The organism is Klebsiella sp. S69 (assembly GCF_016516145.1).
In the GTDB taxonomy this organism is placed as follows: Bacteria; Pseudomonadota; Gammaproteobacteria; order Enterobacterales; family Enterobacteriaceae; genus Klebsiella; species Klebsiella oxytoca.
This window is the reverse complement of record NZ_JACVUU010000034.1, coordinates 1-57671: the sequence shown is the minus strand read 5'-3', so window position 1 is coordinate 57671 and position 57671 is coordinate 1. Positions and strand designations below refer to the sequence as shown.

Below are 57671 nucleotides of genomic sequence, written 5' to 3'. Positions count from 1 at the left end.
CGGCAGAAGCTGCGCTACCTGCATACCAAAGTCGAGCTGAATCAGGTCTATGCCGCGGGCTGGCTGAACGAAACCGAACTGAACCGCGGTTACTCCGGCTCGGACGAAAAGATGAACGCCATCACTCTCGATAACCAGCTCGACGGCAGCGTCGATACCTGGGCCGTGAACCATCGCCTGCTGATAGGCATTGACTATCAGGATCGCAGCAACAACACCACCGGCTACTATGGCGCATTCCCGGCCATCGACGCGTTTAATCCGGTCTACGGCGCGAAGCCGGATTACATCAACATGTACAGCCGTGAAAAACACAAGCTGCGCCAGACCGGCTACTATCTTCAGGACCAGATGTCCTGGGACCGCTGGCGCTTCACCCTGGGCGGGCGCTACGACCAGGTCAGCGTGTCGAATATCGATAAGCTGAATCAAACGCGCAGCGATCTGGATAAGAACAATTTCAGCACCCGCGCCGCCCTGCTGTATCTGTTCGACAACGGGTTTGCCCCGTACATCAGCTACTCTACCGCCTTTACGCCCACCAGCTTCGCCGACGAAAACGGCAACGTGCTCGATCCGATGAAAGGCAAGCAGTGGGAAGCCGGGCTGAAGTATGAGCCAGAAGGAATGAACAGCCAGTTCAGCGCCTCGGTATTCCGCATCAATCAGACCAATATCGCCACCAAAGAAGAGCCGACCGATCCGTACCGCTCGATTGGCGAAATTGAGTCGAAAGGGGTGGAGCTGGAGGCCATCAGTCAGCTAACCGACAGCCTCCGTCTGCAGGCGGCCTATACCTACACCGACATCCGCTATAAGAAAAGCAGCCCGGAAGAGCAAGGCAAGCGTGCCGTTTACGCCCCGCGCAACCAGGCCAGCGCCTGGCTGAGCTATGATGTGAAAAGCGGCCCGCTGGATGGTCTGACGCTGGGTTCCGGCGTGCGCTACGTCAACGGTATTACCAGCGACCGCTTGAATACGCATACCCTTCCATCCTATACGCTGGTGGATATGACGATTGGCTATGACCTGTCGCAGGTCGGGATTAAAGGCCTTAGCGCGCAGCTGAACGTCAATAATCTGACCGATAAGAGCTACGTTGCCGCCTGTAACTCGCTCTCTTACTGCTACTTTGGCGCAGAGCGCAGTATCGTCGGCAGCGTCTCCTGGAAGTTCTGATCGCGCTAAAAAGCCCGGAGTTTTTGCTCCGGGCTGCAGGTTAATCTTCCGCTTTATGAGCCCACGCGGGCATGGCCGTTAAATAGCGCATCGCTCGCTTGCGCGATTCCGCAGGCCCAACTTTCTGCCAGGAATCGAGGAACTCAGCCAGGCCGGAAACGGCATCCTCCCAGGACTTAAGCTTCCCCTCGCTATCGCAGCACCAGGCGCAGTAATCGTCGCTTGCGCTTTTCGCCTCCTCGGCGGACATCGGCATTCCGCAGGCCTGACAAAACCGTTCTTGCTGTGACATAGGGCGCTCCTTTCTCGCAAATTGAGCATAAAAAATACAGCATTGTTTGCACAATAACGTTCTGCCAGTTCAAATATCCGTAAATTATTGAGGGTTATTGTTGTATCACCCAGTACTGCTCCCGGTTCTCTGAACGCGTTCGTCTACACTAAACAGGGACAGGTGTTTGACGCAGCTGATTCAGGCGCATCCACGGTTTAAAACAGATTAAGACAGGACGCAATCATGCAACTTAACGACCCTACCCTTTTTCGCCAGCAGGCATTCATTGACGGACGCTGGCGCGACGCCAGCAGCGGAGAAACCCTCGGGGTTACTAACCCCGCCAACGGTCAGCAGCTGGGCCGCGTGCCCAAAATGGGCGCCGAGGAAACTCGCGAGGCGATCGATGCCGCCGCTCGCGCGCTGCCCGCGTGGCGCGCCCTTACCGCCAGGGAGCGCGCCACTATCCTGCGCCGCTGGTTTGATTTGATGATGGAGCATCAGGACGATTTAGCGCGCCTGATGACGCTGGAGCAGGGGAAACCGCTGGCGGAAGCAAAAGGCGAGATCGGCTACGCCGCCTCCTTTATCGAGTGGTTTGCCGAAGAGGGTAAACGCATTTACGGCGACACCATTCCCGGTCATCAGGCCGACAAACGGCTGCTGGTGATTAAACAACCGATTGGCGTAACCGCCGCTATCACTCCGTGGAATTTCCCCTCGGCAATGATCACCCGTAAGGCGGGCCCGGCGCTGGCCGCAGGCTGCACGATGGTGCTCAAGCCCGCCAGCCAGACGCCGTTCTCCGCGCTGGCGCTGGCGGAGCTCGCTAACCGCGCCGGGATCCCCGAAGGCGTATTTAACGTGGTGACCGGTTCGGCCAGCGAAGTGGGTAACGAGCTCACCGGTAACCCGCTGGTGCGCAAACTCTCCTTTACCGGCTCGACGGAAATAGGTCGCCAGCTGATGGAACAGTGCGCGAAAGATATCAAGAAGGTCTCGCTGGAGCTGGGCGGCAACGCGCCGTTTATCGTTTTTGATGACGCCGATCTGGATAAAGCTGTCGAAGGCGCGTTGGCCTCCAAGTTCCGCAACGCCGGACAGACCTGCGTCTGCGCCAACCGCCTGTACATTCAGGATGGCGTCTACGATCGCTTCGCCGAAAAGCTTCAGCAGGCGGTCAGTAAGCTGCAAATCGGCGATGGCCTGCAGCCGAACGTCACCATCGGGCCGCTGATTGACGAGAAAGCGATCGCCAAAGTGCAGGAACATATTGCCGATGCGCTGGACAAAGGCGCGCGGGTGGCTACCGGCGGGAAATCCCATGAGCTGGGCGGAAACTTCTTTCAGCCCACAATTCTGGTGGACGTCCCCAGCGATGCGAAAGTAGCGAAAGAAGAGACCTTTGGGCCCCTCGCCCCGCTCTTCCGCTTTAAAGATGAGGCAGATGCTATCGCTCAGGCCAACGATACCGAGTTCGGCCTGGCGGCTTATTTCTACGCCCGCGATCTGGGCCGCGTCTTTCGCGTTGGCGAAGCGCTGGAATACGGCATTATCGGTATTAATACCGGCCTTATCTCCACCGAGGTGGCTCCCTTCGGCGGCGTAAAATCCTCCGGCCTCGGTCGCGAAGGTTCGAAGTATGGCATAGAGGATTACTTAGAAATCAAATACATGTGTATTGGGATTTAATCTACCCTCGCGCCAGCTTCTGCTGGCGCAGCTTATTTAGCGGTCATTTCCCTCGGTAATAGCTGGAAATACGTTTCGCGGCTGGGTTCATGAGGACATCCCGATATCCTGCCCGTCTCAGCGCCATTCATTATGCTTAATAACAATGCGAAAAAGGGCGTTGGCTATAAGAAAAAGTTATCAATCATCCATTCCGGGCAGGTTCGACATAGGATTAATCGTAGGCTACAATAATCAACGCCGGTCTGAAGCTTAATTTCTTAATAGATTCATAGAGATAAATTTTGCTTTTCAGCGGGATATGACATCATTTTATTGACTATAAAACGAGCAAAAAGATGACGGATAGCACAATTAAAATTTATAACGCCCGCTACAGTAAGCTAATGAAGCTACTGGATTTTTTTGCCGTTAACCTGTTCATTTTTGCTTATTTAAAATACTTTCTCGTCGAACCATCTACGGCCTCTCTGTTTCTCGGAATAATATATTCCCTGATTTTTATCCGGGCCAACGAGCACTTTCAGTTATATTCAGGCCAGTTTAAAGGTCAGTATTTTAAAAAATTAACGAAGCTTTTTTTTAGCGTCTGTATTAGCGGACTGCTGACGTTTTTATTGTTTGTGATTGCTGAACTATTAATGAACAATCATGCCAGTACGAACGCGCTGCTGCTGGCTGAAGTGATTGCACTATGCTCGCTGGCCATATTCATTAGTATGTTTCTTATTCGTATTATCTCCAGCCGCTATTTTTTCAAATCCAGACTCAAGGTGGCTATTTTAGGTATTACGCCAGCCGGGTTGGCCATTGAGCAGGCGCTGTTTAAGGAGTATACCCATAACGGTATTGAAATTACCTTCTTTGAGGACCGCGCCGTACAGCGCGACAGCCGCCTGCTCAGCATTGAGAAAAAAGGCAACTCGCGCGACCTGCTGGCGCTGGCAAAAGCAGGCGAGATAGATGAAGTCTATATCGCCCTGCCGATGGTCGCCCAGCAGCGCATTCGCCAGTTCTTAAACGAATTTTCCGATACCACCGTAGATGTGTTTCTGGTACCGGACCTGTTTTCCTATAGCTCACATATTTCGCAGCTGCGGATGTTTGGCAATATCCAGACCATCAGCATTTTTACGTCGCCGTTTGAAGGCGAAGGCGCGGTGCTCAAGCGTATCGAAGATATTGTTCTCGGCACCTTGTTCACCCTCGTCAGCCTGCCGGTAATGCTCGCGGTGGCCATCGGCATCAAGCTGACGTCGCCAGGCCCGGTGCTGTTTAAACAAAGTCGTTATGGTCTGAACGGTAAGCAGATCGCGGTATGGAAGTTCAGAACCATGCGCGTGATGGAAAACAGCGCGGTCGTCACCCAGGCCACGCGTAACGATCCGCGTATTACCCGCTTCGGCGCCTTTCTACGCAAAACATCGCTTGATGAACTGCCGCAGTTTTTTAACGTGCTGCAGGGAACCATGTCGATAGTGGGTCCCCGCCCGCACGCGGTCGCGCACAATGAGCAATATCGCGTGCTGGTGGAAAACTACATGATTCGCCATAAAGTGAAGCCCGGCATTACCGGGCTGGCGCAAATTCACGGCTTTCGCGGCGAAACTGACACGATTGATAAAATGGAAAAACGCATTCAGTACGATCTGGAATATATTCAGTCGTGGTCGCTGCTGCTGGATATCAAAATCGTATTTTTAACGTTTTTCCGCGGATTTGTGGGCAAAAATGCGTTCTGAACTCACTTTCCTCGCGGGTCTGCTGGCGATACCTTGCGCATGGGCGGACCTGCAGGCAAAACCACATACCGGCGTGGCTGGCATCGATTTCGAGAGCCAGGTGGGTTATGACGTCGGTTACAATGACAACGTGACCTGGCAACGCTACGGCGGCAACGAAATTGCTTCCTCCTGGCAGGGTATTAAGCCGATTTTTAAAGCGATCGGCGAGCGCTATGAAGACCGCTATTTACTGATGTACTCGGGCGATTACCGCCGCTACGCCAGCGATAGCGCTGATAACCGTGATAATCATTTTTTTATGTTTAACGGCAAGTGGCGCTTCGGCAGTATGCATGGCCTGTCATTGGATCTTGATGAAACGTTCGGCCATGAAGAGCGCGGCCGCGATACCACCGAGGGGTTTCTGCCCGAGCAGTTCAAAGAGTTTGGCATTAACAAGCCCATCGCCACGCGCTTCTTTAACAGTGAACTACGCTATAGCTACGGGGCGCCGGAAGGGCGCGGCAAAGCAGAAGTTGCGCTGATGCATAAACAGCTGCGCTTTCGCAATCTTGACAGCATTGAGGACGCCAGCGCCGACTTCCATTACTACATGCACGATCAGGAGTGGCATGAAAACAGCCTGGTCGCCGAGCTTTTTGATCAAAAAGCCAAAACGCTGCGCTACCGCTACAGTTTTATTACCAACCAGCGTCGCTATGAGCTCAACCCGTTAAAGGACAGTAATGAATACTATCTGCTGGTGGGTATGAAAAACCGCCTTTCCGGCAAGACCGAGATCAACGGCAACGTCGCATGGCTGTATAAAGATTTTATCCATAACCCCGACTCACAGGGGTTCAACGGCCTGAACTGGGATATTAATGCCGACTGGAAACCGCTTGAACAGATAAAACTCAACTTACACAGCTCACAACGGATAAAAGATCCTACCGACTCCGGCGGCTATATTCTGGTATCCAATTTTGGCCTGGGCTACGAGCACCACTGGCTGGTCGACAGATTCTCCACCCTGGTTGATTACTCTTATATTACAGAGGATTACAAGCACCAGACCAACGGACGTAAAGATCGATCAAACCTCGTATCGCTGACCTTCAACTACGACTATCGACCATCCGTTAATTTTCAGCTGAAGCTGCAATGGAACACGATGCATTCGAATAAAGAAAAAGATGCCTTTTATATTGGGCCAGACTATGACCATGAGGTCGAGCGCACGCTGGGCTACAACGACTCGGCCATTATTTTTATGACGCAGGTACAAATATGATCCTTAGCTATGGAAAACGGGCGGTGGTTTCTCTTCTGGCGCTATGGCTGGCGGGCTGTTCGGCGCCGCCGCAGACGATCCGAACGCCGCCGGATGCCGTTTATCATCTGGACCAGGGGGATGAGATCAATATCGCGGTTTCCGGCGAGCAGGATCTCACTATGCGCGTAAAAATCGATAATAGCGGCAGCGTTGATTATCCTTATATAGGCTCCCTGATGCTGAAAGGAAAAACGCCCGAACAGGTCGGCAATGAAATTGCCGATAAGCTGCGCGGAAGCTATCTGCAGGCGCCAATGGTCACCGTGAGCATTGCCGAATACCGTAAAATTTATCTGTTAGGCGAAGTCAAAAAACCGGACGGCTACGCCTGGGAGCCCGGCTTAACGGCGGAAAAAGCCATTGCGCTGGCCGGAGGGTTCACCGACCGCGCCGATCGCCATGACATCCGCATTCGCCAGTTTCGCAGCGGTAAACTGCTGGAAAACGTCGCCGCCGACTCCGCCGTACAGGCCGGAGATACCATCATCATTGGCATGAGTTTCTTCTGATATGGCTATTTCATTAGTTGAAAATGGAAAGAAGAAAGAAGGCTTTATCGACTTCACGCCTTATTTCAACAAAATCAAGCACAAGCTGATTTGGTGCCTGGTGGTGGTCGTGGTGGCTACGGCGGCGTCGTGGATCCTGACGCGCTTTATGTCATCCAGCTATACGGCAACCGCAACGGTGCTGTTTAAAGCGCAGTCGCAGGATGTAACCCCCCTGCCGCGGCTGGAAAACTACGATTCCACCCGCAGCGATTACTATGAAACCAAATACGCGCTGATGGGCTCCCGCGTGGTACTGGAAGCCGCAGTGAAAGCGCTAAAGCTGGATCAGGACCCGGAATTTAACGGCGGGGATAAGCTTGATGAGGCCGCGCGCGTCAATAATGCCGTGCGCACCCTGCAAAAAAACCTGACCATCTCCGGCGTGCGTACCACGCAGCTGGTATCCGTTTCGATGGAGGCGAAATCGCCGCAAAAAGCCGCCGATATTGCCAACGGCGTGGCGCAGGCCTTTATCGATTACAGCCTGGCGCAGAAGCAGAAAATCTTACTTCAGGCCCAGGGCTGGAACGAAAAAATGATGGACGATCTGCGCAATAAGCTCGATCGCCAGAAAGCCGATATCGATGATTTTCTCAAACAGAACGGTCTGCTGACTTTTCGCAGCATGGATGGCTACGAAACCGAGCGCCTGGGGATCGTGATTAACCATCTGGCCGACGCGACCCAGCGCCGTTTGAAAGCGCAAACGGTATGGGACAAAGTGCGCCGCCAGCAGGGAAAAGCGCCGGAAGCGATCATCTCACTGCCGGAAATTTCCGGTCATCCGCAGATTCAGGATCTGCGGATCGCGCTGATCCAGACGCGACGTAACTTATCGGAAGCGGCAAAACACTATGGCCCTAAGCATCCGAAATACCTCCAGGCTCAGGCCCAGCTGCAGGTCGTTAACGGACAAATAGGCCAGGTGCTGGGTGAACTGCTCAATGGGTTACGTCAGCAGTATCAGATTGCGCTGGACGATGAGCAGCACTATCAGCAGATGCTCAACGATCAGAAAGCCGACTTCCAGGCACTGGGCGCTAAGCGCGATAAATACAACACCATGATGACCGCGCTGAACAAAACCGAAGAGCTGTATAAATCGCTGTATCAGCGGGCGAACGAGCAGAAGCTCTCCGAGAGCTTTTCGGTTCCTGATGAAGTGATCTACGATGCCGCCGTGCCGCCAAATCAACCGTCTAAACCGCAGCGCGGTCTGCTTATCGTGATGGCGACCCTGATGGCGCTGGCGCTGTACATTATGTACCTGATTGTCAGCACCGCGCTGGATAAAACGGTCAACAGCATCAGCGAACTTAAAGCTAAAACGGGCCTTGATGCCAGCGGTGAATTCCCGCAATTGCCTCAGGCGAACAGCGCGAAGCTGACGTTCCAGAACCTGCTGTATGCCGACATGATCCACAGCCTGCGCCTGGCGCTGCTCGGTCAGAATAATCATGGCGGGATGATACTGGTGACCTCGGCGCAGGCCGATGCCGGCAGCAGCCTGATTGCCGAAATGCTGGCGTGGTCCGCCGCTAAGTCAGGTAAAACACTGCTCATTGATGTGGACTACCTGGCAAGCGATGGGCTCTCCGCGCGCTATCCGCAGCATAAAACGGGCTTTAGCGAGCGTCTTGATGGCCGCAGCGCCGCGCCTCAGGCGGTGGTCCCCCTGGCCGACACGCTTGATTTTATGCCGCGAGGCGAGCTGAGCGACTCCGCGCTGCTGCTGTTCACCTCTGAGCGGCTCCCGGCGCTGCTGACGACGCTGCGGCAGACCTACGATTATCTGATTATTAATGCGCCTTCGCTCGGGCTGGCGCAGGACGCCCTGCTGCTGGCGCCGCACGTCGATATTACCCTGCTGGCGATCAACGCTGGCGAGCAGGCGTCGCGCATTCGCGACGCGCAGAATCGTCTGCAAACCGCCGCGCCTACGCCAGTCGCCACCATGCTTAACCGGGTTCAAGAAGAGAATCTGGAGACTCAGGAAGGCAAACGCCTGCCCGAGCGCGGCATGGGCGAACTGATTTCACCGAAGTAGCGATTATGAATTTAATTAAGAGTATTTCTTCAATCGCCAGCTCCTCGGTTCTTTCGCAGGCGATCGGCGCATTTTCCGTGTGGCTGATTTCCCATCGCTACGGCATGGCGGAAGTCGGACACTATGCGATGATCTACAGCAACGTGCTGATTGGCGCTCAGGTTTGCACCTTTGCGTCGCAGCTGCTGATCCCGCGCCAGGAGGAGCATGAGCTGGGGCAGAACGTAGTGTTTTGCCTGCTACAAAGCCTGATTCTGGCGCTGCCCTGGGCGGTCATCACCGGGCTGATTTTCCATCTCAATATTGCGTTTCTCTATCTGCTCACCTTCGGCTATGCGCTGGTTTTGATTGCCGAGAACCTCTCGCTGCGCGGCGGCAACTATCAGTTTCTGACCTTTCAGCGCATCGCCGTGTCGCTGGTCGTAGCGATAGCCCTGCTGGCGATGCCGAATACCACGCTGTTCTATATCGCCTGGATGGCCGGTATTTTGCTGCTGCTCAGCCTCTGTCTGCTGCGCTTGTTCCGCTTCAGGACCCTGACGCCAGCGCATTTTTCTCCGCGCGCGAACGCTCTTTTTGCGCGTCAGCACTGGCAGCATCTCAGTCGCGTCGGCAGCGCGGAAGTGCTGGCGATGGCCAGCAATAACCTGCCGACGATGTTGATAAATGTCTGGTTTTCACCGCTGGTCGCGGGCTATTTCTCGGTGGTAAGCCGCTTCTGTTTATCTCCGGTGATGATTGTTGGTAACGCGGTGCGCAACTCCATCTTTTCAAAATGGTCGATGGATTTTCGCAACCGCACCTTTAACTATCCGGAGTACAAAAAGATTCGCCTGCTGCTGATGGCCGCGGCGCTGATCTGTATCCTTGGGATCTGGATTTTCTATCCGCTGGTTATGCGCCTCGGCTTTAGCCAGGAGTGGCTCAATTCCATTCCGACCTCACGCTATATGTTGCCCTATCTGTTCGCCGCGCTGGCCGTCAGTCCGCTGACCGTTATTGAGCTTATCTTTGGTTCTAAACGCTATTTTTTACGTATTCAGATAGAGCAGTTGCTAATCATCGCCGTCGCTTTTGTCGTTCTGCCTAAGTTGGGCCAGAGCTATGAGATAGCCCTGCTGACGTTCTCTCTTCTGACCAGCATTCGCTATCTGTTCATCCTGCTGAAAATGAACAAACGGGCGCTACAGCTCTCCCGGCAGGAGCAGAAAATATGCAGCTAAATACCGGCCGCTATCTGGAAGCATTCGCGCTGACGACCATCGTCTTCTGCGGCACGATTCAGTATTTCACCGGCGTGGCAGCCGTACTGTGGCTTCCTTTTTTCATGGTGCTGGTGATGGTGATTCTGCTGATGATGCAAAGCCGGGCGCAGCCGCTGGCGCTTAGCGCGCGCGAGAAGGTGGTGCTGGCGCTGTACCTGACTTTTATCATCCTCAGCCTCTGCGCCACGGTTTTACAATCCGGCATCGTCACCGCTATCGTCGGCTTTAAAAACGAACTGGCTCTGTCGCTGGTAATGTTTTGCATGCTGCTCGGCATGTTTCGCGAGTCGCAGCTGCATCGCCTGACACAGCTTTTTTACTGGCTATTCTACGTCCAGTTCCCGCTGGCTATCTATCAGGTGCTGGTAGTGGTGCCAAAACGCGTGGCGCTACGCGGTGAGGATGAAAAGTGGGATTCAGTGGTCGGCACGTTTGGCGGCGACCCGATGGGCGGCGGCAATACCGCAGCAATGGGGATGTTCTGCCTGCTGATTATGCTGCTGAAGGTGTCCGAATTTAAGCACGGTATCTGCTCATTCAAGTCGATGGCGGCGCATATTGTGCTGGCCTTTTTCCTCTGCGTGGTCGGCGAGGTAAAATTCGTGATTCTGCTGTCGCCGTTCTTACTGGCGCTGCTGTGGATCATGCCCGCTTACGTTAGCGGTATCAGTAAAGTCACCCTGCGCTCATTGATGATTATCGCCGCCGGCATGGTGGTATTAATTTTTGCCGCTATCACTATTCTGGCGTCCAACTACTCGTCGGCCTTCGGCGGAGATCCGACAAAAAGCGCGCTCTCGGTATTTATCGATTCCCTCGGCTATATCTTTGATACCAACTACATTATGGAAAGCGGCGAGCTCGGCCGATTTACCACTATTTTCTTCTGGCTCCAGCATAACGAACTTTTTGGCCCCGGCGGAATGCTGTTTGGTTACGGTCTGAACGCCACCAACAGCGGCAGTACCGTCTCCCCCGGCTATATTGGCGCCTGGTATCACCTTATTCTCGATTCCACCGCGCTGAGCATGCTGTTGTGGGAAGTCGGTATTATCGGCGTGATCTTATTTATCGCCATGATTGCTTCTATTCTCGTCGGTATGCGGCCGAAAGAGACCTTTTCCCGCTACGATCTTAAACGTGAAGATTTACAGCTGCTCAGCTCCGCGCCTGCATTTTACGTCTTTGCCATTGGCTGTTTGCTCAGTCTTCCCTACAGCCAGATCCTGATGATCATTCCCATGCTACAGTTTTTATTATGGCTGGCCCTCGGGGCGCTTATTGTCATTCATCGTTCTGTCCGTCTGAATTCCGGTACCCAATATGAATAAAACGCCATCAATTACCGTCAGCATTAAAACCCTAAACGAAGCGCAGGGTATTGAAAAAACGATCGACAGCGTCCGCAAGCAATTGCAGCCTTATCCGCATCAAATTATCGTCGCCGATAGCCTGTCCACCGACAATACCCGGGAGCTGGCCGTCGCCAAAGACGCGATGGTGGTCTGCCTCGATAACGCGAAAGATCGCTGCTGCGGCGTGGGTCATCAGCTGGGCTGGTTGTTCAGCGAAGGGGATTACCTGCTGCTGCTGGATGGCGATATGGAGCTGGAGCCGGGTTTTCTCGACACCGCTGTGGCTTTTCTCGAAACGCATCCCGAATATGCGGGCGTGGCGGGCAGCGTCGAGATGGATGACGCCGCTAACTATGAGTTTAAATCGCGCAAGCAGCGTCTGCATCTTATCTATCCGCAGGGCGATACCGATCATCTTGGCGGCGGCGGGCTCTATCGCCGTTCAGCAATCGAGAAAATAGGCTATCTGACTAATCTGAACCTTCACGGTTATGAAGAAGCTGAACTGGGGATCCGTTTGCAGGCCGCGGGCTATAAGCTCCATCGTCTTGCCGCACCCTATTTTAGCCATGCATCCTATACCATGCCGACCTTCAAAATGCTGGCCTATCGCTGGAAGAACGGCTTTTTATGGGCGCCGGGTGAGCTATTACGCAACTGCTGGGGAAAAAAGCATTTCCCCGCCGCGCTTAAGATTGTTCGCAACGAACTGATATTCACGCTGTATATCCTGATATTGATTATTTGCCTGCTGACGTTCAATCCCGGGGTGATTATCATCGCCCTGCTTCCGCTGCTGGCGTTTATCGCGCTGAAGGCGATTAAAAATAAATCGCTGCGCGACGGCGTCCAGAGCGTAATCAACTTATCGTTATTTTCCGCAGGCATGGTGCGAGGCGTCATTAACCCCGTTCGCGATCCGCTGAAACAGCCCGCCGTGACCGTCTCTAACCCAAAACATATCCAGACAGAACATGAAAATATTATTCGTTAATAAATTCTTCTTTATTAAGGGCGGAGCGGAAACCGTTTTTTTTCAGGAACGAGACGCCATGCTGCAAGCCGGCTATCAGGTTGTCGACTTTAGCATGCAGCATGCGGAAAATAAGCCTTCGCCCTGGGAGAATTTCTTCGTACATAACGTGGATTATCATCAAAGCCATGGCCTGACGGGTAAGCTCAAAGCGGGTATCGATTTTATCTACAACGCCGAGGCCTGCAATAAACTCAATACGCTGCTGCTGGAACAGCGCCCGGATATTGTGCACTTTCACAATATCTATCATCAGCTGACGCCCGCATTGATTGGCGTCGCTAAACGCTTTGGCTGCAAAACGGTACTGACGGCGCACGATTATAAAATCGTTTGTCCATCTTACACCATGCTGCGCGATGGCCACGTCTGCGATGACTGTCTTACCGGTTCGGTGAGCAATGCCTTTCGCCATCGCTGCCAGCAGGGAGACACCTTTAAAAGCCTGCTGCTCTCGCTTGAGGCCTACTGGCAAAAGTTCGCGCAAAATTACGCCATGCTCGATTGCATTATCGCTCCCAGCGAATTTATGCGTCAGACGCTGCTGCGTAAATTACCCAGGTCGCGGATCGATGTGATCGTCAACGGTATTGATGCCAGCACCACGGTCCCGGGCGATACTGCGGGGGATTATTTCCTCTATATCGGCCGCTTGAGCCGTGAGAAAGGCGTGGCTACCCTGGCGCTGGCGCAGCAAAAAATGCAGCAGTCCATGCCGCTGAAAATCGTCGGCGATGGCCCTCTCGGCAGCGACCTGCGCGCCCGCTTTAGCGGTCCGGAATTTCTCGGCTATATGCGCCATGGAGAAGCGCTCAACGCGCTGATTCGCGGCGCGCGAGCGGTGATCGTCCCTTCCGAATATTATGAAAACTGCTCGATGTCGGTGCTGGAGGCGATGGCGTTCGGCCGCCCCGTCGTCGGCGGCAATATCGGCGGTATTCCGGAGCAAATTCGCGATGGCATTGATGGCTATCTGGTGGAACCCGGAGATGCCGACGCGCTGGCGCGCATCATGGATAACCTGGCCGCCAATCCTCAGCAGGCGCGTGAAATGGGCATTAACGCACGCCAGCGGTTAGAGGATAAATACGATCTTGCCCGGCATATGCAGGTTCTGCAGGAACTCTATCAGCAGCTTGTGGGGGAAGCGAAATGAAGCTTAAAGTGACGGTGCTTGGCACCCGCGGTATTCCGAACGTCCAGGGCGGCGTGGAGACCCATTGCCAGAATTTGTATCCCGAAATCTATCAACAGAATCATGCTGATATCTGCGTCATTGCCCGCTCGCCGTACGTCGACTACCGCCGTAGCGAATATAAAGGCGTACAGCTGAAAAGCCTGTGGGCGCCCAAAAGCCGCAAGTTCGAAGCCATTATTCACTCTACACTGGCCGCCTTCAGTACCCTGTTCGACGGTTCAAATGTCGTGCACGTTCACGCGGTCGGGCCTGGCCTGGTGGTCCCGCTGCTGCGCCTGCTCGGCAAACGCGTCGTTTTTACCCACCACGGCCCGGACTATGACCGGCAGAAGTGGGGGAAAATGGCGAAGGAGATGCTGCGCCTCGGTGAAAAATGGGCGGTGAAATATGCCAACGAGGTCATTGTTATCTCGGAAGTGATTAATACGTTGATTCAGACCAAACATGGTCGTTATAACGCGAACGTGATCTATAACGGCGTGCGCCAGTCGCAGCTTCCTGCCGAAGAGGCCCGGCAGGCCACGTTGGATCAGTACTCTCTCAAAGCCGGGCAATACGTTGTCGCCGTCGCCCGCTTTGTTGAAGAAAAAGGGCTGCACGATCTGATTGCCGCCCACAAAGCCGCCAACTGCTCGCAGCCGCTGGTGCTGATTGGCGATGCCGATCATCCGGATGAGTATAGCGAGCGGCTGAAGAAACAGGCGGCCGCTACCCCGGGGGTGATTATGACCGGTTTTATTAGCGGCGATCCGTTGCATACCCTGTTCTCACAGGCCGGGCTTTTTGTTCTACCGTCTTACCATGAAGGGCTGCCTATTGCCCTGCTGGAGGCCATGTCCTGGTCACTGCCGGTTATCGTCAGCGATATCCCCGCTAACCTGGAGATTGGCCTGCCTGCCGGGGACTATTTCCCGGCAGGTGATGTCGCCGCGCTGGCGCAAAAGTTGCAGTCCTGGAGCGGCGAGGAGACCGTGGATTACAGCCAGTTAATGCCCAAATACCGCTGGCCGGACATTGCAGCGAAAACGGCTCAGGTCTATCAGCGATTAACGAATAAGAGTCAACCGTGACAAAATCAACATCCGACCTGGTCATCGAGCGCTTTTATTCCGCGCTTGACCCGGAAACAGAAGCCTCATTAACGCCGGAGCAGAAACGCGGTATCGAACAGGCGCTGGTGAGATCGAGCCTGGCGTCGCGCCATCGTATCGACTTTCGCCATAGCTTTCCGTTTCTGCATCGTCGCTATTTTGTAGTCTTTTTATGCGGTCGCGATCTGCGCAAAATTCCGCGAGAAAGCACGCTGCTCGGGCGTATATTTTCCACCCTGGCGATTACGTTTGCCGTACTGTTTGCCATTCTTGCCGTGCTGCTGGCGCTCTATATGCTTAAATCTGCGCTGGGTATCGATGTGTTTAAGAACTTCCACGTGGGTATCTGGACGTGGTTTGTAAACCTCCACGATAAAGTGAATTAACGATGAGCTCTTTTTCACTGCGCCGCGCCGCGCTGCTTTTGGCGCTACTGCTGGCCGGAGCCATACCCTCTGCAGCGGTACTGGCTGAACGTACGGTTGTCACCCCGCCGACCTTCACCGGTCTGTTAACGAATCCTGGGATCGGCGTGGCCAGTTTCCACGATGGTTATGGTCAGAAGACCTCTCTGAAAGAGTATCCGGACACCGGATTTGAATACGATCGCTTTTACTGGAGCGATCTGGAGCCTGAAGAAGGCGTCTATAATTTTGCGCCGATCGATCATGCCTTCAGCGTCGCCGCCCAACATCAGCCGGCAATGAACGTCGGATTACGTTTCATGGCGCTCGATGAGCCACAATCAGGCTCGAAAATCCCCGCCTGGCTTATCGCCAAAGGCATTCAGGGACAATGGGTCGAAAATGGCAAAACCTTTGTCCCGGATCTCAGCGATCCGACTTTTATCGCCTATGCGCAAAAGCTGCTTAACGCCCTCGGCGCGCGTTATGACGGCAATCCTGAACTGGCGTTTGTCGATATCGGCATGGTGGGTTCATGGGGCGAATGGCATAACTCCAATTTCCCTGACGTCGCGCCGTTGATGGAAAAGTACACTCCGCAACAGCTCAATCGCTACGTTGATATGCACTTCAGCAGTTTCCCGAAAACGCCCAAAATTATGTTAGTCAGCGGCGGCGACTCGCTGGCCTGGGCCAGTCAAAAAGGCGCCGGATGGCGCGCGGACTGCTGGGGAGACTGGCATAACTTTTCCCCGGAGTGGAGCCATATGCGCGATGACTATCCTCAACGCCTGGCCGCAGCGCAGACGGCGTGGGCCGGTTTTAACACTGGCTGGCAGCACGCTCCCGTTAGTCTTGAAATTTGCGGTTATATGGCGGAGTGGGAAAGCGTTCAGCACTATACCCGCGAGGAGGTTCAGGCCAGCTTTGACTGGGCATTAGCGCAGCACGCCAGTACCCTGAATCTGAAATCGCGTCCGGTACCGGCCGCCTATCGCGATATCGTTGATAACGCATTATTGCGTATCGGCTATCGCTACCGGGTGAGCCGGCTGGAATTTGATACGCCCGTGCGTAGCGGCACTCCGCTTACGCTGAATGTTACCTGGCGTAACGACGGCGTCGCTCCAGCCTATCTCCCGTGGCTTGTACAGTGGCGAATAGTGAATGATGCGGGTACGACGATGACGCAAGTCCGTACGTCGGACGATATTCGCCAGTGGCTGCCCGGCGACCATCAAAGCAACGTCACGCTGCCGCTGCCTGCGGGCCTGCCTGACGGCCAGTACCGCCTGGAAGCAGCGCTGACCAACCATCAAAATCTACCGCGTATACAACTTGCTAACGAAGGTCAAACCGATGACGGATGGTATTCACTGGCTTCGTTTAACCTTAAGGAATAACCATGTTTGAGGCTATCAGGCTGGTCGGCCGGGAAATCAAATCCTGCGGCGGCATTAAAGCGAAAATCGCGCTTCTGCTCTATCGTCTGGCAACGCTCTACCGCAGTCGTAACCCGCTGTGGAAGATCTGCGCAATTCCGTTCGTTATTCTCAATATCGTGATTAACGAGTGTTTATTTTGCATTGAGCTGCCGTGGCGAGCGCGCATTGGATATGGGCTGAAGCTGTTTCATCCGCACTGCATCGTTATTAATCGGGGAACGATCATCGGCCAAAATTGTACTCTGCGCCAGGGGGTCACTATTGGCAGCGTGACCGATAGCCAGGGTCAGGAAGGCAACAGCCCGCGAATCGGCGATAACGTAGAATTTGGCGCCCACGCCGTGGTGATCGGCGCGGTCACGCTAGGCGATAACGTCAAAGTCGGGGCAGGCACAGTAGTGACCAAAGATCTGGCCGCAGGCATGATTGCCGTCGGTCAACCCTATCGGGTATTAAACGGCAATTAGTGTGGGTTTGCCTGGGGACAAAACCCACGCTGGTAGAAACGCGGGTTTTATTGTTAGCCGGATGGCAACAGAAGGTTGACTCTTAGGCTCTCAGCTTAACCGGCTCGCTAAAATCATCAGCAGGTTCCAGCTTAAGGTTAAACGTTGCCAATAGCGCTTCGGCTCGTTGGTGAAAATCGCGCAGCGTCTTTTCGAGCTTTTCGGTGACTTCAGGATCGTCAATCGCGACCGGACGCCAGTCGCCTTCTTTATCGAATAATCCAAACTGGTAGCTATAGGTGAAGCGCGATGCCTGCGCTTCCATCTCCATCCACCATCCCCAGAACTCGCGTTTTTCAGGCGCCGGTTTTACGTTGACGCAAACTGCCAGGCAATCGAAAAAGAAGCGGTTGTCTTCACATTGCTCCTCACGGATGTAAGGGCCTAGCGCCGTGAATTTCTTAATCAGCTTACTCTTTAGGTGTCCACTCGGTAACGTCATTGCAATCTCCTTTGGTGATGCCATGACGTTACCAAATCGATAGAATTTAGCAATATATTAACTAAATCTATGGCTAATCCAGCGGGCGATCTGCCGCAGGGCGTGATCGAAATTGCGATAAACCGGATTGAACGGGATCTCCAGCAGCTTGCCGTCGGATGAGGATGAAGTGATCAATCGCGACTCCTCTTCCGGGCTGAACGGATCGTCTTTCCAGAAGCCCGAAAGCATCGGCGTAGGGCAGCGGCGCCCCAGCAGTCCCTGAACCTTCAGGGAGTAGCGGTTAAGCTCCACGCGCAGCGCTTCGTCGGAAGCATCGTGCATTCCCAGACGCGAAGCCAGAACGTCAAGATACATTTCCGGCACCCGTCCCTGATGCAGCGGATCCACCAGCAGGCCGTGCACCACCGGGCCCAGGCAGGCAACCGCCTTCAGGCGCTGGGATTCCAGATAACCCAGCCGTACGGCAATGTTGGCGCCAAAACGGAAACCAAAGGCGGCCACGCGGGTATGATCGACCCATGGCACATTGGCCAGATGCTGCAGCACATACTGGTGCAGCATACTGGTATCCTGGGTCAGCTTGCATTTTGACGAGAAACCAATTGAAGGCATATCCACGGTCAGCATAGCGATGCCCAATGGCGCAAAATAGTTCTCATACAGGTTGTAATAATCGGTCTGGAGCGCGTCAAGGCCGCCGCACATCAGCACCGTCGGGAACGGCCCCTCGCCTGGCGGCATATGCAGGAACCCGGTGATCGGCGCCGCGCCAGGGATGGAAAACTCCAGCTCGCGCAGCTTGCCGGGCAGCCGCTGAGCCGCCTCTTCGTAAGCCCGGTATGCCAGCACCTGCGCCTGTTCCGCCAGCTCATCGCCTTTAATGTGCGGATAGGCGGCAATGCTGTACAGGTTTGCCGCATGCAGCCAGTGGCGGCCGCTGATGAGCAGATCCTCTTCCTGGCCGGCCTTTTGCTGCCAGTCCATCGCCTGTTTCGCCCATTCAAAGATCCAGTTGCCACCGCGATAGCCGACAACCGTATCGTAAAGCTCCGGATCGGTTCGCTCCGCATCGCTCATGACGATGCGCGCCTGCACGTCGAGGATTTCCTGCGGCGTCACGCCACGCCAGATCCACATCAGGCGATTAATCAATCGATACCAGTGATCAACGTTATTGCCGCTGAGCGCGGACTGGATCGGTTGCTGCGCTCCGGTATTGAACCGGCGCACCAGCGTAGAGGTTTCCGGATGTTTGAATCGGGGTTTAAACAGCGTTTCGCTAAGGTTAGCCTGGGACATGTGCAGCCTCCATCATGTTGCCACTGAAGCTATTGTAACCTGCGCAAGGGTAAAAAAAACCACGCCCGGCAAAACCGGGCGTGGTAATTAGCATTTATGCGGGAAATTAACGGCCTGCGATAGGCGGTACGAACACCACGCCCATATCCCACGGCTGTTCAATCCAGGTATCCTGCGGAATATCAATAACATAATCGTCAACCAGCGGACGACCGGCCGGTTTTGCGAAAATAGTGACAAAATGCGCTTTAGGATACATTTCGCGGATAGCAACTGCGGTACCGCCGGTATCGACCAGGTCATCGATAACGATGAAGCCTTCGCCGTCGCCTTCTGCACGTTTCAGAACCGTCAGCTCACGCTGGTTATCGTGGTCGTAGCTTGAGATGCAAACGGTGTCAACATGACGAATACCCAGTTCACGCGCCAGTAGTGCTCCCGGTACCAGACCGCCGCGGCTAACGGCAATAATGCCTTTCCACTGTTCAACCGGCAGCAGGCGGGTTGCCAGCTTGCGGGCGTGAATCTGCAACATGTCCCAGGTGACGACGTATTTTTCGCTCATGTGAAGTGTCCCAGCCTGTGTAATACGGCTTAAATAATGTTCGAGGGGGAAAATGGTTGCGCGAGATTATAGAGATCTGACGCGCTAAAAACCAGCGTTAAGCGGCCACGACGACTCTTTTTACGTGGTTTACACTACCAGAGTACGCGGAAAGTGGTATTCTCAACCCCATCGCGCAAGCCCGGGCTTGTAGTGTATTTGATTGCTAACCCTCGATCTGCAAACGACTTTTGCAGATGATTGTAAGGAGACTCATCGTGTCTGAACTGTCTCAATTATCCCCTCAGCCGCTGTGGGATATTTTTGCCAAAATCTGCTCTATTCCCCACCCGTCCTATCACGAAGAACAGCTCGCTGAGCACATTATGGGCTGGGCAAAAGAAAAAGGCTTACACGCGGAACGCGACCAGGTTGGCAACATTCTGATTCGTAAAGGCGCCACTGCCGGTATGGAAAACCGCAAACCGGTAGTGCTGCAGGCGCACCTCGATATGGTGCCGCAGAAAAACAACGATACCGTTCACGACTTCACTCAGGACCCGATTCAACCTTACATCGACGGCGAGTGGGTCAAAGCGCGCGGCACGACTCTGGGCGCCGATAACGGTATCGGCATGGCTTCCGCGCTGGCGGTGCTGGCTGACGACAACGTTGTTCATGGCCCGCTGGAAGTGCTGCTGACCATGACGGAAGAAGCCGGTATGGACGGCGCCTTTGGCCTGCAGCCCAACTGGCTGCAGGCGGATATCCTGATCAACACCGACTCCGAAGAAGAGGGTGAAATTTACATGGGCTGCGCGGGTGGGATCGACTTCACCTCTGACCTGGCGCTGACCCGTGAAGCCGTTCCGGCCGGTTTCCAGAGCTTTAAACTGACCCTTAAAGGGCTGAAAGGCGGCCACTCCGGCGGCGAGATCCACGTCGGTTTAGGCAATGCGAACAAACTGCTGGCACGCTTCCTGGCGGGCCATGCTGAAGAGCTCGATTTGCGCCTGGTCGATTTCAATGGCGGCACCCTGCGCAACGCCATCCCGCGCGAAGCGTTCGCGACGGTAGCCGTAGCCGCGGACAAAGCGGAAACGCTGAAAGCGCGAGCGAATGAGTACCAGGAGATCCTGAAAAACGAGCTGGCGGCTAAAGAGAAAAATCTCGCTGTGCTGCTGGAGTCGGCGGAAAATGGCCAGCCTGCGCTGACGACTCAATCTCGTGATACCTTTGTGCGCCTGCTTAACGCCACGCCGAACGGCGTCATCCGCAACTCTGACGTGGCAAAAGGGGTGGTGGAAACCTCTCTGAACGTCGGCGTGGTGACCATGACCAGCGACAACGTGCAGATTCACTGCCTGATTCGTTCGCTGATTGACAGCGGTAAAGATTACGTCGTGAGCATGCTGGACTCTCTGGGCAAGCTGGCCGGTGCGAAAACCGAGGCCAAAGGCGCCTATCCAGGCTGGCAGCCGGACGCCAACTCTCCGGTGATGCATCTGGTACGTGAAACCTATCAGCGTCTGTTCAACAAAACGCCGAATATCCAGATTATCCACGCGGGCCTGGAGTGCGGTCTGTTCAAGAAACCGTATCCGGAACTGGATATGGTTTCCATCGGGCCAACCATTACTGGCCCTCACTCTCCGGATGAACAGGTGCATATCGAAAGCGTGGGCCAGTACTGGACGCTGCTGACTGAGCTGCTGAAATCCATTCCGGCGAAGTAAGACAACAAAGGCCCACTCCTCAGGAAGTGGGCCTTTTCTTTATAACGACTCGCTCATTAACGCCCGCTAAACGTTCGCAGCGGATTACCGCGCTCAATCTGATGATGGAACATTCTCCGCTCAGACTTCAACGCCGCACTCTCATTCTGCCGCTGCTGTTCTAGCTTCCAGGCAATCAGCAGACGCGCCAGCCGTTTGTTCGCATGCTGACTCCGCTCCGACTGCACCTTTACGCTGATGCCGCTTGCCGTATGAATGGCGCGCACCGCGGAATCGGTCTTGTTCACGTGCTGCCCGCCAGGTCCGGAAGAGCGCAGCGTTTCAAAGCGGATCTCGCTGGAGAGCATCTGTTCATCGCAGGAAAAGCGCCCTACGCCAACATACCAGTTTTTGCGCCCGTGATGCGGCCTGAACGGACTGGAAAAGACCCATTGTAAAGTGCCGCACCAGCTTTCGCTGAAAGCAAACGCGCCGTCACCATCCAGCGAAAGCAGAACAGAACGCAGGGTGCCGGCATGACGTCCTGGCTCACTTTCCAACAGCGTCAGGGAAAGCCGCCGCTCTGCGGCTTCCTTTATGAGCCGCTCCAACGTCAGTTTCACCGCCAGACAGCATTCATCCGGCCCCTGAGCGGAAGAGAGTTGCAATAAAATCATGCGCTTTTCCCTCCGCTGGTTTTCAGCGTCAGCAGTGGACGCAGACGGGCGATCGGTTCGACCAGTCCGGCCTGCACCAGACAGTTAAGTACGCTTTCAACGGATTTATACGCCTGCGGCGCTTCTTCATAGATCAGCTGACGATCGCGGCAGATCACCCTGCTTCCCAGCTCGGTGCGCGCCAGCTGAGCCGGCGTATATTTGCCGGACAGGCGCCCTTTGCATTCGGTTCGCATCCATTTCCGCCCGGCGCCATGCGCCAGCGAATGCAGGGTCTCCTCGCGGGTAACAGGCTGCACCAGCCAGCTGTGGTCGCCGCGAGATCCCGGGATTATCACCAGGCCCCGGTCGTCCGGCGTAGCCCCTTTGCGATGCAGCCAACCCTGCAGCCCGTCAACAGAACAGGACTCGACAAAGTTATGCGCGATATCCAGTACGCTCCGTCCGTCGGCCCGTATCTGTTGCAGGATGCGGGTGGCAATCAGATAACGATTCACGCGTGCAAAAGCCAGCGCATCATCATGTTCTGCCAGATAATCCCGAGCCGTAGCGCTACCTTCCGCCAGGCCATCGTGCGAAAAAGCCGCAATATGGCGCTGCAGTATGGATTGCCCGAGGCCGCGCGATCCGCTGTGCGCCAGCAGCAGCAGGCGCTGAGCATCAAGGCCGGCCTGCTGGAAACGGTCGTTATCCACAACCTGCTCCACCTGCTGCAGTTCAGCGAAATGGTTACCGCCGCCAATCGATCCCAGGGCGCTGCGCCAGGGATGGGTCAACAAATTTTCCGGCAGATGCTCGTCCAGCCAGCTTGCTTGCGCAACGTCCCCCATAGCGGACAGTTTCTTCTCAAACTTATCCGCATTGTATTTTCGCGCGAGGATATCCGTTTGCCACAGCGCCATGCCGCAGCCGATATCGTTACCCACCAGTGCCGGGTAGAGATGGCCCAGCGAGAAGAAGGCTGCGCCGATGGGATAGCCACGCCCGGGATGTAAGTCTGGCATTCCCACCACGCGCTGCATGTGGGGTAAATTTGCCGTCGTGTGTAATTGTTGGATCGCTAAACCTTCGATCCACAGATCGTCTGAACGAATATAAGAAATAGATTCAGACGTATAATGAACATTATTGCCCATATACCAATCCATATTAAAAAATAAATAAAGGATGTGGCAGACGTTACCAGGGCAAAAAAGAGAGTTATTCCTGGGAAGGCCTGCAAAGTGCGTTCTGGAAATCTGTATTCATGGTGAACCTCCTTTGCAGTTAATAAATAGGTGAAAGTGCGCGTATAGTAATCAGGCGTTAAATCTATTGCAAGCCGATTTGCCGCCGCATCAAATAATTAAGAAAACGTTCACCCCGCGCCTCCACTTCCTGTGGCTGAATAACCGTGAAGCCATGACGCGCAAAAAAGGGCTTTGCCGTAATACTGGCCTCTACCGTATAAATGCGCTCAGGAAGCTGCCTCAATAGCGTATTGAGCAGCGCGCTGGCGACGCCCTGGCGGCTATAGTCGGGAGAAACGAAGAGTAAATCGATATAGTCATCTACGGCGGTAATAAACCCGACCGGCGAGGCATCATTTATTGCCACCAGTACGCGTGACGCCGCGAGTTTTTGTCGCCAGCGTTCTTCATCAACCTGTGCCCAGGCGGCAATTTGCCGCGGGGAATAATCGGCGCTGGCGGTCTCTTTAACGGCGCGTAAAAAGAGTGAGCATAGCGCTGGAAAATCCCCCTCTTCGTACATTCTTATTGTTAACATTGTTACAGTCCCAAAACGAGTTGCCGCTCCAGCTGCGGATCAAGCAGCGTCACATGTAGCCCCACCAGCCTGACTCCCCGACCTCCGCGCCGCTCGTGCCAGGCTTTATGCGCGGTGGAAATCAAATCATCTTTATTCAGCCGGGGCCAGACATGCTCCTGGGTCGTGAGCTGGAAATCATTAAACTTCAGCTTGACCCCCTGGCGAGCAATCCGCAAATCCGGTTTAACTTTCGCCAGGCGCCTTTCAAGTTCTGGATAGAGGTTCTCAATAATCGACTCACACTCCGCCCATTCGTGGATATCCTCTATCAGGGTTCGCTCAACCCCCACCGATTTGCGCTGGCGCTCGCTGCTGATTTCTCGTTCATCAATGCCGTGGCTGCGTTCCCACAATATTCGCCCGAATTTACCAAAGCGCTTGAGCAACATTGCCAGATCGCTGTTCTGTACATCTTCGCAGGTTCTCAGGCCCATGCTTTCCAGCTTCGCGGCGGAGACTTTGCCGACGCCCGGGATCTTCGACAGCGACAGCGTTTTGACAAACTCCGCTACCTGGTGCGGCGCAATGACAAACTGGCCGTCAGGTTTATTCAGATCCGAGGCGATTTTTGCCAAAAATTTTACCGGCGCAATGCCGGCAGAAGCAGTCAGATTGAGCTCGCGATGGATGGTCTCACGGATCTCCTGCGCCATCAGCGTTGCTGACCCCTGACAATGGACGCTGTCGCTGACGTCAAGATAGGCTTCATCCAGCGATAGGGGTTCGATTAACGAGGTATAGCGGGAAAAAATCTCCCGGATATGGTTCGAGGCCTCTTTGTAAGCGTCGAAACGGCCGGGAAGGAGCGTCAGGTGTGGGCAAAGTTTCAGGGCGGTGGCGGTAGGCATAGCGCTGCGCACGCCGAACTTACGCGCCGGATAGTTAGCCGTACTGATAACGCCGCGCTGTACCCGACTGCCGCCAATGGCGATAGGGATATCGCGCAGCGCCGGGTTATCACGCATTTCAACCGCTGCGAAGAAGCAGTCCATATCTACATGGATGATTTTACGCATAGCCAAACCTTAGACTGTACATGCATACAGTATAGCAAACTATGGCGAAATTTAATCTTTTTAAATCCACAACCTTAAAAAACGTGCTACAACATAAAAATGCAACAAATATGATTTATTTTTCATATAGTTATATTAATAAATAAGGTAAAACCCAATCATGAAATCAATAGTAACTGCGCTCGGTTTACTTATTACCAGCAGCGCCTGCGCAGCACCTCAGCTTATTGCTCATCGCGGAGGTACCGGCGATGCCCCGGAAAATACGCTTCCAGCAATAAAACTCGCCCTGGAAAATAAGGCCGAGGCGATCTGGATAACGGTGCAATTAAGCCAGGATGGCGTCCCGGTTTTATATCGTCCTGGCGATCTTTCCGCGCTGACTAATCATACAGGGAAAATCTCAAGCTATAGCGCAGCCGAACTGGCACGCATGGACGCGGGGTGGAAATGGGGCGATGAAACTCACCCCTGGCGCGGTAAAAATGCAACGATTCCCACGCTACAATCGGTGCTGGAACAGTGGCCGGAGACCTTCTTTTATATCGATATCAAATCGCCTGATGCCGACCCTGCGATAATGGCGGCTCGGCTTGGCGATGTGTTAAATAAAACCCATAGCCTCGCCCGCGTACGCGTGTATTCAACGGACGCTCGCTATATCGCAGCGCTACCAGAGTCAATTCCCCATTTCGTCAGCCGGGACGAAACGCGAACAAAGCTGGCGACCATTTCTCTTAGCCACCAGTGTCAGCCCACCAACTCACCAGGGGACGAGCACTGGTACGGCCTTGAGCTGAAACGCAAAGTAGAAGTCATCGAGAAGTTCACCCTGGGCGAAGGCGTATCGCCGGCCACACTCACCTGGGATAAAGAAGCGATGGACTGTTTCCGCTCACAGGGCAAAGCCCATATCATATTCTTCGGCATTAATAATGCTGATGATTTTCGTACGGCAAGCGAGCTTGGCGCCGACGGCGTAATGGTTGACTCACCGGCAAAAGCGAAAACGTGGTAAATCAAAAAAGGCCGCACGGTGCGGCCTGCTAGTTAAATGATGCGATCCTGATTGCGCTGCGCTTCGCGTGCCATGCGTTTTTTACGCGCATCGCAGGGCTCAGGGCAGTCGCAGACCTTTTCCAGACCCAGCGATGAGATCCCCCCGCAGCTGCCCTGGATAGTTTTTCGCTTGATCAGATACCCGAGCGACATTCCCAGAATAACCAGCGCGAAAATCACAAAGGTCGCGACAAATACCGTCAGCATCATTAGCCTCCAAAATCGTCGAGCATGATGTTTTCATCCTCAACGCCGAGATCTTTCAGCATTTTGATGACCGCGGCGTTCATCACCGGCGGCCCGCACATATAGAATTCACAATCTTCCGGCGCCGGGTGATCGCGCAGATAGTTTTCATACAGGACGTTGTGAATAAAGCCGGTATGACCGGTCCAGTTATCTTCAGGCTGCGGATCGGAGAGCGCCACGTGGAAGGTAAAGTTCGGATTTTCACGTGCCAGCTGCTCGAATTCGTCATCATAGAACATTTCTCGCAGAGAGCGCGCGCCGTACCAGAAGCTGATTTTACGCTTACTGTGCAGGCGCTTAAGCTGATCGAAAATATGCGAGCGCATCGGCGCCATCCCGGCACCGCCGCCGATAAAGACCATTTCAGCGTCCGTTTCTTTGGCAAAAAATTCCCCAAACGGCCCGGAAATCGTCACTTTATCACCCGGCTTCAACGACCAGATATAGGAAGACATAATTCCCGGAGGCGCATCAGGTACCTGCGGCGGCGGGGTTGCGATACGCACGTTGAGCATGATGATGCCCCTCTCTTCCGGATAGTTAGCCATGGAGTAGGCGCGTAACGTAGGCTCTTTTACATCCGAGACATAGCGGAAGAGATTAAATTTATCCCAATCGCCGCGATACTCATCCGGAACGTCAAAGTCAGCATAAGCGACCTTGTGCGATGGACATTCGATCTGAATATACCCGCCTGCGCGGAACGGAACCGCGTCGCCGTCCGGCACGCGCAGCTTCAGCTCTTTGATAAAAGTGGATTTGTTATCGTTCGAGATAACTTCACATTCCCACTTCTTAACGCCAAAAATCTCCTCCGGCAGCTCAATTTTCATGTTCTGCTTCACCGCGACCTGGCAGGCCAGGCGGCATCCCTCTCTCGCCTCACGCTTGGTGATATGAGAAAGTTCGGTAGGCAGGATATCACCGCCGCCCTCTTTCACCGTCACCCGGCATTGGCCGCAGGAGCCGCCCCCGCCGCAGGCCGACGAGACGAAGATTCCGTTGCTGGAGAGCGTATTCAGCAGCTTGTCGCCCGCCGGAGTACGGATCTGTTTATCCGCTTCGTTATTGATTTCAATGACCACATCGCCCGCATTCACCAGCTTCGAACGCGCGGCCAATATCAGCCCGGATAGCACCAGGACGATCAGCGTGAACATCACTACGCCAAGAATTATTTCCATACTTTCCGCCCTTATAGCTGCACACCGGAGAATGACATAAAGCCCAGCGCCATCAGACCCGTGGTAATAAAGGTGATCCCTAACCCGCGCAGACCCGCAGGCACGTTTGCGTATTTCATTTTTTCGCGAATACCCGCCATCGCCACAATCGCCAGCAGCCAGCCGACGCCGGAACCAAAGCCGTAAACGATGGATTCGGTGAAGTTATAGTCGCGCTGTACCATGAAGGAGACGCCGCCAAAAATCGCACAGTTAACGGCAATCAGCGGCAGAAAGATCCCCAGCGCGTTATAAAGCGTCGGGAAGTACTTATCGAGGATCATCTCCAGAATTTGTACCAGCGCGGCAATCACGCCAATAAAGGTGATGAAGTTCAGAAAGCTTAAGTCAACGCCTTCCACCAGCGCGCCGTCACGCAGCACCAGGTTATACACGAGGTTATTGATCGGTACCGCCAGTCCGAGTACGACCGTTACCGCAACGCCGAGACCGAAAGCGGTTGAGACCTTTTTCGACACGGCGAGGAAGGTACACATTCCCAGGAAGAAGGCCAGCGCCATGTTTTCAACAAACACGGCGCGGACAAACAGGCTAATGTAGTGAGCCATGGTCGGTTACTCCTTTTCCTGCTGTTCAGGCTTCCAGCTGCGCACCGCCCAAATCAACAAACCGATAATGAAGAACGCACTGGGTGCCAGAAGAAACAGACCATTTGGCTGATACCAGCCGCCGTTCTGCACCGTTTCCAGCACGGTAATACCGAATAGCTTACCACTGCCGATCAGCTCTCTCAGGAAACCGACGATGATAAGGATCGCCCCGTATCCCAGACCGTTGCCAATACCGTCCATAAAGCTCGCCAACGGCGGCGACTTCATGGCATAGGCTTCGGCGCGCCCCATCACAATACAGTTAGTGATGATCAAACCGACGAAAACCGAAAGCTGTTTCGAGATCTCATAGGCAAACGCGCGTAGCACCTGATCGACGACGATAACCAGCGAAGCGATAATCGCCATCTGTACAATGATGCGCACGCTATTCGGAATGTGGTGGCGAATCATGGAGATAAACATGCTGGAGAATGCCGTAACCAGCGTCACCGCAATGGTCATTACAAAAGCGGTCTCCAGCTTGGTGGTCACCGCCAGCGCGGAGCAGACGCCCAGTACCTGCAGAGTGATAGGGTTATTAGCGATAAGCGGCCCCACCAGCACGCGCTTCATTTCTTTCATGTCGCCCAAATCAGCCATTATTCAGCTCCCCTTCTCGCACCTTTTGCAGGAATGGGCCAAAGCCCAGTTTGCCCATCCAGAAATCAAAGCTATGCTGCACGCCGTTTGACGTCAGCGTTGCGCCCGACAGGCCATCAACGGCGTGCAGGTCGCCAGGACGCGCGCCGCCTTTGACGATTCTCAGCGCAGGCATCCCTTTATCATCAAGCACCTGTTTACCGACGAACTGCTGGCGCCAGTTGGGGTTTTCAATTTCCCCGCCCAGCCCCGGCGTTTCGCCATGATCGTAATAAGTGATCCCTTTTACCGTACGGCCATCGGTTTCCAGCGCCACAAACGCGTACATCACCGACCACAGACCGTTGCCGTAAATAGGGAGTACGACTTCCTGAATCTGCTGTTTTTCATCACGCACCAGATATATTTCGGCGATATTACTGCGGCGTTTAATACCCGCCGGATCCTGGCTGGCTTCCAGCTGCAAGCTCTGCTGCGGCTCTTTCAGGGCCTGGGCCTGATTAAATTTGCTCGGGTCTTTATCCAGCAGCTCCCCGCTAGCGAGATCGACTAATCGTGGAGAGATGCGGGCCTTAAAAATATCGGCCACTTCATCTGCGCTCATTCCCTGCTTCATCAGACCAGCAACCGCCAGGATATTGCGCTGTTTATCAAGCGCGCGCTGCTCCTGCTGGCGTGATTTTAGCCCCACGGCAGAACCGGCGACCACGATTGAGCAGACCAGACAAAGCACCAGCACCACCAGCAGCGTTTTGCCGATGCTATCGTTACTTTTATTCTCAGCCACGCGACTTCCTCCGCTTAATATTGGCCCGCACCACCAGGTAATCGAACAGCGGCGCAAAGAGGTTGGCGAAGAGGATCGCCAGCATCATCCCTTCCGGATAGGCCGGGTTGACGACGCGAATCAGGACGCACATCACGCCGATCAGCAGGCCGTAGCTCCATTTACCCTTATCCGTAAACGACGCGGACACCGGATCCGTCGCCATAAACATCATGCCGAAAGCAAAACCGCCGAGAACCAGATGCCAGTACCACGGCATGGCAAACATCGGGTTGGTATCAGAGCCAATGAAGTTAAACAGCGTCGCGGTAGCCACCATGCCGAGGAATACCCCAGCGACAATGCGCCAGGAAGCCACGCGACCGAAAATGATGATGGCGCCGCCGATCAGAATCATCAGCGTCGAAACCTCGCCAATCGAGCCCGGAATATTGCCGAGGAAGGCATCCATCCAGCTTACCGGCTGTCCGCTTGTGACATTAATCAGCGATTCACCGCCGCCGCTAGCCCACTGGGACAGCGGCGTCGCGCCGGAAAAACCATCCGCTGCGGTCCACACCAGATCGCCGGAAATTTGCGCCGGCCAGGCAAAGAACAGAAAGGCCCGCCCCGCCAGCGCCGGGTTGAGAAAGTTACGCCCGGTTCCGCCAAAGATCTCCTTGGCCATGACGACGCCAAACGTGATCCCGAGCGCAGCCTGCCATAGCGGCAGCGATGGCGGTACAATCAGCGCGAACAGGATTGAGGTCACGAAGAAGCCTTCGTTTATTTCGTGCTTACGCACGATAGCAAACAGGACTTCCCAGAACCCACCGACAAGAAACACGGTGATGTAGATAGGCAGGAAAAATACCGCACCCAGCGTCATCATACTGAGCCAGCCGGCATCTGCGGTGAAGTTTACCCCCAGCCACTGGGCAATGCTGTAGTGCCAGTTCCCGGCGATGACCTGCTGCAGCTGTTCAGCGCTATATAATTTAGCCAGCGCCGGTATGGTCTGCAGACCAACGTTATACATTCCCCAGAACATCGCCGGGAAAACGGCGAACCACACCAGTATCATCATCCGCTTAAGGTCGATGGCGTCTCTGACGTGCGCCGCTCCGCGCGTCACCTGACCGGGTGTATAGAACAGGGTCGCCGTCGCTTCGAACAACGGGTAGTATTTTTCCAGCTTGCCGCCGTGCGTAAAGTGCGGCTCAAGTTTGTCAAACAGTTGCTTTAAGCCCATCACTTATCCTTCCTGCTCAATCTGGGTTAACACGCTGCGCAATGCCGGACCATATTCATACTTGCCGGGACAAACGTAGGTGCAAAGCGCCAGGTCTTCTTCATCCAGTTCCAGACAGCCCAGCGCCTGCGCGCTGTCGGTATCTCCCGCCAGCAAATCGCGCAGCAGTATGGTGGGCAGAATATCCAGCGGCATCACTCGCTCATAGTTGCCAATCGGTACCATAGCCCGCTCGCCGCCGTTGGTATCCGTCGAGAAATTAAATAGCTTACGCTTCAGAAAGTGGCCGACGGTGGTACGGGTAATGGAGAATTTATCTTTCCCCGGCATCACCCAGCCGAATAGCTCTTTCTCGCGCCCCTCTTTCACAACGCTTATCTGTAAATGAAAGCGCCCAAGGAAAGCATGAGGCCCGCGCGCATGGGTTCCGCTGAGGACTGAACCAGAGATAATGCGGTTTTCATCGTCCAGCAGCTCATCTTCAAGCAGTTCATCAAGGCTGGCGCCTAAGCAGGTCTTTAACAAACGAGGCTCTTTGACCTGCGGGCCGCCAAGAGCAACGATGCGTTCGTTGTACAACTCCCCTTCAAGGAACACTTTGCCGACGGCGATAACATCCTGATAGTTAAGATGCCAGACCTGCTTTTTCAGGCTGACCGGCTCAAGAAAATGAATGTGAGTCCCCGCCAGCCCGGCCGGATGCGGACCGGCAAACTGATTAAAGGTCACCTGGCCGACAGGATGCCCGCCAAGCTTGCCGCCGCCAGCCTGACACACGTGAACTTTACCGTCGGTCAACCGCGTCAACAGCGTCAAACCGGCGTCAAACGCTTCGCGCTGGGCCAGAATGATTGGCTGAGGATCGGCCGCCAGCGGATTCGTGTCTATCGCGGTGACAAAAATGGCCGCAGGAACGCTGCCCGGCGCAGGTATTTTACTGAAAGGGCGGGTGCGAAATGCCGTCCACAGCCCGGACTCCAGCAGCTGCTGCTGAACGCTCTCGCGCGTCAATCCGGCAAGTTCGGCTAATTCATAGCGGGGAAAATGAACGGACTCTTCGCCATCCACATCAATAACGACCGACTGCAGAACCCGGCGCTCGCCGCGATGAATGGCGCTGACGGTTCCACTCGCAGGTGCAGTAAAACGCACGCCAGGATTTTTTTTATCTTCGAACAGAAGTTGACCTTTTTGCACCCGGTCCCCTTCACGCACCGCCATTGATGGGCGCATACCGATGTACTCTTCACCCAACAGCGCAACGCGCTTGACCGCAGTCTTCGAAGAAATCTGCTGTGATGGCATGCCAGCTATGGGCAAATTCAGCCCTTTCGTGATTTTAATCATATCGTTAGCAGGTATCCGTTACTTAAACCCCGGTTTCGGGCCGAGGCCAGCATAATTAATGGAATATATGAGGAAGAAAGGAACATCATAGTCCTGGTGATTCACAAGACGGGAGAGAAGCATCCTTTCTTACCCTGAACAGTTAGCGGGCCAAGTGTAACATTTCGTGAGCGGCGCCTGTAGACAAACCGCCACTAAGTGGTTCTAAAATGCGAGCTATTACGCAAAGTTCTGACTGCACTTTGCCCCAGGATTCGCTATAACGGAAAACTCAGACGTAAACGCAGCACGTCGTGCTTGCGAAAAAATGCCGTGATGCTAATGTGAGCGCTCTAAAACCAGAATACTCTGATTTCGGGTCTCTCTTGCCGTCCTGGCAATGTGGTTATTTGTTTTATCAAGGAACAAGTAGTATGCGCAAAATCGCATTATTTATTGCGATGCTTCTGTTGCCATGCGTTTCATTCGCAGGGCTACTTAGCAGTAACAGCTCGACAACGCCGATGAGCAAAGAGTATAAGCAGCAGCTCATGGGCTCGCCGGTCTACATTGAGATCTTTAAAGAAGAGCGCATGCTCGATCTTTACGTCAAGATGGGCGAAACCTGGCAGCTTCTCGACAGCTACCGCATTTGTAACTACTCCGGCGGTCTCGGGCCAAAGCAGCGTCAGGGCGACTTCAAAAGCCCGGAAGGTTTTTACAATGTTTCCCGTAACCAGTTAAAACCCGATAGTCGTTTCTATAAAGCGATCAATATCGGCTTTCCGAACGCCTACGATCGCGCGCATGGTTACGAAGGCAAATATCTGATGATTCACGGAGCCTGCGTATCGGTCGGCTGCTACGCCATGACCGATACCGGCATTGACGAGATTTTCCAGTTCGTCACCGGCGCCTTAGTTTTTGGTCAGCCCAACGTTCAGGTGAGTATTTATCCTTTCCGCATGACCGATGCCAACATGGCGCGCCACAAGTTTTCCTACTTCGCGGATTTTTGGAAGCAGCTGAAACCCGGGTATGATTACTTCCGCCTGACGCACAAGCCGCCAGTGGTTTCCGTAGTCGATGGCCGCTACGTAGTGAGCAAACCGCTCAGCCACGAAGTCGTTCAGCCACAGCTTGCTTCAAACTACACGGTCCCCGAGGCAAAATAGCGCCCACTCGCCTGGCATGATTTTATGCCAGGTTTCGTTACCGGTCAGCGGCTGGGTGGCGATAACGGTGACCACATCATTCGGTGTGGTCTCGCGTTGAAAGTCAATCTCGACATCCTGATCCAGCAGCGTCGCTACGCCAAACGGCGCCCGTCGCGTAATCCAGTATAAATTCGTTGAGCAAAACGCCATGACGTAGCGCCCATCGGAGAGCAGCATGTTAAACACGCCTTTTTCACGCAGCTCCCCGGCGAGCGTGGCGATAAACCGGAAAACCTCAACCATGTCTCCCGGCATTTCCGGATAGCGTTCGGTGATGCTATGTAGCAGCCAGCAGAACGCCTTTTCGCTATCGGTTTCCCCGACAGGATACAGATTTCCCGTCTCGAGAGACTCATAACCCTCCAGCTGACCGTTGTGCGCATAGGTCCAGTTACGTCCCCAGAGTTCGCGGGTAAAGGGATGAGTATTTTCCAGCGCGACAATACCGCGGTTGGCCTGACGAATATGGGCGATAACCGAGCAGGATTTAATGGGGTATTCCTGCACCAGCTTAGCGATGGGCGATTGAAAGCTAGGCTGCGGATCTTTAAATGTGCGACAGCCTTTACCTTCATAAAAGGTAATTCCCCAGCCGTCCTTATGCGGCCCGGTTCCGCCACCGCGCTGAACCAGCCCGGTAAAGCTGAAACAAATATCAGTTGGCACATTCGCGCTCATCCCGAGCAGTTCGCACATAGATCACCTCATACCACTTACTGAAACATAAAAGGCGTTATTGGTGCTGTCAGTTTGGACACGGCCAGCGCACAGAAACCGGAGCGTACATCATGTACGTGAGGATGATTCGCTACGCTCACCCTCCGGGCCGCCCTGAAGGGCGTTCAAAACTCGGTGAGTTTTGTCTGAGCACTGACCGGGGTCAAAATGGCTAACAAAATAGCCTCTTAAGCTTTAACCATCTCTTTTTCGATCAGCATAATCAGGATATGAATCACTTTAATATGGATTTCCTGAATGCGGTCGGCATAACCAAAATGCGGTACGCGGATTTCAACGTCCGCAGAGCCTGCCATTTTACCGCCGTCTTTACCGGTCAGGGTAATAACTTTCATGCCCTGAGCGCGGGCAGCTTCGATCGCTTTGATGACGTTACCAGAATTTCCGGAAGTGGAGATCCCCAGCAGTACGTCCCCTGCACGCCCCACAGATTCCACATAGCGAGAGAAAACATATTCATAGCCAAAATCATTACTCACGCAAGAAAGGTGGCTCACATCTGAAATCGCAATGGCCGGATAGCCGGGGCGATTTTCCCGATAGCGCCCGGTCAGCTCTTCCGCAAAGTGCATCGCATCGCAGTGCGAACCGCCATTACCGCAGGAGAGCACCTTACCGCCGGCCTTAAAGCTATCCGCCAGCAGCACCGCTGCGCGCTGAATCGCATGGATATTGGCTTCGTCCTGCAGAAAATTGGCCAGCGTTTCGGCGGCTTCGTTCAGTTCGTTACGAATAAGATCCTGGTACATGAGGATAATCCTTCAGTATGGGTGGGATAACCCAGGCAGTTTACCGGATAGCCGGCGAAGCGAGAAGCCGCAGGCGCGGTTATCCTCTGGCGTTTTGCTTTTATGTGCCGCAATTCCGTACAACAATGTGAGCAAGGTTGTAATTATTTTGTAAACACATTGCTAAAACAAATTACATCCACTACAACCATATCATCACAAGTGGTCAGACCTCCTACAAGACAGGGAGCATTTCTCTATGATGATTTTGAGTATTGTTGCAACCGTTGTTTTACTCGGTGCGCTCTTCTATCACCGAATCAGTCTGCTGCTCAGCAGCGCGATTTTGCTGCTCTGGACCGCCGCGCTAGGCGTTGCAGGGCTGTGGAATATCTGGCTGCTGGTCCCGCTGGCCATCTTTTTACTGCCGTTCAATTTTGCGCCGATGCGCAAATCTATGATTTCAGTGCCAGCCTTCCGCGCTTTCCGTAAGGTCATGCCGCCGATGTCGCGTACCGAGAAAGAAGCAATTGATGCCGGGACAACATGGTGGGAAGGCGATCTGTTCCGCGGCAATCCCGACTGGCAGAAACTGCACAACTACCCGCAGCCGCGCCTGACTGCCGAAGAACAAGCCTTTATTGACGGCCCGGTTGAAGAAGCCTGCCGAATGGCGAACGACTTTGAAATCACTCACGAAATGGCGGATCTGCCGCCGGAGCTGTGGGCTTATCTGAAAGAGCATCGCTTCTTTGCGATGATCATTAAGAAAGAGTACGGCGGGCTGGAGTTCTCCGCTTATGCACAGGCTCGCGTTCTGCAAAAGTTGTCGGGTGTCTCCGGTATTCTGGCGATTACCGTCGGCGTGCCTAACTCATTAGGCCCGGGCGAGCTGCTGCAGCATTACGGTACGGAAGAACAGAAAAATCACTATCTGCCACGCCTGGCTCGCGGCCAGGAAATTCCCTGCTTCGCGCTGACCAGCCCGGAAGCGGGTTCAGATGCCGGCGCGATTCCGGATACCGGCGTGGTCTGCATGGGCGAATGGCAAGGCCAGCAGGTGCTGGGTATGCGTCTGACCTGGAACAAACGCTATATTACGCTTGCTCCTATCGCCACCGTGCTGGGGCTGGCATTTAAACTCTCCGACCCCGACCGTCTGCTGGGAGGTGAAGAAGAGCTGGGTATTACCTGCGCCCTCATCCCGACAACCACGCCGGGCGTTGAGATCGGTCGTCGTCATTTCCCGCTGAACGTTCCATTCCAGAATGGTCCGACCCAGGGAAAAGATATTTTCGTTCCTATCGACTACATTATCGGTGGCCCGACCATGGCCGGCCAGGGCTGGCGGATGCTCGTTGAGTGCTTATCCGTAGGTCGCGGTATCACCCTGCCATCGAACGCCACCGGGGGCCTGAAGTCTGTCGCCATGGCCACCGGCGCCTATGCGCACATTCGCCGCCAGTTCAAAATCTCCATCGGTAAAATGGAAGGAATCGAAGAACCGCTGGCGCGTATTGCAGGCAACGCCTACGTAATGGATGCTGCCGCCTCGTTGATTACCTACGGCATTATGCTTGGCGAAAAACCCGCGGTACTGTCGGCAATCGTGAAGTACCACTGTACCCACCGCGGCCAGCGCTCGATCATCGATGCAATGGATATTACCGGTGGTAAAGGCATTATGCTCGGCAGCGGAAACTTCCTGGCGCGGGCTTATCAGGGCGCGCCTATCGCCATCACCGTTGAAGGCGCGAATATTCTTACCCGCAGCATGATGATCTTCGGCCAGGGGGCGATTCGTTGCCATCCATACGTGCTTGATGAAATGGCGGCGGCGCAGAATAACGACGTTAACGCTTTCGATAAGCTGCTGTTTAAACACATCGGCCACGTAGGAAGCAACAAGGTACGCAGTTTCTGGCTGGGCCTGACTCGCGGCCTTACCAGCAGCTCGCCGACCCGCGATGCCACTCGTCGCTACTATCAGCATATGAACCGCCTGAGCGCCAACCTGGCTCTGCTGTCCGATGTCTCAATGGCGGTACTGGGCGGTAGTCTGAAGCGTCGTGAAAGAATTTCTGCGCGTCTGGGCGATGTGCTGAGCCAGCTCTACCTGGCGTCGGCGGTCCTGAAACGCTATGACGATGAGGGGCGTAACGAAGCGGACTTACCGCTGGTGCACTGGGGGGTACAGGATGCGCTGTATCAGGCCGAGCAGGCGATTGACGATCTATTGGTGAACTTCCCGAATCGTCTGGTAGCGGGCGCGCTTCGCGTGGCTATCTTCCCGACCGGACGTCATTACCTGGCGCCTTCAGACAAGCTGGATCATAAAGTCGCGAAAATCCTGCAGGTTCCGAGCGCGACGCGTTCTCGTATCGGCCGCGGTCAGTATCTGACGCCGAGCGAGCATAACCCGGTCGGTCTGCTGGAGGAAGCGCTGCTTGATGTGATGGCGGCAGATCCTATCCACCAGCGTATCTGTAAAGAGCTGGGCAAGAATCTGTCCTTTACCCGACTTGATGAACTGGCCCGTAACGCGCTGGCAAAAGGGTTAATCAATCAGGACGAGGCGGACATCCTGGTCCGTGCTGAAACCAGCCGTCTGCGCAGCATTAACGTCGACGACTTCGCCCCGGATGAACTGGCGACCCGACCGGTAAAGCTGCCGGAGAAGGTTCGCAAGATTGAAGCGGCCTAAAACTAAAAAATAATCACATCACGATCGAGGCGGGCCTCCCGCCTCTCTTTTTTCTGGCAGTTCTCCATAAGCGATATCCCGTCCTGTCATTTCTTTGACAAACTATTCCGTGAGCCCTCCGCCTGCTGATATGGTGTTAAAGTATTTATCATTCCTTTCACAACGCTGGAGTTACCACCGTGCCCGGACTGAAAATTACCCTTTTACAACAACCGCTGGTGTGGATGGACGGTCCCGCCAACCTGCGTCATTTCGATCGTCAACTGGAAGGGATTACCGGGCGGGACCTCATTGTTTTACCCGAAATGTTCACCACCGGTTTCGCGATGGAGGCGGCAAAACAGTCGCTATCGCAAGAGGAAGTGGTTGCCTGGATGGGAGCTAAAGCCGCGCAAACCAATGCGCTGATTGCCGGCAGCGCGGCGCTGCAAACGGAACGCGGGCCCGTTAACCGTTTTTTGCTGGTGGAGCCCGAGGGTAAAATCCATTTCTATGATAAACGACATCTGTTCCGCATGGCGGATGAACATCACCATTACCAGGCGGGTAACGAACGGGTCATTTTTGCATGGCGCGGCTGGAGGATCCTGCCGCTGGTGTGCTACGACCTGCGCTTCCCGGTCTGGTCGCGCAATCATAACGACTACGATTTAGCGCTGTATGTTGCCAACTGGCCCGCACCACGCTCAACGCACTGGCAGTCGCTACTGGTGGCCAGGGCTATCGAAAATCAGGCTTATGTTGCCGGATGCAATCGCGTCGGTACCGACGGCAATGGCCACCATTACCGGGGCGACAGTCGGATAATTACGCCGCAGGGCGAAATTATCGCCACCGCCGAGCCGCATCAGGCCACTCGCCTTGACGCAGAGCTTTCATTGACGGCGCTGAACGAGTATCGCGAGAAGTTTCCAGCCTGGCAGGATGCCGACCCCTTCACGCTCAATTAAAGACCGCATATCAGGGAGCCTGTGCTCCCTTTCTTTATGCCTTAAACCCCCGCGATAACGCGCCCCTGAGACCCCAGAGAAAACTCACGCTGCTCAGAGCAAAAGCGTTAATGCGGCATACCGCTCGCTGGCAAAAAGAGGGAAGAGTAATGATTCAGCAGGCTAAAACGACGAAAGCCTGAATCATTTCTGATTCAGGCTTTCTGAATAGTGGCGGAACGGACGGGACTCGAACCCGCGACCCCCTGCGTGACAGGCAGGTATTCTAACCGACTGAACTACCGCTCCACATACTGTTCCGTTGGGAACGAGGCGAATATTACGGTTTCCCCTCTACTCCGTCAACGCTTTTTCTTCATTTTTGAATCGCTTGCTGCAAAAATCACCCATCAGATTATTTTTAACGCGTTTACTGCCCAATCATGCCCGCCACAGGCAGCTTCCGCCTTTCTTTTGTACCAGATCGAGGCGGGATTCATGGTTCACCAGCTCTTCATCAGTGGCATAAACTACGCGTAGCTTACTGGCTGCCCGGACAACGCGCTGTATTCCCGTATCTCCGGCCTGCCGCTGCCCTTCCCCTTCCATAGAGAAAGCCATCGTCGTCTGGCCGCCGGTCATCATCAGATAAACATCGGCCAGAATCTGGGCATCGAGCAGAGCCCCGTGGAGCGTTCGCTTGCTGTTATCTATTTCATAACGCGAGCAAAGAGCATCAAGGCTATTGCGCTTGCCCGGGAACATTTTACGCGCCAGGGCCAGGCTGTCGGTCACCTTGCAAAAAGTATCGGTCTTCGGAATACCGCGATTCAGCTTGCTAAATTCATAGTCCATAAAGCCGATATCGAACGATGCGTTATGGATGACCAGCTCCGCGCCGCGGATGTAATCGAGAAACTCATCGACAACATCGCCAAACACGGGCTTATCCATGAGGAATTCGTCCGCAATACCGTGGACGCCAAAAGCTTCAGGGTCCACCAGGCGGTCCGGCTTAAGATAGACGTGGAAGTTGTTCCCGGTCAGGCGGCGGTTGATCACCTCTACCGCGCCGATCTCGATTATCTTGTGCCCCTCATAGTGCGCACCAATCTGATTCATACCGGTGGTTTCGGTATCGAGAACGATCTGTCGTGTAATTGCAGTGCTCATAGCGGTCATTTATGTCAGACTTACCGTTTTACGTATCGATTTCAATTACAGGAAGTCTACCAGAGATGCTCAAACAGGTAGAAATTTTCACCGATGGTTCCTGCCTGGGCAATCCAGGCCCCGGCGGCTACGGTGCAATTTTACGCTATCGCGGAAAAGAAAAAACCTTTAGCGAAGGCTTTAACCTCACGACGAATAACCGCATGGAGATGATGGCCGCCATCGTCGCCCTCGAAGCGCTGAAAGAACATTGCGAAGTGATCCTCAGTACCGACAGCCAGTACGTGCGTCAGGGTATTACTCAGTGGATCCACAACTGGAAAAAGCGCGGCTGGAAAACGGCGGACAAAAAACCGGTTAAAAATGTCGATCTCTGGCAGCGCCTGGACGCTGCGCTGGGTCAACACAAAATAAAATGGGAGTGGGTCAAAGGCCACGCGGGTCATCCGGAAAACGAACGCTGCGACGAACTGGCGCGCGCGGCCGCCTCTCATCCCACCCGGGATGATACCGGTTATCTGGCAGAGCGCTAATTTTGCCCCTTGCGCCACTGACGTGTGGCGCCCACCGCCTGCGGTATCCGTTTTTTTGCTTTGCCCGATTTCATCGGGTTTAGCGTCAAGGGGATCGTACGTTTACGGGCAATAATGAGCTGTAAACATCCTAAAGCAGGTAAATGGGTGCTGAGCATTTTCCCCCCGTGACGAGACCAGGGAAGGACCTGGTAGCAACCGTGATGCATCACTTCAAAATTCAGCAGCGCCAGCCAGTCCATCTGACGCGTTAAAGTAAACATGCGGCTGTTATAGGGGGGCTTATTGCGCAAGACCGGCACCAGCTTGCGCACCCCCATCAGGCTCATGGGGTTAAAACTGGTCAAAATGATCCAGCCATCGTCAATCAGCACTCTGTCTGCTTCCCGCAGTAGTCGATGCGGATCGCTACACCAGGGTAAGGTATGCGCCAGCAGGCAGGCATCAACCGACTTCTCGGCAAAAGGCAAATGCAGCGGATCGGCCTTTACCTGCACGGGATTACCCTGTAAAGAGACATTCACCTGATGGGAAATCGCACAGGACTCCGTATTGATTTCCGCGCTCAGATTGCCAATCTTAAGTAAATGAAAGCCATATAATTTAGCCAGCCACGGTTTCATCTGCCGTTCCAGCGATTCGCGGTAGTATTCGCCCCAGGGCATGCTGGACCAGTGCTCTGGCGCTGTAACTGTCTGAGGTATCCTTGCCGGCTTCATCGCAACCTTCCGCTACGCTTTAGAGGTAATTTATGAATCTTATCAGTATTCCCGCATTTCAGGACAACTACATCTGGGTTCTCAGTGAAGATAGCGGCCGCTGTCTGATAGTCGACCCGGGAGAAGCCGCGCCGGTGCTCGCCGCGATAGAACAAAACCGCTGGCAGCCAGAAGCCATCTTCTTAACGCATCACCATCACGACCACGTTGGCGGCGTAAAACAACTACGTGAAAAATTCCCGGCAATAGCGGTTTACGGACCGGCAGAAACCCAGGATAAGGGAGCAACCTGCATCGTAAAGGACGGAGAAAGCCTGTCCGTTTTGGGCCGCGAATTTTCTATTTTTGCTACGCCAGGTCACACTTTAGGACACATCTGTTTCTACAGTAAACCTTATCTATTTTGTGGCGATACAATGTTTTCCGGCGGCTGCGGCAGACTCTTTGAAGGCACCCCAGACCAGATGTATCAATCATTTAACAAGATTAACGCCCTTCCTGATGAAACGTTAATATGTTGCGCACATGAGTACACTTTAGCAAATATGAAGTTTGCAATGAGCATCTTGCCCCATGATAAGGATATAAATGATTACTATCGCAAAGTTAATGAGTTACGCGCAAAAAAACAAAAGACACTACCCGTAACTCTGAAAAATGAACGTCGTATAAATTTATTTTTACGTACAGATGATTATGATTTAATTGAAGAAATAAACAAAGAAACAAATTTGCAACACTCTGTTCAGAGATTTGCGTGGTTAAGGTCAAAGAAAGACGACTTCTGAGATTTAATTCTTGTCTTCGGGGGACTTCACCGTTATCCTTGCTCGTCTTTTAAGCAACTATTGACACACACATGAAGGCACGAGCGATTTTACTCGCCTCTGTCCTGCTGGTGGGGTGCCAGGCGTCTAAGAACGATGGCACCGTACAACAGCACGCACAGAGCCTTTCTGCAGCGAGTCAAGGGGAAGCAAGCAAGTTCACAAGTCGAGCGCGCTGGTTAGATGATGGAACCTTCTACGCGCAAGACCAGGATCTGTGGACTTCGATAGGCGACGAGCTAAAGATGGGAATTCCGGAAAACGTCCGGATTCGCGAACAAAAACAGAAGTATTTAAGAAATAAGAGCTATCTCCACGATGTAACTTTACGGGCAGAGCCGTATATGTACTGGATAGCCGGGCAAGTTAAGAAACGTAACATGCCGATGGAACTGGTATTACTACCCATAGTGGAGAGCGCTTTTGACCCGCACGCAACGTCTGGCGCCAATGCCGCAGGCATCTGGCAGATCATTCCGAGCACCGGGCGCAATTATGGTTTGAAACAGACCCGCAGTTACGATGCGCGTCGTGACATCGTTGCCTCAACCACGGCAGCGTTAAACATGATGCAACGTCTGAACAAAATGTTCGACGGCGACTGGTTGTTAACCGTTGCGGCGTATAACAGCGGCGAAGGCCGGGTCATGAAGGCGATCAAAGCGAACAAAGCGCGTGGTAAACCCACCGATTTCTGGTCGCTGTCTTTGCCGCATGAAACCAAAATATACGTACCGAAAATGCTGGCCCTGAGCGATATCCTCAAGAACAGCAAGCGCTACGGCGTGAGGCTGCCGACGGCAGACGAAAGCCGGGCTCTGGCGCGCGTACGTCTCGACAGCCCGGTTGAGATTTCACAGTTAGCCGATATGGCAGGAATGCCGGTCAGCAAACTGAAGACCTTCAATGCTGGCGTCAAAGGATCAACCCTGGGCGCGAATGGGCCAAACTACGTGCTGGTGCCGCAGAAGCACGCCGCACAGCTGCGCGAATCGTTGGCTTCCGGCGATATTGCAGCCGTGCAGCCGACGCTGCTGGCTGATAACAAGCCGTTAACCAGCCGTAGCTACAAGGTGCGTTCCGGCGATACGATTTCCGGCATTGCGTCGCGTCTCGGCGTATCAACCAAAGATCTGCAGCAGTGGAACGGTATTCGCGGTTCTAACCTGAAGGTTGGTCAGAATCTGGTGATTGGCGCAGGCAGCAGCGCCGAGCGTCTGGCTAACAACAGCGATAGCATCACTTATCGCGTGCGCAAAGGCGACTCCCTGTCGAGCATTGCGAAACGCCATGGCGTCAACATTCGTGATGTCATGCGCTGGAATAGCGATACCGGCAACCTGAAGCCCGGCGATCAGCTGACGCTGTTCGTGAAAAACAGCGACAGACCAGAATCCTGATGATTCATCAGGCATGATAAAGGCCCCCATGTGGTGCCTTTTTTTATCCCGGCGTCAGGCCGCCTTGTGGGCCTCAAACATAATCGTATCGCTGGTGAACGAACCATCGTGCTGCAGGGCAAAATAGGCCTTAACCTCAGCCGATGCGCTCTCCTGATATAAGCGAATCGCTTCCGCCAGCGCCGCTGGCGTTCGCATGCGCGCAATCCATGAGCCAAACTCCAGCGGCAAGCGGTCGGTCAGCAGATGATTAATCACCAGACCCGCCTCGCTCGTCATTGCCAGCCATTCGCCGCTGGAATAGTTGCGGACATGGGAAGTATCGCGCAGGGCCTCAACGGTCTGCAGCCAGACGTCGCGAACCGGATGACCGGGCGACATCACATCCATAATAATCATTACTCCGCCCGGCTTCAGCACTCGCTTCACTTCACGCAGCGCCAGACCGACATCGTGCCAGTGATGCGCAGAATAACGACTGATCGCTACATCAAAGCTGGCGTCAGCGAAAGGCAAAGACTCGGCATATCCCTGCTGAGTGGTAATATTAGCAAAACCTTTATCACGTGCGGCCTGAGCCACAACGTCCAGCATCTGGCTGGATAAATCATACGCCGTCACCTGTGCAACCTGCCCTGCCGCCGCAAAGCTGGCGTGGCCGGCGCCGCATCCCATATCCAGCACGTGCGCCTGAGGAAAATCCGCCAGCCTTTCGGCCAGACGTTGCAGATCGCGCCCGGAGGCGTGTACGGCGCTGGTCAGGTAGGCGCTGGCCTGTGAGCCAAACTGCATTTCTACATGGTCATGATGAGAGCGTGTTGTCATTGCATTGTCCTTCGGTTTTTTTGAGTAATAAAGGCAGCACCATGCATACGCAGGCCTGCCCCGTGGCAGGCCTGACATACCTTAATTAATCAGGCTTGCCGGGACTGAATTCGACTAGTAGAGGGTTGTGGTCGGAGGCACGCGTCACCAGTACGGAAGCATCGTGTACGCTTAACCCACGATAGAAGACAAAATCAAGCGGGCGGCCAAACGTACGGCGGCGCTGATCGTCAGAGAAACGAACTTCGCGCAGCGACATTTCGCGCGCAAAGCGGTACAGGGCATTCATTCGCGGGCGGCTCCAGGCATTAAAGTCGCCTGCCATAATCACCGGCCCGCTGTGATGGGCGATCTGATCGCCAATCGGCAGCAGCTGCTTGCTGTAGACATCGACGCCAAGGCTGAAGTTAACCGCATGAATATTGACCACCATCAGCAGGCGGGAATCCGGTAACGGATACACCGTCACTAATGCCGACTTCGCCAACCGCAGGATAGGCTCGCGTTCACGCAGAGGACAACAGTAGATAGGATGCGCAGAGGCTAACGTCATCACGCCGGAAGGATGCTGGGGCAGCACCAGCGCCGGAACCTGATCCGCTGCAAGGTAGTTGGACGTGGCAAACTTCACTAATTCAGGTGTAGTTTGCGCTTCCTGTAACAACACCAGGTGCGCATCTTTACCAAAGTTGTTAAGAACTGATTTCCACTCGGCGCGCTGCTGCTTGAAGATGTTCCACACCAGTACGCGGATTTTTTCATCCGAACTTAACGGTACTCCCGCCGGAAAAGCCGGAGTCATGCCTGCAAACGACCCCGGAGGTAAAATTCTCTCCGCAGGCTGTCCGGCGACATAGCGCATGGCATAGGTATTCTTTCGCAATTTAGGCATCAAACCTCGATAACAGGAAACCAGCCCGACTGCGGCTGGTTCTTCTGTTATAGGGATTTTTGTAGACACTTTCAATGCAATTTGCCAGAAACCTTTAGCCTTCTACGCCAGGGCCGTTAGCGCGAAGCCCTGGCTTATCAAGCCGGCCGCTAATTCCGACCAGTAAGAGCGCCACCAGCACAATCAGAGCGCCGATCCAAGGCGTCTGGGCCAGACCATAATGCGCTACGATCTGCCCGCCAATCACCGAACCTAATGCAATGCCAATGTTAAATGCTGCAATATTCAGGCCAGAGGCAACGTCAACCGCGCCAGGAGTGTATTGCTCCGCGTTCTGCACCACGTACACCTGCAGTCCCGGAACGTTACCAAAAGCAAAGATCCCCATCACCAAAACCGTCGCCAGAGCAGCATAATGCACACTGGCCGTAAATTGAAAGATCGCCAGTAGCGCAGCCAGGGCGGCAAAAATCAGCTTCAGCGCGGGCACGGCGCCATGTTTATCCGCCAGCCTTCCGCCCCATACGTTACCTATCGCCACTGAAACACCGTAGCCCAGAAGGATCCAGCTGACGGCCGATGGGCTAAATCCGGCAAGATCCTGCATCATCGGCGCCAGGAAGGTAAATGCCGTAAATACGCCGCCATACCCCAGAGCAGTGATCGCGTAGATAATCAGTAAACGCGGATGGGTCAGAACCTTAAGCTGAGCGCGCAGACCCGCGCTGACGCGGCCCGGAATGTTACCAGGCACCAGAATAAGGCTGCTCATTAACGCGATTACGCCAAGAATAGACACGGCCAGGAATGTTTCACGCCAGCCAAAGTGTTGGCCAATGAAGGTGCCTAGCGGCACGCCGGTCACCAGCGCAACGGTTAACCCGCCGAACATCATCGCAATCGCCGAGGCCGCTTTCTCCTTCGCGACCAGGCTGGTCGCAATTGTCGAACCGATCGAAAAGAATACCCCATGCGCCAGCCCGGTCAGCAGGCGCGCCAGAACCAGAGTCTCGTAACCCGGCGCCTGCCATGCCAGCAGATTGCCAGCGGTAAACAGCGCCATTAACGCCAGCAGTAGCTGCTTACGCGGCATACGCCCGGTCAGCGCGGTGAGCACAGGAGCACCTATCGCTACACCCAACGCATAGATAGAAACCAGCAGCCCTGCAGAGGGTAGCGAAATAGCTAGTTGCTCAGCAATGTCAGGCACCAGGCCCACAATGACAAATTCAGTCGTGCCAATCGCAAAGGCACCGATAGTTAAGGCAAGTAGCGCCAGCGGCATAATGTACTCCGTATCAACAGGATTAAGATGACACGTAGTATGAAGAGATGTTTTAATAACAAAAATAGCCAAAGTATCAATAGAATTTTGCCACAGGTGCAACAATGAGAGCTACCTCAGAAGAAATCGCCATTTTTGTCGCCGTGGTAGAGAGCGGCAGTTTTAGTCGCGCTGCTGAACAGCTTGGTCAGGCTAATTCCGCCGTCAGCCGGGCGGTAAAAAAGCTGGAGTCAAAGCTCGGCGTCAGCCTGCTTAACCGTACTACTCGCCAGCTAAGCCTGACCGAAGAGGGCGAGCGTTATTTCCGCCGAGTGCAGGTTGTGCTTCAGGAGATGGCCGCCGCCGAAAATGAGCTTCTGGAGAGCCGAACGACGCCAAGAGGATTACTTCGCGTTGATGCCGCGACGCCGGTGATATTGCATTTTCTGATGCCTTTGATCAGGCCCTTCCGTGAGCGCTACCCGGAAATGAGCCTTTCGCTGGTCTCGTCAGAGACCTTTATCAATCTGATTGAGCGGAAAGTGGACGTCGCGATCCGCGCCGGCACGCTAACCGATTCCAGCCTGCGCGCCCGGCCGCTGTTCAATAGCTACCGCAAAATTATCGCCTCGCCGGACTATCTTGCCCGGCACGGAACGCCGCAAAGCGTCGCCGAGCTAAAACATCATCAGTGCCTCGGCTTTAGCGAGCCCGTATCCCTGAATACCTGGCCAGTTTCCTGCTGCGATGGCCAACTGCTGGAAATCGAAAGCGAGATATCTTCCAATAGCGGGGAAACGCTCAAGCAGCTGTGTCTGGCCGGTAACGGTATAGCCTGTCTGTCGGACTATATGGTGGATAAAGAAATTGCTGAAGGGGCGTTTGTCGAACTGCTGGCTGACAAACGGCTGCCGATTGAAATGCCGTTTAGCGCGGTGTACTACAGCGACAGGGCGGTAAGCACGCGGATCAGGGCTTTTATCGACTTTCTTAGTGAGCATGTAAAACAGCTCCCGCAGGAGCTGTAAGAGGGTTGTAGAGTACAGAGGGGGTTAGCTTAATCCCATTCAGGCGCCAGACCTTCCGGGCTAACCAGACGATCGTGACAGTCCAGCGCGGCGATCGCCAGGCGATCGTCTTCATCAAGCTGCAGCTCCTGAGCTTTCAGGTTGCTTGCCAGGTTTTCGCGCCTGGTCGAAGATGGGATCACCGCATAGCCTTCACCCATTGCCCACGCGAGGATAACCTGCGCCGGAGTGGCATTGTGTTTCGCCGCAATCCGGGCAATGGCTTCATCTTTTAACGCTTTACCATAAGCCAGAGTCATATAAGAGGTAATGTGGATGCCATGCTCAGAGGCCCAATCGACGACCTTACGATTTTGCAAATAAGGTGACAGTTCAATCTGGTTGGTCGCGATATTCTCTACCCCAACGGCAGCAATGGCGCGCTCCATCAGCGGAATAGTGAAGTTAGAGATACCAATCTGGCGAGTCAATCCCTGGCGTTTCGCCTCCAGCAGAGCAGCCATATACTCTTCCACGGCAACCGCATCGTTTGGCGACGGCCAGTGGATCAGCGTGAGATCGACATATTCGGTACGCAGCTTCTGCAGACTCTCTTTCAGGCTTGCGATGAGCTTATCTTTGCTTAAATTTTCAATCCAGATCTTGGTGGTGATGAACAGTTCATCGCGCGCGACGCCGCTTTCTGCGATAGCCTGGCCCACGGCCGCTTCATTGTCATAGATTTGCGCGGTATCAATGGCGCGATAGCCCAGCTCAAGCGCTGTTTTTACAGATGCGATCACTACGTCATCTTTCAGACGGAAGGTCCCAAGACCAAATGCAGGGATTGTCATGATTTTCCTCATTATTTATCAATAGCGGTTAATGAGAAACATTATGACCAACGAGAGGAGCGAGAAAAAGATCGTTTAACGCAGAGGATTTTTGCTAAAAAAGCAATAATCAAATGGCGGGCTGAAAAAATCCTGGGCCAACTTTTCCAGTCTGTTTTTACTCTACCGCAGCCGACATCCTACTACTGAGGGTTCGGTTTCACTTCTGTGCTATCCAGCAAAATAGCGTAGCGGCTTAGCAACTGCTTAAAATGAAAATCAATCTGCATTTGCAGCACCGGTGAGAGACTTCCGGCTCGTACCTGAGCCTCCAGTTGCCTGAGCTGTTCTTCCAGCGGCGGCGTCTGTAACAGCTGCCGGATGCTGAAAATTGCCGATTTCAACTCAGAAGCAGTCATATACCGCCCCTTGCGTTCATCCAGCGCATCCAGCCTTAGTGAAAGCTGCCGTAGCTTCGCCTGCGCCTGGGCATAGCGCTGTAATTCAGGCACCGCCAGCGCGCTGGCTTCCCGCTGCTTGCGCCACTCGGCCCTCATCGCCTTAATTTGCGAATTATTCGGCCAGCGGCTTTCAAGGGCCAGGAGCAGCGCCTCTTCCTGGCGCAGGGGCCACAGCGGCGGCAGGTCATTCAGCCTCTTCAGCTGCGCGCGGGTCGTCGCCATTCCCTGCGCCCAGCTCAGCATCTTGTTGCCATCCCTCCCCGGCGCTGAGGGCAACGCCAACGCCAACACCGACGTCGCGGTCTGTGCCTCCCGTAGGCCCATTTCTGGCGGGTTCAGCCATGACCAACCCCAGAAACCGCAACCTCCCAGGCAAACCATCGTCAGCATCCCGGCGATAAAGCCGGGCCATACCCGCCGCTGGCGAGGACTCTCCGTAGTTTTCTTCAATAACAAGCTTTCGTCATGCTTTCGCAATGCCTGCGCTTCAGCGGTTTTTTTGGCCCCATTTTTTACATCTCTCGGCCAGGGGCGCTCCCTGGCGATTTTCTTCGCCGCCGTTTTTTCACCCTGCGGCGCCAGTCGCTCCAGGCGCATCGCCGCATTTCGTAACTGAACGGCCAGTTGCTCCAGTTTTGACATATGCCAGACCTCGCACCGCCGCAGCACGTTCTCTATTTCCGTCAGGTGCTGGCTGCAGTGGTTAATCTGCGCCAGATCCTGATACTGAAGATCCTGCGTGCGCAGCGCCTGCTTCATCTTCTCGGCAAGCCACGCCAGCAGCGCGATCCTTGAATGGACCTGCAGCGGCCAGAAATCTCCCCAGCGCTGGTTTATCAATGCCGCGAGGGCATCCAGAGCGTCCACCATTCCTGCTATCCCATACTGCCGGGTCCTCGCCAGCGCGTAACAGACCAGCGTTTGCAACTCCACGCCGTTTTGCCGAAACAGAGCCAGACTCAGGCTCTCTACCCTGCCCCAGTCCACATCCGGCCGCGCCGGATGCGTAAGTTTGCCTATTTCGGCCTGCAGTTCGCCGGCCTCCCGAAAGGTACAGGGATCGCCGCCCGTGCGGAACGGGCTGATAAATGAAGAGTGCGGCGTCTTCATATACGCTCCTGTTGCTGCAAATAATGCATAATAGCCCGGCAATAGTGAGTACATTGCATATTATGACTCCCTGAAAGAAGCCGCCGATCCTTTTCACTGCCCTGAGCTCGCGGCCATTCATGATTGAAATTAAACGTCGGCATTGGGTATAACGAAGCGATTTCCATACTATTTTTATCCTTTAGCGGAAACAGCCGCTGCTTGCTATTTATCTTCTCAATGGCGCGCGGTCAGGGTAAGCCGGGCAAAGTCTCTGTCGGCTTCTTATCGGTAGCGTATTTCGGCTTTGCAATAACGTCAGGATTGGCGCCTTTAATCTCAATACCGGGTGAGTTCTCAGTCTTTATATTGCGTATCACACAGTACTGCCGCCCGCGCAGGATCCATCGCCACCAGCGCCGCCAGCAGATTTTCCATTTTCCGCGCCAGATGGGCTTTATCTACATAGCGGTGCGCCCGCAGGCGCAGCAGCTTCAGCTGTCGTGCCGTGACTTCGAAAATTAACTCCGGCTCCCATTGTGTCAACGTCAGCCCCTGCGCAGCGCCATGCAGCTCTTCCAGCAGCAGCAGCGCCATTTCGCTTTTACCGTACTGCTCCGCTATGCGAGCCATCAACAGACGCAACAGCAGACGCTGGCGTGCCGTGACAATCCCCGCACGGGACTGGAGCCAGCCCAGCGCAGCATCAACGCCCTCGCGGTCCGCCAGCGCCAGCGCCTCCGGTTCCAGCGCCAGCACATCGTTGCCCGGCTCTTCCGCCGGGGCCGTTGGCGTCCTGCTAAGCCAGTTCCCCTCCTCTTGCGGCAGCACCTGCCGGGTAATCCAACTGCGGGTCACCTCATCGGCAAACGGCGTGCCGTCGTTCCACGCCAGGCTCTCCAGCCCAGGTAAACGCTCAAGTAACAGCATCAGGTCCTGGCGGATAATTGCCGTCCACTTGTCCCACGGCGCGCCCGCTTTGCCCAGCGCCTGATACAAATACCATTGAATATCGAACCAGAAATGATTGACCCCGGCGCTGAACATCTGGTCGGCCTGTTCCAGCAGCTCGGTCCAGTTCTGTTGCGAGTACAACCGTTTAAGCTGAGTACGTGACTCGGTACGCGGCGGAGCCAGCCGGGTTCTGCCGTCCACATCAGGCGGCAGTTCATGCACGGTGTCCCAGCGCAGAGTTTTCATCAACCGATGCGCCGCCAGCCAGCCCTGCGGCTGCGCGTTCAGGTAGCGGGCCAGCGCTTTTGCCTGATCCAGCAGCTCGCGCCCGGAACTGATGGAGTGTATCTGTAGCGAATTTGTCGGAGGTGAAGCGGTTGCCGCGCTGTTCTGCGGCACCACCGCGTTCATCCCGCCCGACTGCGCCAGCCGCGACTCCAGCGCCTGGATCAGCGGTATCAGGGACGGCGGCTGTTGTTCTTCCGGCCATGTAGAAAAAGAAGCGACCAGCAGATTGAGAGCCGCGACAATATTGGCAAAGTCTTCTTTTGCCACTTCCGGATAACGCGCCAGGCTGTCGAGTATCTTTTCGCCAGTTAACCATTCCAGCGCCATTTTCCGGCCCGCCGGACGAGAAGGAAGCAGTTGCGTACCGAAGCGCTGCACCAGCCCGGCCAGTAGGGCGAGACCTTCCGCTAATCCGCGTTCGCCGTCGCGGTGCAATCGCGCCCAGATATAGCAGGTGGCGATGCGTACATCTTTTGCCTGAGTGAGCAGCAGGGATTCCGCAAGCTGACAAATCAGAGCGGTATCCGCGCCGGAAAGCTTATTCAGCTCGTCGCGCATCAGCTGGAAATCGTCGTGGTAGACGGGGTCTCTCCCGACCGGAGACTCCGTCGTCACTGGCAGCAGCCACGTCTGCCACAGCGCCGCCTGTTGTTGCCCTGCCTCAAGCGCATTCCGTTCGGGAAAACAGCTGCGGGTTAACTGCTGCAGTAATTCACTCATTCGCATCGCCCCCTCACTTAGGCTATCGGTGATGATTTTTCCGGTCCGGAATATTTTCCCGGCAAGGGGAAGGCTTGCAGCACTATCGGCCATGACGGGTTTCGGGATGAATGGGGAACGGCAGTCGTAACACCCAGCGCACAGCGCATTCATCGCCGTCCCCGTTATTCCGTATCTAATTCCAGCACGATGCCGTCCTCTTGACTCCAGCCGAGCGCCAGCAGCCTGGGTTGCCGTCGCGCCGCCTGATTCGCCAGCAGCTGCTGGCTCAGTACAGGCAGAATCTGCTGGTTCAGTAAGCTGTCGATATTACGCGCCCCGGTATCCGGCAGCAGACAGGAGGAGGCCAGTTGATCGTAAAGACTGGCCCCGATCACCGTCTCCATACCGTAGTGTTCGTGCAGGCGGCGGCTCACTGCCGCCAGCTTCATTTCCACAATGAACCGCATCGCCTCCCACCCGAGAGGGCGATAAATTACCGTTTGGAAACGCGCCAGCAGCGCAGGCTGGAAGTGCTCCCGCAACAGCGGATACAGCAGTTCCTGCAGATCCAGATCCGTGGCCGCCGGCCTCTTTTCCAGCAGTTGTATAATGTGATCGCTTCCGAGATTAGCGGTCATCAGGATAATGGTGTTGCGAAAGTCGATTTCCCTGCCTTCCCCATCGCGCATAAAACCGCGATCGAACACCTGGTAAAAAAGGTTCATAACGTCGCGGTGCGCTTTTTCTACCTCGTCGAGCAGAACCAGACTATACGGACGTTTTCTGACGGCTTCCGTCAATACGCCGCCCTGGCCGAAGCCGACATAACCCGGCGGCGCCCCCTTAAGCTGAGAAACCGTATGCGGTTCCTGATACTCTGAGAGATTGATGGTAATAAGCGACTTTTCGCCGCCGAACAGCGCATCCGCCATCGCCAGCGCAGTTTCGGTCTTACCTGTGCCGCCAGGACCGGTCAGCAGAAATACGCCCTGCGGGCCATTTTCCGGCGTGAGTCCGGTTTTTGCTGCTCGCAACCGCTGCGCAATAGCCTTTAGCGCACCATCCTGGCCTACCACCCGCCTGGCGAGCATCTGTTCCATATTCAGCAGCTCGCTCTGCTCATCTTTCAGCAGCGAAGAGAGCGGTACGCCGGTCCAGTCAGCTACGACGGTAGCGACGGCCCGGGCATCCACATCCAGCGCCAGCAATGGCGTTAATCCCTGTTGCGATAGCAGCTGCTGTTGCAGTTGAGGTAGCCGTTCACTGTTCGGACTTTCCCGGCGTAGCGCTATAATCTGCTGCACCAGCGCTTTTTCTTGTTGGTACTGATACTCCAGATGATCCGCCTTTTGCTGGAGTTGATCCCGCAGGTCGGCTAGCTCTGCCAGTCGAGCCTGCGCGGATGCAGGATAAAACGTGCGATCCTTTTCAAGCGCCTTCTGCTCAATATCCAGCGCGGCCAGATGTCCCTGAAGCTGAGTTAACGGCTCCGGCAGGGTATCAAGACTCATCCGGACACGCGCCCCGGCAGTGTCCAGCAGATCTACCGCCTTGTCAGGCAGCTGGCGTCCGGACAGATAACGCCGCGACAGACGTACCGCGGCCTGAATGGCGCTATCCTGGATGTGTACCCCATGGTGCTCCGCGTAGCGGGTCTTCAGCCCGCGCAGCATCAGGCAGGCCGTGTCGTCATCAGGCTCGTCCACTTTGACCAATTGAAAACGGCGGTCCAGAGCGGCATCGCGCTCAAAATATTGTTTGTACTCGCTCCAGGTCGTCGCTGCGATAGTGCGTAGCTCACCGCGGGCCAAAGCAGGTTTCAGTAAATTAGCCGCATCTGCGCCGCCCGCAGGATTTCCCGCGCCGATGATAGTATGGGCTTCATCAATAAACAGCAGCACCGGCTCCGGCGATGCCTGCACCGCGTCGATGACGTTTTTTAGCCGCTGCTCGAATTCCCCCTTTACGCCAGCCCCTGCCTGTAGCAGTCCCAGATCCAGCGAGTGAATATGCACGGTTTTCAGGCTATCCGGCACGTTGCCATCTACAATACGCAGCGCCAGCCCTTCCACCAGCGCGGTTTTGCCGACGCCAGGCTCGCCCACAAGCAGCGGATTGTTCTTGCGACGGCGCGACAGAATATCCACCATCTGGCGGATCTCAACATCGCGGCCAAACACCGGGTCGATCTGGCCCATCCGGGCCTTTTCTGTAATATTCGAAGTGAAACGTTTAAGGACCGCTCGATGCGCATCATCTTGTCTATCATCCGCCGCAAGCGCAGAAGAATTTGTACTTATATCTTCCACCAGCGGTTCGCCAACCTGCCTTTGCCGCACCGGACACTCTTCCGACTGCTCGTCCAGTAGCGCGCGCAGCCGCCCTAACTGGACGCGACCCACGCTCAACAACACCCACAGATCGTCGCAAGCCAGCAGTTCGGACTTCTCCGTCAGCGCCATCAGCAAGTGCTGACTACGGATCTGCGGCTCGTTGCTCTCCAGCGAAGCGAACAACCATGCCTGCGTCATCAGCGCCGTCAGGCGTTTAGAAAGCTGCGGACGCTCACGTACCGAGCGTGGAAGCGTTTCAAGATGCCCCAGCAACGCTTGCCAGAGAATCTCCATATCCCACTCATAGCGCCGGGCAATGACGGTGATATCCCCTTCTCCCTGTTCCAGCAGCTTCAATAACCAGTGCTCAATAGTAATCTCGGCGTGAGCGCGGGTCTGGCACAGCGATGCGGCGGAGTCCAGCGCGCGGGCGCAGAACGGGTTGAGGCGGCGTAGCAGTGCAGCTGGCTGGTTTACGGTCATAGATATCCCTTCTTCAATGTAGTGATTTTTCCTTTACTGAATCCTGTTCAGGCACGCTACCGCCCGTAGCCGTAACCCTGTGCCTGGCAGGTTTCTGTCAGAATGTGATAGGGTTTGCCTCACCGGAAGGACCGGCTTATCAGCAAATACGCATAAAAAAGCAGACAGTTGCCTGTCTGCCGCGGTTATCAGGCCGAAGGACGTTCATTCCATGCATCGGAATGAATGATGTTTCCGTCCTTGTAGGTCCAGGTAATCTTTTCGTAACGGAATTCGATACGCTCCAGATGATTGTGCCTCTCGCGCGCAGGATCCTTAATGTCGTGCATCAGCGGAGCCACTCTGACCAGCTTGACGTTATCCAGCGTAATGTTGAAATACTCAACTTCCTGACCGGCGTCATTTATCCGGTAAAACTTGAACTCTGCCGTTTTCAGAGTCTGACCCGTCGTGACGGCCTTGTAGAGATACGGGCTGGATACGTCGATTTCCTTAGTGAAGGTAAATGGCTTATGGGTACGGGTGCCGGTCAGTTTGCCGGTATTGTTATCCGTCGGGATATACACATCGTGGTCCAGCGCCACGACCTCGATGCTGCCCTCACGTCCCTGTACGTCTACGGAACCTTTGATATCCGCGCCACCGTCATCTTTCAGCCAAAGGTAAGCAGGAATTGCCATGAGAATTACTCTCCTTGTTAGTGTGATTGAGGTACCGCCGCCTCCGACGGTATGTTCTGCTCCGCGTCCACCGTATTCTCTTCCGCACGCGTATTCAGGTCGCAAGCAGAAGAGAGCCCATCTGATACTTCCGTACCATCAACGTATCGTTGGGGAAACACAGGCGCAGGAATGGCATCTTTAGTTTTTTCAACGCCAGCACCGCGCTATCTAACGCCACAGCAGCCACTCCGATGGAGGGCAGATGGCGAGTTGAGCAAAGCCATTATTACTGAAGGTTTCCCAACGAAACTGCCGCTGAGAGGAAGGTCGATCTCCTCAGCCCGCAGCAGACGAGAGATTTTCATCGCGCCTGCGGCTTACGATTTAGCCTTTGGCATTTGCGATACCAGCGACAGGCTGATATCCATTCCTTCAATCTGAAAATGCGGCACGGCATAAAGCCTGATACGGAAGAAGCCCGGATTGTCCTCAATATCTTCCACAACCACTTTTCCATCGCGCAGCGGATGCGATGCCTGAAGCGCATCACCAGGATCGGTCATTTCCGTCACCAGGTTACGCAGCCAGGTATTAAGCTCCAGTTCCAGCAAACGTCGGTCTTTGGTGGTACCAATATTCTCGCGCTGAATAATCTTCAGATAGTGCGCAATTCGCGACAGCAGGAAGACATACGGCAGGCGGGCATTAATGCGGCTGTTAGCAGTGGCATCCGCCGTCTCATACAGCGCCGGTTTCTGTGCCGAGTTAGCCGAAAAGAAGCATGCGTAATCACGATTTTTGTAATAAGAGAGTGGAATAAATCCAAGGTTGGCAAATTCGAATTCACGGGTCTCCGGGATCATCACCTCCGAGGGGATCTTGATCTGATTGCCGGTACCGAGGTCGTAAAGATGGATCGGTAAATCGGTGACCGCTCCCCCCGCCTGCGGTCCGCGAATTTGTACGCACCAGCCGTTGTTAACAAAGCTTTTCACCATATTCGCCGCAAAGGCGAATGACGCGTTGGTCCAGAGATATTTTTCGTGATCGGGCCCTTTCACCTCTTCCACATAGTTGAAACTGCGGACGGGAATCGTATCCGGGCCATACGGCAGACGGCCAAGTACACGGGGCATTACAAGACCGATATAGCGGGAATCATCAGTGTCGCGAAAACTTTTCCATTTGATATATTCGGCACGATCGAAATAACTACCGATATCTTTTATGGCAGCCACCTCTTCCATTGAGTTTTTAAGGAAGAATTCAGGTCCGACAGAACCAATAAACGGCATATGCGAAGCCGCGGCCACACGAGAGATATTACGCAGCAACGCGATGTCCTGCGGGCTGTTATCAAACTCATAGCTGGAAATCACTGAGGCTATTGGCTCGCCGCCGGGAGTGTCATATTCCTGCACATAAGTGTGGTGATAAAGCCCGCTCTGGACAATTTCCGGCGCATCATCAAAGTCCTGACGTAAGTCTTCCTTGCTGACATCCAGAAGCTCAATTTTGGTATTCTTTCGAGGGTCGGTTCGCTGGACGAGAAACCACAGGCCGCGCCAGAGCGATTCGAGCGCCTGAAAGTCCGGGTGGTGCATCACGGTATCCAGCTGCTGGCTGATTTTTCGATCCAGCTCGCTGATATGGAAATCCAGCAGTGATTTATCTAACTTTTCAACATTTTTTCCGGATTTCGCCACGCAGGAAAGCAATACCTGGATGGCTGCAGAGACCCTCTCCTCCGTTGATGCTTCCGCCATTGCTTCACTATCTTGCCACTCTCCGAGTTGTTTCAGAGAAGAAACCGGCGTCAGGTGAATTTTTTTAAACAGAGACTGATAAACATTTTCTCTGGTCACAGCCTGCGCCTGCGCTACCGGTGCGTCATGTTCTTGTACAGACATCAGCATGCCCTCCTCTTCATTTCCTTGATGAACCGTATTTATTCCGGTCGTTGTCCATTACTTTTTTACGGTGCGAGTGCCGTTAGCTCTGCGCGTAGTTCACTACTCATCGCAGGATCTTTCATAATCTTTTCCAGTTCACGACGGAACTCGACGTTATCCAGCAAGTTGGATTTGAGATCGCGTAGTAAATTACGCATAGAAATCAATGCACGAAGCGATGGGATATTGCGAGCAACCTGTTCTGGTTCAAAATCTTTGACGCTACCAAAGTTAAGTTTGATATTTTCTACCCGGGCTTCTCCTGACAGAGTGCTTTCGACCAGCAAATCGACCGCAGGTAAGAGTTCAGCCATTACGCTATCAAAATTGTTTTTATTGATATTTATTTTATTTCTTTCAGATAAAGATCGTTGCTCTTTTCCGTTACTAAAATCGCCTACCGCAAGTAACTTTAACGGTAACTCGCTTTTCTTTCCCGCCCCGCCAGTGTGAAGATCCAATTGAAGATTAACTCGAGATTTTGGCACCTCATTTTGAAAACTATTACCCATATTACTCCTCCTCAGGATATATACCCACCAGACGGTAAGCAAAAACAAAATATCACCTCACTAATACAAATTGCAATAATTGAAGATAGACGCACTACGGTCTCGATTAATATTATACTTACAAAGAAGTCTTTATATCTCACAAAAAGCTCTCAACTAAAACAAACTTCAAAAACCTTCACAATTAAAAAATACCACTTAAAAAACAAAGGGATTAACTATGATTCATATGAATTTATAGTACTCCATCTCATTCTTAAAGTTCTTAACATGAAATTCAATGCTAGCTGACCACTCTGAAAAATATATTTTCACTCCATTAAATAATAACCATAAACGCTAATAAATGATAAAAATCACATTAATGAATCAGTTCATCATCGTAATATAATAAACATTTAAGCGAAATATATTCCCGGGATAGATATATCAAACGTTATTAAAATTTGAAAAGATAGTTTCATTTTAAATCATTCTGTATTAAATGAATAAAATGATGCAGCCTGATACCAAATAACAGCTTCGAGGACCGCGAATGTTCCGCCGGAAAGAGCTCCTGAAGCGGCGACAAAAAGTAAAAAGGCCGGAGAACATATCTGTGTTCTCCGGCCTTGCAAGCGGCGATCGTTGTACGATGACAGACACATTATGATTGGCTATCCGTCTGCCTGACAGACTGCCGGGTCTGTAATTTTTCAGCCAGCGTTAAGCGTTAAGCGTTAAGCGTTAAGCGTTAAGCGTTAAGCGTTAAG

General features: G+C 54.1%; 53 protein-coding genes and 1 tRNA gene (1 of these 54 running past the window's edge). 23 read left to right on the top strand and 31 right to left on the bottom strand.

Annotated elements, in window-relative coordinates; all coding sequences use genetic code 11:
- On the top strand, positions 1 to 1179 hold the 3' portion of the coding sequence (gene foxA, locus IAE27_RS26785) for a ferrioxamine B receptor FoxA (RefSeq protein ID WP_154022329.1). Its footprint begins 930 nt before the window's first position; only the last 1179 of its 2109 coding nucleotides appear in the window; its start codon lies off the left edge, out of view; it ends in the stop codon at positions 1177 to 1179.
- A 40-nt stretch (positions 1180 to 1219) separates the two neighbouring features.
- Here the strand turns inward: foxA and IAE27_RS26780 are convergent, their stop codons facing one another.
- The gene (locus IAE27_RS26780; RefSeq protein ID WP_004099220.1) at positions 1220 to 1471 is read right to left on the bottom strand and encodes a zinc ribbon domain-containing protein; all 252 of its coding nucleotides are present in this window, start codon (positions 1469 to 1471) and stop codon (positions 1220 to 1222) included.
- Between the two features lie 225 nt (positions 1472 to 1696).
- On the opposite strand from IAE27_RS26780, the gene gabD reads away from it, so the two are divergent.
- The 13 genes from gabD (at position 1697) to IAE27_RS26715 (ending at position 17061) form a co-directional block, all read left to right on the top strand.
- A complete protein-coding gene (gene gabD, locus IAE27_RS26775; RefSeq protein ID WP_109220973.1) occupies positions 1697 to 3145 on the top strand; it encodes an NADP-dependent succinate-semialdehyde dehydrogenase in 1449 nt (482 codons plus the stop codon).
- Between the two features lie 338 nt (positions 3146 to 3483).
- Positions 3484 to 4887, top strand: coding sequence for an undecaprenyl-phosphate glucose phosphotransferase (locus IAE27_RS26770; protein ID WP_004099218.1), 1404 nt, complete (start codon positions 3484 to 3486; stop codon positions 4885 to 4887).
- Positions 4877 to 6163 (top strand): outer membrane beta-barrel protein, encoded by a 1287-nt coding sequence (locus IAE27_RS26765; RefSeq protein WP_064351732.1) that lies wholly within the window; start codon positions 4877 to 4879, stop codon positions 6161 to 6163. Before IAE27_RS26770 ends, IAE27_RS26765 begins: the two co-directional genes overlap by 11 nt.
- Positions 6160 to 6714 carry a polysaccharide biosynthesis/export family protein gene (locus IAE27_RS26760; protein ID WP_047720352.1) on the top strand — a complete coding sequence of 185 codons (555 nt, stop codon included), beginning with the start codon at positions 6160 to 6162 and terminating at the stop codon, positions 6712 to 6714. The genes IAE27_RS26765 and IAE27_RS26760 overlap by 4 nt, the downstream gene beginning before the upstream one ends.
- A gap of 1 nt (position 6715) precedes the next feature.
- Positions 6716 to 8803 (top strand): GumC family protein, encoded by a 2088-nt coding sequence (locus tag IAE27_RS26755; RefSeq protein WP_135800005.1) that lies wholly within the window; start codon positions 6716 to 6718, stop codon positions 8801 to 8803.
- Positions 8804 to 8808: 5 nt separating this feature from the next.
- Complete coding sequence (locus IAE27_RS26750; RefSeq protein ID WP_016809604.1) at positions 8809 to 10026, top strand: lipopolysaccharide biosynthesis protein; 1218 nt, start codon at positions 8809 to 8811, stop codon at positions 10024 to 10026.
- The gene (locus IAE27_RS26745) at positions 10017 to 11399 is read left to right on the top strand and encodes a capsular biosynthesis protein (RefSeq protein ID WP_108704181.1); all 1383 of its coding nucleotides are present in this window, start codon (positions 10017 to 10019) and stop codon (positions 11397 to 11399) included. The genes IAE27_RS26750 and IAE27_RS26745 overlap by 10 nt, the downstream gene beginning before the upstream one ends.
- Positions 11392 to 12417 (top strand): glycosyltransferase family 2 protein, encoded by a 1026-nt coding sequence (locus IAE27_RS26740; protein WP_004099199.1) that lies wholly within the window; start codon positions 11392 to 11394, stop codon positions 12415 to 12417. Before IAE27_RS26745 ends, IAE27_RS26740 begins: the two co-directional genes overlap by 8 nt.
- Positions 12398 to 13612: a glycosyltransferase family 4 protein gene (locus tag IAE27_RS26735; RefSeq protein WP_032742541.1), complete on the top strand. Its 1215-nt coding sequence runs from the start codon at positions 12398 to 12400 to the stop codon at positions 13610 to 13612. Before IAE27_RS26740 ends, IAE27_RS26735 begins: the two co-directional genes overlap by 20 nt.
- Entirely contained in the window at positions 13609 to 14724 is a 1116-nt protein-coding gene (locus tag IAE27_RS26730; RefSeq protein ID WP_023320367.1) for a glycosyltransferase family 4 protein, read from the top strand. The genes IAE27_RS26735 and IAE27_RS26730 overlap by 4 nt, the downstream gene beginning before the upstream one ends.
- Positions 14721 to 15131, top strand: a complete 411-nt coding sequence (locus IAE27_RS26725) for a hypothetical protein (protein WP_004110797.1) — start codon at positions 14721 to 14723, stop codon at positions 15129 to 15131. Before IAE27_RS26730 ends, IAE27_RS26725 begins: the two co-directional genes overlap by 4 nt.
- 2 nt (positions 15132 to 15133) lie before the next feature.
- Complete coding sequence (locus tag IAE27_RS26720) at positions 15134 to 16552, top strand: DUF4832 domain-containing protein (RefSeq protein ID WP_154022327.1); 1419 nt, start codon at positions 15134 to 15136, stop codon at positions 16550 to 16552.
- Positions 16553 to 16554: 2 nt separating this feature from the next.
- Positions 16555 to 17061, top strand: a complete 507-nt coding sequence (locus IAE27_RS26715; RefSeq protein ID WP_004099190.1) for a serine acetyltransferase — start codon at positions 16555 to 16557, stop codon at positions 17059 to 17061.
- A gap of 82 nt (positions 17062 to 17143) precedes the next feature.
- Here IAE27_RS26715 and crl read toward each other — a convergent pair whose 3' ends face one another.
- The 3 genes from crl to gpt all read right to left on the bottom strand — a co-directional run bounded on the left by crl (position 17144) and on the right by gpt (position 19409).
- The gene (crl, locus tag IAE27_RS26710; RefSeq protein ID WP_004099188.1) at positions 17144 to 17542 is read right to left on the bottom strand and encodes a sigma factor-binding protein Crl; all 399 of its coding nucleotides are present in this window, start codon (positions 17540 to 17542) and stop codon (positions 17144 to 17146) included.
- A 57-nt stretch (positions 17543 to 17599) separates the two neighbouring features.
- Positions 17600 to 18844: an esterase FrsA gene (frsA, locus tag IAE27_RS26705; RefSeq protein WP_004099186.1), complete on the bottom strand. Its 1245-nt coding sequence runs from the start codon at positions 18842 to 18844 to the stop codon at positions 17600 to 17602.
- Positions 18845 to 18950: 106 nt separating this feature from the next.
- On the bottom strand, positions 18951 to 19409 hold the full coding sequence (gene gpt, locus IAE27_RS26700; RefSeq protein WP_004099178.1) for a xanthine phosphoribosyltransferase: 459 nt from the start codon (positions 19407 to 19409) through the stop codon (positions 18951 to 18953).
- Between the two features lie 257 nt (positions 19410 to 19666).
- Here gpt and pepD point away from each other — a divergent pair, with 257 nt between their 5' ends.
- The gene (gene pepD, locus IAE27_RS26695) at positions 19667 to 21124 is read left to right on the top strand and encodes a cytosol nonspecific dipeptidase (protein WP_004110787.1); all 1458 of its coding nucleotides are present in this window, start codon (positions 19667 to 19669) and stop codon (positions 21122 to 21124) included.
- A gap of 56 nt (positions 21125 to 21180) precedes the next feature.
- Here the strand turns inward: pepD and prfH are convergent, their stop codons facing one another.
- The 4 genes from prfH to dinB all read right to left on the bottom strand — a co-directional run bounded on the left by prfH (position 21181) and on the right by dinB (position 24605).
- Positions 21181 to 21780: a peptide chain release factor H gene (gene prfH / locus IAE27_RS26690; RefSeq protein ID WP_016809608.1), complete on the bottom strand. Its 600-nt coding sequence runs from the start codon at positions 21778 to 21780 to the stop codon at positions 21181 to 21183.
- Positions 21777 to 22916: an RNA ligase RtcB family protein gene (locus IAE27_RS26685; protein ID WP_023329276.1), complete on the bottom strand. Its 1140-nt coding sequence runs from the start codon at positions 22914 to 22916 to the stop codon at positions 21777 to 21779. Before IAE27_RS26685 ends, prfH begins: the two co-directional genes overlap by 4 nt.
- A 175-nt stretch (positions 22917 to 23091) precedes the next feature.
- Positions 23092 to 23547: a GNAT family N-acetyltransferase gene (locus IAE27_RS26680; protein WP_004110781.1), complete on the bottom strand. Its 456-nt coding sequence runs from the start codon at positions 23545 to 23547 to the stop codon at positions 23092 to 23094.
- A 2-nt stretch (positions 23548 to 23549) separates the two neighbouring features.
- Positions 23550 to 24605: a DNA polymerase IV gene (gene dinB / locus IAE27_RS26675; RefSeq protein ID WP_017146578.1), complete on the bottom strand. Its 1056-nt coding sequence runs from the start codon at positions 24603 to 24605 to the stop codon at positions 23550 to 23552.
- Positions 24606 to 24765: 160 nt separating this feature from the next.
- Here dinB and IAE27_RS26670 point away from each other — a divergent pair, with 160 nt between their 5' ends.
- Positions 24766 to 25623: a glycerophosphodiester phosphodiesterase family protein gene (locus tag IAE27_RS26670; RefSeq protein WP_154022326.1), complete on the top strand. Its 858-nt coding sequence runs from the start codon at positions 24766 to 24768 to the stop codon at positions 25621 to 25623.
- A 32-nt stretch (positions 25624 to 25655) separates the two neighbouring features.
- Here the strand turns inward: IAE27_RS26670 and nqrM are convergent, their stop codons facing one another.
- Genes nqrM through IAE27_RS26635 form a run of 7 tightly spaced genes read right to left on the bottom strand, consistent with a single transcriptional unit; the run spans position 25656 to position 31715 of the window.
- On the bottom strand, positions 25656 to 25871 hold the full coding sequence (nqrM, locus tag IAE27_RS26665; RefSeq protein ID WP_004099168.1) for a (Na+)-NQR maturation NqrM: 216 nt from the start codon (positions 25869 to 25871) through the stop codon (positions 25656 to 25658).
- Between the two features lie 2 nt (positions 25872 to 25873).
- Positions 25874 to 27097, bottom strand: coding sequence for an NADH:ubiquinone reductase (Na(+)-transporting) subunit F (gene nqrF, locus IAE27_RS26660; protein ID WP_154022325.1), 1224 nt, complete (start codon positions 27095 to 27097; stop codon positions 25874 to 25876).
- An 11-nt stretch (positions 27098 to 27108) separates the two neighbouring features.
- Positions 27109 to 27705, bottom strand: a complete 597-nt coding sequence (gene nqrE / locus IAE27_RS26655; RefSeq protein ID WP_004099164.1) for an NADH:ubiquinone reductase (Na(+)-transporting) subunit E — start codon at positions 27703 to 27705, stop codon at positions 27109 to 27111.
- Positions 27706 to 27711: 6 nt separating this feature from the next.
- Positions 27712 to 28350: an NADH:ubiquinone reductase (Na(+)-transporting) subunit D gene (locus IAE27_RS26650; protein ID WP_004099162.1), complete on the bottom strand. Its 639-nt coding sequence runs from the start codon at positions 28348 to 28350 to the stop codon at positions 27712 to 27714.
- Positions 28343 to 29137: a Na(+)-translocating NADH-quinone reductase subunit C gene (locus IAE27_RS26645; RefSeq protein ID WP_200093088.1), complete on the bottom strand. Its 795-nt coding sequence runs from the start codon at positions 29135 to 29137 to the stop codon at positions 28343 to 28345. Before IAE27_RS26645 ends, IAE27_RS26650 begins: the two co-directional genes overlap by 8 nt.
- Entirely contained in the window at positions 29130 to 30368 is a 1239-nt protein-coding gene (locus IAE27_RS26640; protein ID WP_154022324.1) for an NADH:ubiquinone reductase (Na(+)-transporting) subunit B, read from the bottom strand. The genes IAE27_RS26645 and IAE27_RS26640 overlap by 8 nt, the downstream gene beginning before the upstream one ends.
- A gap of 3 nt (positions 30369 to 30371) precedes the next feature.
- The gene (locus IAE27_RS26635; protein WP_070557122.1) at positions 30372 to 31715 is read right to left on the bottom strand and encodes a Na(+)-translocating NADH-quinone reductase subunit A; all 1344 of its coding nucleotides are present in this window, start codon (positions 31713 to 31715) and stop codon (positions 30372 to 30374) included.
- 413 nt (positions 31716 to 32128) lie between these two features.
- Between IAE27_RS26635 and dpaA the strand changes: the two genes are divergently transcribed.
- Complete coding sequence (gene dpaA, locus IAE27_RS26630) at positions 32129 to 32869, top strand: peptidoglycan meso-diaminopimelic acid protein amidase (RefSeq protein WP_004099152.1); 741 nt, start codon at positions 32129 to 32131, stop codon at positions 32867 to 32869.
- On the opposite strand, the gene IAE27_RS26625 is transcribed toward dpaA, so the two are convergent.
- Complete coding sequence (locus IAE27_RS26625) at positions 32840 to 33607, bottom strand: class II glutamine amidotransferase (RefSeq protein WP_004099151.1); 768 nt, start codon at positions 33605 to 33607, stop codon at positions 32840 to 32842. The two genes, dpaA and IAE27_RS26625, sit on opposite strands and share 30 nt — an antisense overlap.
- Positions 33608 to 33816: 209 nt before the next feature.
- Entirely contained in the window at positions 33817 to 34398 is a 582-nt protein-coding gene (gene lpcA, locus IAE27_RS26620; RefSeq protein WP_004099149.1) for a D-sedoheptulose 7-phosphate isomerase, read from the bottom strand.
- 238 nt (positions 34399 to 34636) lie between these two features.
- On the opposite strand from lpcA, the gene fadE reads away from it, so the two are divergent.
- Both fadE and IAE27_RS26610 read left to right on the top strand, forming a co-directional pair.
- Complete coding sequence (gene fadE / locus IAE27_RS26615; RefSeq protein ID WP_108704186.1) at positions 34637 to 37081, top strand: acyl-CoA dehydrogenase FadE; 2445 nt, start codon at positions 34637 to 34639, stop codon at positions 37079 to 37081.
- Positions 37082 to 37260: 179 nt separating this feature from the next.
- On the top strand, positions 37261 to 38031 hold the full coding sequence (locus IAE27_RS26610; protein ID WP_004099144.1) for an amidohydrolase: 771 nt from the start codon (positions 37261 to 37263) through the stop codon (positions 38029 to 38031).
- A 211-nt stretch (positions 38032 to 38242) separates the two neighbouring features.
- On the opposite strand, the gene IAE27_RS26605 is transcribed toward IAE27_RS26610, so the two are convergent.
- Positions 38243 to 38319 (bottom strand) — tRNA-Asp (locus IAE27_RS26605).
- Positions 38320 to 38451: 132 nt separating this feature from the next.
- Complete coding sequence (gene dnaQ, locus IAE27_RS26600; RefSeq protein ID WP_085955793.1) at positions 38452 to 39183, bottom strand: DNA polymerase III subunit epsilon; 732 nt, start codon at positions 39181 to 39183, stop codon at positions 38452 to 38454.
- A 65-nt stretch (positions 39184 to 39248) separates the two neighbouring features.
- Between dnaQ and rnhA the strand changes: the two genes are divergently transcribed.
- The gene (gene rnhA / locus IAE27_RS26595) at positions 39249 to 39716 is read left to right on the top strand and encodes a ribonuclease HI (RefSeq protein WP_004099142.1); all 468 of its coding nucleotides are present in this window, start codon (positions 39249 to 39251) and stop codon (positions 39714 to 39716) included.
- Here rnhA and IAE27_RS26590 read toward each other — a convergent pair.
- Positions 39713 to 40435, bottom strand: a complete 723-nt coding sequence (locus IAE27_RS26590; RefSeq protein ID WP_070557117.1) for a class I SAM-dependent methyltransferase — start codon at positions 40433 to 40435, stop codon at positions 39713 to 39715. The genes rnhA and IAE27_RS26590 overlap by 4 nt on opposite strands.
- A 32-nt stretch (positions 40436 to 40467) precedes the next feature.
- Between IAE27_RS26590 and gloB the strand changes: the two genes are divergently transcribed.
- A complete protein-coding gene (gene gloB / locus IAE27_RS26585) occupies positions 40468 to 41223 on the top strand; it encodes a hydroxyacylglutathione hydrolase (protein ID WP_016809613.1) in 756 nt (251 codons plus the stop codon).
- Between the two features lie 71 nt (positions 41224 to 41294).
- Complete coding sequence (gene mltD, locus IAE27_RS26580; RefSeq protein WP_004099139.1) at positions 41295 to 42662, top strand: murein transglycosylase D; 1368 nt, start codon at positions 41295 to 41297, stop codon at positions 42660 to 42662.
- Positions 42663 to 42716: 54 nt separating this feature from the next.
- Here mltD and IAE27_RS26575 read toward each other — a convergent pair whose 3' ends face one another.
- From IAE27_RS26575 to IAE27_RS26565, 3 genes are all read right to left on the bottom strand, one after another.
- A complete protein-coding gene (locus IAE27_RS26575) occupies positions 42717 to 43487 on the bottom strand; it encodes a class I SAM-dependent methyltransferase (RefSeq protein ID WP_004099138.1) in 771 nt (256 codons plus the stop codon).
- 85 nt (positions 43488 to 43572) lie between these two features.
- Positions 43573 to 44370, bottom strand: a complete 798-nt coding sequence (locus IAE27_RS26570) for an endonuclease/exonuclease/phosphatase family protein (protein WP_024359141.1) — start codon at positions 44368 to 44370, stop codon at positions 43573 to 43575.
- A gap of 103 nt (positions 44371 to 44473) precedes the next feature.
- A complete protein-coding gene (locus IAE27_RS26565) occupies positions 44474 to 45664 on the bottom strand; it encodes an MFS transporter (RefSeq protein ID WP_064406841.1) in 1191 nt (396 codons plus the stop codon).
- Positions 45665 to 45768: 104 nt separating this feature from the next.
- Here IAE27_RS26565 and yafC point away from each other — a divergent pair, with 104 nt between their 5' ends.
- Positions 45769 to 46671, top strand: a complete 903-nt coding sequence (gene yafC / locus IAE27_RS26560; RefSeq protein WP_004099134.1) for a DNA-binding transcriptional regulator YafC — start codon at positions 45769 to 45771, stop codon at positions 46669 to 46671.
- Between the two features lie 29 nt (positions 46672 to 46700).
- Here yafC and dkgB read toward each other — a convergent pair whose 3' ends face one another.
- The 8 genes from dkgB to tssB all read right to left on the bottom strand — a co-directional run bounded on the left by dkgB (position 46701) and on the right by tssB (position 56919).
- A complete protein-coding gene (gene dkgB, locus IAE27_RS26555; RefSeq protein ID WP_016809616.1) occupies positions 46701 to 47504 on the bottom strand; it encodes a 2,5-didehydrogluconate reductase DkgB in 804 nt (267 codons plus the stop codon).
- A gap of 182 nt (positions 47505 to 47686) precedes the next feature.
- On the bottom strand, positions 47687 to 49054 hold the full coding sequence (locus IAE27_RS26550; protein ID WP_070557113.1) for a VasL domain-containing protein: 1368 nt from the start codon (positions 49052 to 49054) through the stop codon (positions 47687 to 47689).
- Between the two features lie 336 nt (positions 49055 to 49390).
- The gene (gene tssA / locus IAE27_RS26545; RefSeq protein ID WP_154022322.1) at positions 49391 to 50995 is read right to left on the bottom strand and encodes a type VI secretion system protein TssA; all 1605 of its coding nucleotides are present in this window, start codon (positions 50993 to 50995) and stop codon (positions 49391 to 49393) included.
- A gap of 164 nt (positions 50996 to 51159) precedes the next feature.
- Complete coding sequence (gene tssH / locus IAE27_RS26540; protein ID WP_135800001.1) at positions 51160 to 53793, bottom strand: type VI secretion system ATPase TssH; 2634 nt, start codon at positions 53791 to 53793, stop codon at positions 51160 to 51162.
- Positions 53794 to 53981: 188 nt separating this feature from the next.
- Complete coding sequence (locus IAE27_RS26535; protein ID WP_004099111.1) at positions 53982 to 54473, bottom strand: Hcp family type VI secretion system effector; 492 nt, start codon at positions 54471 to 54473, stop codon at positions 53982 to 53984.
- Positions 54474 to 54567: 94 nt separating this feature from the next.
- Positions 54568 to 54693 (bottom strand): hypothetical protein, encoded by a 126-nt coding sequence (locus tag IAE27_RS29890; RefSeq protein ID WP_263442110.1) that lies wholly within the window; start codon positions 54691 to 54693, stop codon positions 54568 to 54570.
- A gap of 139 nt (positions 54694 to 54832) precedes the next feature.
- Complete coding sequence (gene tssC / locus IAE27_RS26530) at positions 54833 to 56365, bottom strand: type VI secretion system contractile sheath large subunit (RefSeq protein ID WP_135800000.1); 1533 nt, start codon at positions 56363 to 56365, stop codon at positions 54833 to 54835.
- Positions 56366 to 56430: 65 nt separating this feature from the next.
- Positions 56431 to 56919 carry a type VI secretion system contractile sheath small subunit gene (gene tssB, locus IAE27_RS26525; protein WP_064345327.1) on the bottom strand — a complete coding sequence of 163 codons (489 nt, stop codon included), beginning with the start codon at positions 56917 to 56919 and terminating at the stop codon, positions 56431 to 56433.
- Between the last annotated feature and the right edge of the window lie 752 nt (positions 56920 to 57671).

Coding starts and splice junctions, on each gene's coding strand:
- nqrM (WP_004099168.1), bottom strand. CDS start 25,871: ATGCTGACGGTATTTGTCGCGACCTTTGTGATTTTCGCGCTGGTTATT.
- fadE (WP_108704186.1), top strand. CDS start 34,637: ATGATGATTTTGAGTATTGTTGCAACCGTTGTTTTACTCGGTGCGCTC.
- dnaQ (WP_085955793.1), bottom strand. CDS start 39,183: ATGAGCACTGCAATTACACGACAGATCGTTCTCGATACCGAAACCACC.
- IAE27_RS26640 (WP_154022324.1), bottom strand. CDS start 30,368: ATGGGCTTAAAGCAACTGTTTGACAAACTTGAGCCGCACTTTACGCAC.
- tssC (WP_135800000.1), bottom strand. CDS start 56,365: ATGTCTGTACAAGAACATGACGCACCGGTAGCGCAGGCGCAGGCTGTG.
- tssH (WP_135800001.1), bottom strand. CDS start 53,793: ATGACCGTAAACCAGCCAGCTGCACTGCTACGCCGCCTCAACCCGTTC.
- IAE27_RS26780 (WP_004099220.1), bottom strand. CDS start 1,471: ATGTCACAGCAAGAACGGTTTTGTCAGGCCTGCGGAATGCCGATGTCC.
- IAE27_RS26685 (WP_023329276.1), bottom strand. CDS start 22,916: ATGGGCAATAATGTTCATTATACGTCTGAATCTATTTCTTATATTCGT.
- tssB (WP_064345327.1), bottom strand. CDS start 56,919: ATGGGTAATAGTTTTCAAAATGAGGTGCCAAAATCTCGAGTTAATCTT.
- IAE27_RS26575 (WP_004099138.1), bottom strand. CDS start 43,487: ATGACAACACGCTCTCATCATGACCATGTAGAAATGCAGTTTGGCTCA.
- gpt (WP_004099178.1), bottom strand. CDS start 19,409: ATGAGCGAAAAATACGTCGTCACCTGGGACATGTTGCAGATTCACGCC.
- IAE27_RS26745 (WP_108704181.1), top strand. CDS start 10,017: ATGCAGCTAAATACCGGCCGCTATCTGGAAGCATTCGCGCTGACGACC.
- IAE27_RS26755 (WP_135800005.1), top strand. CDS start 6,716: ATGGCTATTTCATTAGTTGAAAATGGAAAGAAGAAAGAAGGCTTTATC.
- IAE27_RS26670 (WP_154022326.1), top strand. CDS start 24,766: ATGAAATCAATAGTAACTGCGCTCGGTTTACTTATTACCAGCAGCGCC.
- IAE27_RS26565 (WP_064406841.1), bottom strand. CDS start 45,664: ATGCCGCTGGCGCTACTTGCCTTAACTATCGGTGCCTTTGCGATTGGC.
- lpcA (WP_004099149.1), bottom strand. CDS start 34,398: ATGTACCAGGATCTTATTCGTAACGAACTGAACGAAGCCGCCGAAACG.
- frsA (WP_004099186.1), bottom strand. CDS start 18,844: ATGTCCCAGGCTAACCTTAGCGAAACGCTGTTTAAACCCCGATTCAAA.
- IAE27_RS26680 (WP_004110781.1), bottom strand. CDS start 23,547: ATGTTAACAATAAGAATGTACGAAGAGGGGGATTTTCCAGCGCTATGC.
- dkgB (WP_016809616.1), bottom strand. CDS start 47,504: ATGACAATCCCTGCATTTGGTCTTGGGACCTTCCGTCTGAAAGATGAC.
- yafC (WP_004099134.1), top strand. CDS start 45,769: ATGAGAGCTACCTCAGAAGAAATCGCCATTTTTGTCGCCGTGGTAGAG.
- IAE27_RS26635 (WP_070557122.1), bottom strand. CDS start 31,715: ATGATTAAAATCACGAAAGGGCTGAATTTGCCCATAGCTGGCATGCCA.
- IAE27_RS26730 (WP_023320367.1), top strand. CDS start 13,609: ATGAAGCTTAAAGTGACGGTGCTTGGCACCCGCGGTATTCCGAACGTC.
- tssA (WP_154022322.1), bottom strand. CDS start 50,995: ATGAGTGAATTACTGCAGCAGTTAACCCGCAGCTGTTTTCCCGAACGG.
- dpaA (WP_004099152.1), top strand. CDS start 32,129: ATGCGCAAAATCGCATTATTTATTGCGATGCTTCTGTTGCCATGCGTT.
- IAE27_RS26750 (WP_016809604.1), top strand. CDS start 8,809: ATGAATTTAATTAAGAGTATTTCTTCAATCGCCAGCTCCTCGGTTCTT.
- IAE27_RS26535 (WP_004099111.1), bottom strand. CDS start 54,473: ATGGCAATTCCTGCTTACCTTTGGCTGAAAGATGACGGTGGCGCGGAT.
- gabD (WP_109220973.1), top strand. CDS start 1,697: ATGCAACTTAACGACCCTACCCTTTTTCGCCAGCAGGCATTCATTGAC.
- nqrE (WP_004099164.1), bottom strand. CDS start 27,705: ATGGCTCACTACATTAGCCTGTTTGTCCGCGCCGTGTTTGTTGAAAAC.
- IAE27_RS26625 (WP_004099151.1), bottom strand. CDS start 33,607: ATGTGCGAACTGCTCGGGATGAGCGCGAATGTGCCAACTGATATTTGT.
- IAE27_RS26720 (WP_154022327.1), top strand. CDS start 15,134: ATGAGCTCTTTTTCACTGCGCCGCGCCGCGCTGCTTTTGGCGCTACTG.
- crl (WP_004099188.1), bottom strand. CDS start 17,542: ATGACGTTACCGAGTGGACACCTAAAGAGTAAGCTGATTAAGAAATTC.
- IAE27_RS26735 (WP_032742541.1), top strand. CDS start 12,398: ATGAAAATATTATTCGTTAATAAATTCTTCTTTATTAAGGGCGGAGCG.
- IAE27_RS26590 (WP_070557117.1), bottom strand. CDS start 40,435: ATGAAGCCGGCAAGGATACCTCAGACAGTTACAGCGCCAGAGCACTGG.
- rnhA (WP_004099142.1), top strand. CDS start 39,249: ATGCTCAAACAGGTAGAAATTTTCACCGATGGTTCCTGCCTGGGCAAT.
- mltD (WP_004099139.1), top strand. CDS start 41,295: ATGAAGGCACGAGCGATTTTACTCGCCTCTGTCCTGCTGGTGGGGTGC.
- IAE27_RS26770 (WP_004099218.1), top strand. CDS start 3,484: ATGACGGATAGCACAATTAAAATTTATAACGCCCGCTACAGTAAGCTA.
- IAE27_RS26760 (WP_047720352.1), top strand. CDS start 6,160: ATGATCCTTAGCTATGGAAAACGGGCGGTGGTTTCTCTTCTGGCGCTA.
- IAE27_RS26740 (WP_004099199.1), top strand. CDS start 11,392: ATGAATAAAACGCCATCAATTACCGTCAGCATTAAAACCCTAAACGAA.
- nqrF (WP_154022325.1), bottom strand. CDS start 27,097: ATGGAAATAATTCTTGGCGTAGTGATGTTCACGCTGATCGTCCTGGTG.
- gloB (WP_016809613.1), top strand. CDS start 40,468: ATGAATCTTATCAGTATTCCCGCATTTCAGGACAACTACATCTGGGTT.
- IAE27_RS26650 (WP_004099162.1), bottom strand. CDS start 28,350: ATGGCTGATTTGGGCGACATGAAAGAAATGAAGCGCGTGCTGGTGGGG.
- prfH (WP_016809608.1), bottom strand. CDS start 21,780: ATGATTTTATTGCAACTCTCTTCCGCTCAGGGGCCGGATGAATGCTGT.
- IAE27_RS26765 (WP_064351732.1), top strand. CDS start 4,877: ATGCGTTCTGAACTCACTTTCCTCGCGGGTCTGCTGGCGATACCTTGC.
- IAE27_RS26550 (WP_070557113.1), bottom strand. CDS start 49,054: ATGAAGACGCCGCACTCTTCATTTATCAGCCCGTTCCGCACGGGCGGC.
- dinB (WP_017146578.1), bottom strand. CDS start 24,605: ATGCGTAAAATCATCCATGTAGATATGGACTGCTTCTTCGCAGCGGTT.
- IAE27_RS26715 (WP_004099190.1), top strand. CDS start 16,555: ATGTTTGAGGCTATCAGGCTGGTCGGCCGGGAAATCAAATCCTGCGGC.